Origin of the sequence: Streptomyces sp. NPDC102406 (assembly GCF_044765725.1) — a bacterium.
GTDB lineage: Bacteria > Actinomycetota > Actinomycetes > Streptomycetales > Streptomycetaceae > Streptomyces.
Genome location: NZ_JBIWKP010000005.1, coordinates 337,951 through 394,360, shown reverse-complemented (window position 1 = coordinate 394,360; position 56,410 = coordinate 337,951). Strand labels below are relative to the sequence as shown.

The 56,410-nt window shown below is 71.5% G+C and carries 48 protein-coding genes and 1 pseudogene (2 of these 49 running past the window's edge); 19 read left to right on the top strand and 30 right to left on the bottom strand.

Translation table 11 applies throughout. The features are described 5' to 3' along the window. From ACIRF8_RS22960 to ACIRF8_RS22945, 4 genes are all read right to left on the bottom strand, one after another. On the bottom strand, positions 1-295 hold the 5' portion of the coding sequence (locus tag ACIRF8_RS22960; protein ID WP_404217305.1) for a hypothetical protein. Its footprint begins 29 nt before the window's first position; 295 of the gene's 324 nt are visible here — the first part of the coding sequence; the start codon lies at positions 293-295; its stop codon lies beyond the left edge, outside the window. Next, complete coding sequence (locus ACIRF8_RS22955; protein WP_404217304.1) at positions 292-660, bottom strand: WhiB family transcriptional regulator; 369 nt, start codon at positions 658-660, stop codon at positions 292-294. The genes ACIRF8_RS22960 and ACIRF8_RS22955 overlap by 4 nt, the downstream gene beginning before the upstream one ends. A gap of 187 nt (positions 661-847) precedes the next feature. Then, positions 848-1,171 (bottom strand): hypothetical protein, encoded by a 324-nt coding sequence (locus ACIRF8_RS22950; protein ID WP_404217303.1) that lies wholly within the window; start codon positions 1,169-1,171, stop codon positions 848-850. A gap of 163 nt (positions 1,172-1,334) precedes the next feature. Continuing rightward, entirely contained in the window at positions 1,335-3,551 is a 2,217-nt protein-coding gene (locus ACIRF8_RS22945; protein WP_404217302.1) for an ATP-dependent DNA helicase UvrD2, read from the bottom strand. Positions 3,552-3,713: 162 nt separating this feature from the next. Here ACIRF8_RS22945 and ACIRF8_RS22940 point away from each other — a divergent pair, with 162 nt between their 5' ends. After that, on the top strand, positions 3,714-3,956 hold the full coding sequence (locus ACIRF8_RS22940) for a mycoredoxin (protein ID WP_404217301.1): 243 nt from the start codon (positions 3,714-3,716) through the stop codon (positions 3,954-3,956). 9 nt (positions 3,957-3,965) lie between these two features. Here the strand turns inward: ACIRF8_RS22940 and nudC are convergent, their stop codons facing one another. The 5 genes from nudC to ACIRF8_RS22915 all read right to left on the bottom strand — a co-directional run bounded on the left by nudC (position 3,966) and on the right by ACIRF8_RS22915 (position 14,082). Next, the gene (nudC, locus tag ACIRF8_RS22935) at positions 3,966-4,925 is read right to left on the bottom strand and encodes an NAD(+) diphosphatase (RefSeq protein WP_404217300.1); all 960 of its coding nucleotides are present in this window, start codon (positions 4,923-4,925) and stop codon (positions 3,966-3,968) included. A gap of 82 nt (positions 4,926-5,007) precedes the next feature. Further along, positions 5,008-6,438 carry a dipeptidase gene (locus ACIRF8_RS22930; RefSeq protein ID WP_404217299.1) on the bottom strand — a complete coding sequence of 477 codons (1,431 nt, stop codon included), beginning with the start codon at positions 6,436-6,438 and terminating at the stop codon, positions 5,008-5,010. A gap of 10 nt (positions 6,439-6,448) precedes the next feature. Continuing rightward, positions 6,449-10,072: a UvrD-helicase domain-containing protein gene (locus ACIRF8_RS22925; protein ID WP_404217298.1), complete on the bottom strand. Its 3,624-nt coding sequence runs from the start codon at positions 10,070-10,072 to the stop codon at positions 6,449-6,451. Positions 10,073-10,135: 63 nt separating this feature from the next. Further along, entirely contained in the window at positions 10,136-13,438 is a 3,303-nt protein-coding gene (locus ACIRF8_RS22920) for an ATP-dependent helicase (RefSeq protein ID WP_404217297.1), read from the bottom strand. Between the two features lie 278 nt (positions 13,439-13,716). Further along, positions 13,717-14,082: an MGMT family protein gene (locus tag ACIRF8_RS22915; RefSeq protein ID WP_404217296.1), complete on the bottom strand. Its 366-nt coding sequence runs from the start codon at positions 14,080-14,082 to the stop codon at positions 13,717-13,719. Positions 14,083-14,223: 141 nt separating this feature from the next. Here ACIRF8_RS22915 and ACIRF8_RS22910 point away from each other — a divergent pair, with 141 nt between their 5' ends. The 3 genes from ACIRF8_RS22910 to ACIRF8_RS22900 all read left to right on the top strand — a co-directional run bounded on the left by ACIRF8_RS22910 (position 14,224) and on the right by ACIRF8_RS22900 (position 20,373). Beyond that, entirely contained in the window at positions 14,224-16,992 is a 2,769-nt protein-coding gene (locus ACIRF8_RS22910) for a lysylphosphatidylglycerol synthase domain-containing protein (protein ID WP_404217294.1), read from the top strand. A 111-nt stretch (positions 16,993-17,103) separates the two neighbouring features. Beyond that, complete coding sequence (locus ACIRF8_RS22905; RefSeq protein WP_404217293.1) at positions 17,104-18,648, top strand: alpha/beta hydrolase; 1,545 nt, start codon at positions 17,104-17,106, stop codon at positions 18,646-18,648. A 96-nt stretch (positions 18,649-18,744) separates the two neighbouring features. Continuing rightward, entirely contained in the window at positions 18,745-20,373 is a 1,629-nt protein-coding gene (locus ACIRF8_RS22900; protein WP_404217292.1) for an alpha/beta hydrolase, read from the top strand. A gap of 100 nt (positions 20,374-20,473) precedes the next feature. On the opposite strand, the gene moeZ is transcribed toward ACIRF8_RS22900, so the two are convergent. From moeZ to ACIRF8_RS22865, 7 genes are all read right to left on the bottom strand, one after another. Further along, positions 20,474-21,652, bottom strand: coding sequence for an adenylyltransferase/sulfurtransferase MoeZ (gene moeZ, locus ACIRF8_RS22895; protein WP_404217291.1), 1,179 nt, complete (start codon positions 21,650-21,652; stop codon positions 20,474-20,476). Between the two features lie 63 nt (positions 21,653-21,715). Beyond that, positions 21,716-22,465 (bottom strand): spherulation-specific family 4 protein, encoded by a 750-nt coding sequence (locus tag ACIRF8_RS22890; protein ID WP_404217290.1) that lies wholly within the window; start codon positions 22,463-22,465, stop codon positions 21,716-21,718. Beyond that, positions 22,453-23,424, bottom strand: a complete 972-nt coding sequence (locus ACIRF8_RS22885) for an NAD-dependent epimerase/dehydratase family protein (RefSeq protein ID WP_404217289.1) — start codon at positions 23,422-23,424, stop codon at positions 22,453-22,455. Before ACIRF8_RS22885 ends, ACIRF8_RS22890 begins: the two co-directional genes overlap by 13 nt. A gap of 262 nt (positions 23,425-23,686) precedes the next feature. Beyond that, complete coding sequence (locus ACIRF8_RS22880) at positions 23,687-25,153, bottom strand: hypothetical protein (RefSeq protein WP_404217288.1); 1,467 nt, start codon at positions 25,151-25,153, stop codon at positions 23,687-23,689. Continuing rightward, a complete protein-coding gene (locus tag ACIRF8_RS22875) occupies positions 25,150-27,015 on the bottom strand; it encodes a DUF3492 domain-containing protein (protein WP_404217287.1) in 1,866 nt (621 codons plus the stop codon). Before ACIRF8_RS22875 ends, ACIRF8_RS22880 begins: the two co-directional genes overlap by 4 nt. Positions 27,016-27,215: 200 nt before the next feature. Beyond that, positions 27,216-28,601, bottom strand: coding sequence for a DUF3152 domain-containing protein (locus ACIRF8_RS22870; protein ID WP_404217286.1), 1,386 nt, complete (start codon positions 28,599-28,601; stop codon positions 27,216-27,218). Between the two features lie 8 nt (positions 28,602-28,609). After that, the gene (locus ACIRF8_RS22865; RefSeq protein WP_404217285.1) at positions 28,610-29,737 is read right to left on the bottom strand and encodes an alpha/beta fold hydrolase; all 1,128 of its coding nucleotides are present in this window, start codon (positions 29,735-29,737) and stop codon (positions 28,610-28,612) included. A 194-nt stretch (positions 29,738-29,931) separates the two neighbouring features. On the opposite strand from ACIRF8_RS22865, the gene ACIRF8_RS22860 reads away from it, so the two are divergent. From ACIRF8_RS22860 to ACIRF8_RS22845, 4 genes are all read left to right on the top strand, one after another. Then, positions 29,932-30,150 (top strand): hypothetical protein, encoded by a 219-nt coding sequence (locus tag ACIRF8_RS22860; RefSeq protein WP_404217284.1) that lies wholly within the window; start codon positions 29,932-29,934, stop codon positions 30,148-30,150. Between the two features lie 186 nt (positions 30,151-30,336). Continuing rightward, complete coding sequence (locus tag ACIRF8_RS22855; RefSeq protein ID WP_404217283.1) at positions 30,337-30,978, top strand: TetR/AcrR family transcriptional regulator; 642 nt, start codon at positions 30,337-30,339, stop codon at positions 30,976-30,978. Positions 30,979-31,134: 156 nt separating this feature from the next. Then, complete coding sequence (locus tag ACIRF8_RS22850) at positions 31,135-31,362, top strand: DUF3107 domain-containing protein (protein ID WP_404217282.1); 228 nt, start codon at positions 31,135-31,137, stop codon at positions 31,360-31,362. A gap of 204 nt (positions 31,363-31,566) precedes the next feature. Further along, positions 31,567-31,839 (top strand): hypothetical protein, encoded by a 273-nt coding sequence (locus ACIRF8_RS22845; protein ID WP_404217281.1) that lies wholly within the window; start codon positions 31,567-31,569, stop codon positions 31,837-31,839. Here ACIRF8_RS22845 and ACIRF8_RS22840 read toward each other — a convergent pair. Then, positions 31,836-32,582: a ferritin-like fold-containing protein gene (locus ACIRF8_RS22840; RefSeq protein ID WP_404217280.1), complete on the bottom strand. Its 747-nt coding sequence runs from the start codon at positions 32,580-32,582 to the stop codon at positions 31,836-31,838. The two genes, ACIRF8_RS22845 and ACIRF8_RS22840, sit on opposite strands and share 4 nt — an antisense overlap. A 512-nt stretch (positions 32,583-33,094) precedes the next feature. On the opposite strand from ACIRF8_RS22840, the gene ACIRF8_RS22835 reads away from it, so the two are divergent. Both ACIRF8_RS22835 and ACIRF8_RS22830 read left to right on the top strand, forming a co-directional pair. Beyond that, the gene (locus tag ACIRF8_RS22835) at positions 33,095-35,407 is read left to right on the top strand and encodes a DEAD/DEAH box helicase (protein WP_404217279.1); all 2,313 of its coding nucleotides are present in this window, start codon (positions 33,095-33,097) and stop codon (positions 35,405-35,407) included. A 108-nt stretch (positions 35,408-35,515) separates the two neighbouring features. Next, positions 35,516-36,421, top strand: coding sequence for an alpha/beta fold hydrolase (locus ACIRF8_RS22830; RefSeq protein WP_404217277.1), 906 nt, complete (start codon positions 35,516-35,518; stop codon positions 36,419-36,421). Here ACIRF8_RS22830 and ACIRF8_RS22825 read toward each other — a convergent pair. Further along, positions 36,418-37,329, bottom strand: coding sequence for an NYN domain-containing protein (locus ACIRF8_RS22825; RefSeq protein WP_404217275.1), 912 nt, complete (start codon positions 37,327-37,329; stop codon positions 36,418-36,420). The genes ACIRF8_RS22830 and ACIRF8_RS22825 overlap by 4 nt on opposite strands. Before the next feature lie 275 nt (positions 37,330-37,604). Here ACIRF8_RS22825 and ACIRF8_RS22820 point away from each other — a divergent pair, with 275 nt between their 5' ends. Then, a complete protein-coding gene (locus ACIRF8_RS22820; RefSeq protein WP_181512666.1) occupies positions 37,605-37,757 on the top strand; it encodes a hypothetical protein in 153 nt (50 codons plus the stop codon). 91 nt (positions 37,758-37,848) lie between these two features. Here the strand turns inward: ACIRF8_RS22820 and ACIRF8_RS22815 are convergent, their stop codons facing one another. The 3 genes from ACIRF8_RS22815 to ACIRF8_RS22805 form a co-directional block, all read right to left on the bottom strand. Further along, positions 37,849-38,454 (bottom strand): MarC family protein, encoded by a 606-nt coding sequence (locus ACIRF8_RS22815; protein WP_404217274.1) that lies wholly within the window; start codon positions 38,452-38,454, stop codon positions 37,849-37,851. A gap of 125 nt (positions 38,455-38,579) precedes the next feature. Beyond that, on the bottom strand, positions 38,580-39,452 hold the full coding sequence (locus ACIRF8_RS22810) for a PHP domain-containing protein (RefSeq protein ID WP_404217272.1): 873 nt from the start codon (positions 39,450-39,452) through the stop codon (positions 38,580-38,582). 170 nt (positions 39,453-39,622) lie between these two features. Next, positions 39,623-40,276, bottom strand: coding sequence for a DUF6758 family protein (locus tag ACIRF8_RS22805; RefSeq protein WP_404217271.1), 654 nt, complete (start codon positions 40,274-40,276; stop codon positions 39,623-39,625). A gap of 177 nt (positions 40,277-40,453) precedes the next feature. Here ACIRF8_RS22805 and ACIRF8_RS22800 point away from each other — a divergent pair, with 177 nt between their 5' ends. Further along, positions 40,454-41,734: an MFS transporter gene (locus tag ACIRF8_RS22800; RefSeq protein ID WP_404217270.1), complete on the top strand. Its 1,281-nt coding sequence runs from the start codon at positions 40,454-40,456 to the stop codon at positions 41,732-41,734. Between the two features lie 24 nt (positions 41,735-41,758). Here ACIRF8_RS22800 and ACIRF8_RS22795 read toward each other — a convergent pair whose 3' ends face one another. Further along, the gene (locus ACIRF8_RS22795; RefSeq protein ID WP_404217268.1) at positions 41,759-42,349 is read right to left on the bottom strand and encodes a suppressor of fused domain protein; all 591 of its coding nucleotides are present in this window, start codon (positions 42,347-42,349) and stop codon (positions 41,759-41,761) included. Between the two features lie 488 nt (positions 42,350-42,837). Between ACIRF8_RS22795 and ACIRF8_RS22790 the strand changes: the two genes are divergently transcribed. Together ACIRF8_RS22790 and ACIRF8_RS22785 are read left to right on the top strand one after the other, a co-directional pair. Beyond that, the gene (locus ACIRF8_RS22790) at positions 42,838-43,968 is read left to right on the top strand and encodes a magnesium and cobalt transport protein CorA (protein ID WP_404217267.1); all 1,131 of its coding nucleotides are present in this window, start codon (positions 42,838-42,840) and stop codon (positions 43,966-43,968) included. 32 nt (positions 43,969-44,000) lie between these two features. After that, entirely contained in the window at positions 44,001-44,519 is a 519-nt protein-coding gene (locus ACIRF8_RS22785; RefSeq protein WP_404217265.1) for a hypothetical protein, read from the top strand. A 2-nt stretch (positions 44,520-44,521) separates the two neighbouring features. On the opposite strand, the gene ACIRF8_RS22780 is transcribed toward ACIRF8_RS22785, so the two are convergent. Beyond that, positions 44,522-45,247, bottom strand: a complete 726-nt coding sequence (locus ACIRF8_RS22780) for a hypothetical protein (protein WP_404217529.1) — start codon at positions 45,245-45,247, stop codon at positions 44,522-44,524. A gap of 209 nt (positions 45,248-45,456) precedes the next feature. Here ACIRF8_RS22780 and ACIRF8_RS22775 point away from each other — a divergent pair, with 209 nt between their 5' ends. From ACIRF8_RS22775 to ACIRF8_RS22765, 3 genes and pseudogenes are all read left to right on the top strand, one after another. Beyond that, complete coding sequence (locus ACIRF8_RS22775) at positions 45,457-46,731, top strand: magnesium transporter MgtE N-terminal domain-containing protein (protein WP_404217264.1); 1,275 nt, start codon at positions 45,457-45,459, stop codon at positions 46,729-46,731. Next, a pseudogene (locus ACIRF8_RS22770) lies at positions 46,721-47,295 on the top strand (DUF1003 domain-containing protein); the annotation flags it as partial. The gene ACIRF8_RS22775 and the pseudogene ACIRF8_RS22770, both read left to right, overlap by 11 nt. A gap of 47 nt (positions 47,296-47,342) precedes the next feature. Further along, entirely contained in the window at positions 47,343-48,476 is a 1,134-nt protein-coding gene (locus ACIRF8_RS22765) for an Mrp/NBP35 family ATP-binding protein (protein ID WP_404217262.1), read from the top strand. Positions 48,477-48,541: 65 nt separating this feature from the next. Here ACIRF8_RS22765 and ACIRF8_RS22760 read toward each other — a convergent pair whose 3' ends face one another. From ACIRF8_RS22760 to sigE, 5 genes are all read right to left on the bottom strand, one after another. Continuing rightward, positions 48,542-49,207, bottom strand: a complete 666-nt coding sequence (locus ACIRF8_RS22760; RefSeq protein WP_404217261.1) for a hypothetical protein — start codon at positions 49,205-49,207, stop codon at positions 48,542-48,544. 134 nt (positions 49,208-49,341) lie between these two features. Then, entirely contained in the window at positions 49,342-49,815 is a 474-nt protein-coding gene (locus tag ACIRF8_RS22755; RefSeq protein WP_404217260.1) for a sec-independent translocase, read from the bottom strand. 167 nt (positions 49,816-49,982) lie between these two features. Continuing rightward, positions 49,983-51,713: a S1C family serine protease gene (locus ACIRF8_RS22750; RefSeq protein WP_404217259.1), complete on the bottom strand. Its 1,731-nt coding sequence runs from the start codon at positions 51,711-51,713 to the stop codon at positions 49,983-49,985. A gap of 140 nt (positions 51,714-51,853) precedes the next feature. Further along, positions 51,854-52,843 (bottom strand): anti-sigma factor family protein, encoded by a 990-nt coding sequence (locus tag ACIRF8_RS22745; RefSeq protein ID WP_404217258.1) that lies wholly within the window; start codon positions 52,841-52,843, stop codon positions 51,854-51,856. Next, positions 52,840-53,547 carry an RNA polymerase sigma factor SigE gene (sigE, locus tag ACIRF8_RS22740; RefSeq protein WP_404217528.1) on the bottom strand — a complete coding sequence of 236 codons (708 nt, stop codon included), beginning with the start codon at positions 53,545-53,547 and terminating at the stop codon, positions 52,840-52,842. The genes ACIRF8_RS22745 and sigE overlap by 4 nt, the downstream gene beginning before the upstream one ends. Positions 53,548-53,764: 217 nt before the next feature. Here sigE and ACIRF8_RS22735 point away from each other — a divergent pair, with 217 nt between their 5' ends. Then, entirely contained in the window at positions 53,765-54,472 is a 708-nt protein-coding gene (locus tag ACIRF8_RS22735; protein ID WP_404217527.1) for an O-methyltransferase, read from the top strand. A 103-nt stretch (positions 54,473-54,575) separates the two neighbouring features. Here ACIRF8_RS22735 and ACIRF8_RS22730 read toward each other — a convergent pair whose 3' ends face one another. Further along, a complete protein-coding gene (locus ACIRF8_RS22730) occupies positions 54,576-54,743 on the bottom strand; it encodes a DUF3117 domain-containing protein (RefSeq protein ID WP_003966491.1) in 168 nt (55 codons plus the stop codon). Between the two features lie 323 nt (positions 54,744-55,066). Here ACIRF8_RS22730 and ACIRF8_RS22725 point away from each other — a divergent pair, with 323 nt between their 5' ends. Then, positions 55,067-55,870 carry an enoyl-CoA hydratase/isomerase family protein gene (locus ACIRF8_RS22725; protein WP_404217257.1) on the top strand — a complete coding sequence of 268 codons (804 nt, stop codon included), beginning with the start codon at positions 55,067-55,069 and terminating at the stop codon, positions 55,868-55,870. Between the two features lie 6 nt (positions 55,871-55,876). On the opposite strand, the gene ACIRF8_RS22720 is transcribed toward ACIRF8_RS22725, so the two are convergent. Further along, positions 55,877-56,410, bottom strand: the 3' portion of a protein-coding gene (locus ACIRF8_RS22720; RefSeq protein ID WP_404217256.1) for a DNA-3-methyladenine glycosylase I. Its footprint extends 60 nt past the window's final position; the window shows 534 of its 594 coding nt (coding positions 61-594); its start codon lies beyond the right edge, outside the window; it ends in the stop codon at positions 55,877-55,879.

The following is a 56,410-nucleotide window of genomic DNA, read 5'->3' as shown; positions in this document are numbered from 1 at the left end:
GCCGAGCACGCAGTGAGGCGCGCTCGGCGCGCCGCTGCATCCGGCGGGCGACCACCAGGCGCAGGGCCTGGCGCTCGGCATGGGCGTCCCGCAGTTGCTCGTGCATATGCGCACGTGCCAGGGCTTCTGGAATGAGTTGCATCTGACGGGTCCTGTTCTGACGCGAGTCGTTCGCGTCGGACATGGGGAAGTCTGGGATCGCGGAGCCCGCGGGCTCGCTCGTGGACGGCTTCATCGGGGCCTGCTTCTTGGGGTCGTGCGTCATGGGGCGGTCGATCGTTCCTCGGGTGTTCATGCGGCGACCGGGTGCTTGCGCGGGCGGCCACGCGGCCGCTTCCGGGCGACGACGACGCCCTGGACGAACAGCTCGCCACCCCAGACGCCCCAGGGCTCGCGCCGCTCCTTGGCGCCGGCGAGACAGGCCTCCATCAGCGGGCAGGTACGGCAGAGCGACTTGGCGTACTCGACGTCCGCCGGCGACTCCGCGAAGAAGACCTCGGGGTCGTAGGCACGGCAGGGGACGGGCACGCCGAGGTTCTCGATGGCGTCGTCGAGCGCGGTGAGCGCGGTCAGCGGGTTCAAGGTGGGGTCCTCCGTGGGCACGGGCGGGGGAAGAGGGTCCGAAGGCGGTACGGACGGGGCGTGCGCTTCGAGTTGCACGGTGTTTTCTTCCTCGTCTGGTCGTTCCGGCCGGTGGGCCGGGTGTCGGTGGTACCGGGTTCTTTTCTTGTCCCGAGGCCCCTTCGTCCTGGTCACTCGGAAGATCGCTGAGTCTTCCGGGCAAACAGAAGGGCCGCGGATCCCGGGTGGGGTTCCGCGGCCCTGAAGGCGCCGGCCTGATCGTCGATCAGGCTGGATCACTCCAGGGTTCGAGCCCACGGAAGGCCCACATCGTGTGATGCTGCGTCGTCTGCTTCCGGAATCCGGCACCGGCCGCGGCAAAGGCATAGGCCTGAGCCTGTGCCGTCGCTACTGCTTCCGGTGCCTTGGTCGGTCGCTCATTGCCCTCGCGAATGGGAAGAACCGCGAGAGACAGGCCGGACTCCGGACGCATGGCGCTGACGCCAGACAGACCGGTGCCCAGGTTCGAGAAGCCGAGCAGGCAGGAAGCGACGACCGAGCGATCGGTCATTTTGACGGTGCTGACGGAGCTGGTGTTGATGCTGATCACTGGAATCGCCTCCTCTCGGCGTCTTGGGGGCCGGCGCGAACCGGTCCGACGGCTTTCAAGTACAGCACGGAACCAGGGCCTTGGAGAAGGCCGCTGCTTTCGTGCTTAAGAACCTATGGGGATTGCTGGGGCATGCGCAAACTATTTTTTCGACGAGTTCCCGTCAGTCCTCCTCATCGCCCCCTTCGGCCTCCTCCCCTACTGGCTGACCTGCACAAATGGCCAGCACGTCGGATCCGTGGGCCCGAAATTTCCGTACGCCGACGCCCGGGATGCGGGACAGCTCGCCCTCGTCCTCCGGTGCGGCCTCGGCAATCGCGATCAAGGTCTTGTCGGTGAAGACGCAGAACGGGGGCTGCCCGAGCGCGGCGGCCGTACGGGCCCGCCACTCGACGAGCCGCTCGTACAACCCCTCGTCCATGTCGGACGGACAGTCCTCGCAGCGCATCAGCTTCATCTCGACGGCTTCGAGGGTGCGCCCGCACACACGACAGCGCGCCACCTTCCTGGCGCCTCTGCGGCGAGCCTGACTCAACGGGCCCGCGGCGTCCTGCCGCGCCCCGTGCTCGACGCCGCCACGGCCCAGGCCCGCGCTTCGCCGGGCCGAGCCGGTGGAGCCCGGACGCAGGCCGTCGAGGAACCGGCTGGGTCTGCGGTTGGGGCGCCCGCCGGGCGAGCGGGACAGCGCCCAGGACAGACCCAGGTGGGAGCGGGCCCGGGTCACGCCGACGTACAGCAGCCGGCGCTCCTCCTCGATCTGCTCATCGGTCTTGGCGTACGTGATCGGCATCATGCCCTCGGCGAGACCGACCAGGAACACGACATCCCACTCCAGCCCCTTCGCCGCGTGCAGCGACGCGAGGGTGACACCCTCCACGGTCGGGGCGTGCTGCGCGTTCGCCCGCTCGTCCAGTTCGGCCACGAAGTCGGCCAGGGTGGCGGTGGGCCGGGCCCGCGCGCAGTCCTCGGCCAGCCGGGCCAGGGCCGCGAGGGACTCCCAGCGGTCCCGGACGGCGCCCGAGCCCGCGGGCGGTTCGGCCGTCCAGCCGGTGCCGGACAGGACCGCCCGGACCTGGGAGGGCAGGTCGACGGCCTCGTCGAGCCCCGCGTCGTTGTTCCCGAAGCGGGCTGCCGCGCGCAGCGCACGGTCGGCCTTGCGCACCTCGTCGCGCTCGAAGAACCGCTCCGCTCCGCGGAGCTGGTAGGGCACCCCCGCGTCGGCGAGCGCCTGTTCGTAGATGCCCGACTGGCTGTTGGTCCTGAAGAGGATCGCGATCTCGCCCGCGGAGACACCGGAGGCGATCAGCTCGCGGATGCGCCGTGCCGCGCCCTCGGCCTCGGCCGGTTCGTCGGCGTACTCCGCGAAGACCGGCTCGGGTCCTGCCTCGCGCTGCGAGATCAGTTCCAGACGGTGTTCGGCGGCCCGTCCCTTGGCTCTGGCGAGGACGCCGTTGGCGAGGTGGACGACCTGCGGCGACGAGCGGTAGTCACGCACCAGTTTGACGACGGTGGCGCCGGGGTGGCGGGTGCGGAAGTTGAGCAGGTGGTCGGGGGTGGCGCCGGTGAAGGAGTAGATGGTCTGGCTGGCGTCACCGACGACGCAGAGGTTGTCGCGGTCGCCGAGCCACAGATCCAGCAGTCGTTGCTGGAGGGGGCTGACGTCCTGGTACTCGTCGACGACGAAGTGCTGGTACTGGGCCCTGATCTGGTCGGCGATGTCGTGCCGGTCCTGGAGGATGCCGACGGTCAGCAGGAGGACGTCCTCGAAGTCGATGACGGAGCGGTCCCGCTTCAGCGTCTCGTAGTGGGCGTAGATCTGGGCGATCTCGGCCGGGTGACGGACGGTTTCCCGCCCGGCCTTGTGCGCCGCGGCCACATAGTCCGACGGGACGGTCTGGGTGACCTTGGACCATTCGATCTCCGCGGTCACGTCCCGCAGCTCGGCGCGGTCGAGGCGCAGTCGGCAGGCCGCCGCCGCGTCGGCGACGAGCTGGATCTTGCGGTCGACGAGTCGGGGCAGCTCCCCGCCGACGGCTTTCGGCCAGAAGAACTGGAGCTGGCGCAGGGCCGCCGAGTGGAACGTACGGGCCTGGACACCGCCCGCGCCGAGCTGACGGAGCCGGCCGCGCATCTCGCCCGCCGCGCGGTTGGTGAAGGTGACGGCGAGCACACTGGCGGGCTGGAGGATCCCGGCGCGGACGCCGTACGCGATGCGGTGGGTCAGCGCGCGCGTCTTGCCCGTGCCCGCACCCGCGAGCACGCACACCGGCCCGTGCAGGGCCGTCGCGACGGCGCGCTGCTCGGGGTCGAGCCCGTCGAGTACCGCGTCGGCCGTTTCCGGGACCTGAGGGAACAGGGTGGAGTGCGTTGCTGCTGTCACCCCGCCATGCTGCCAGGTCGGCGGGGGCAGGTGCGTCGCGTTGTCCACAGGTAACCAGTGTTAGTCGTACTAACGCGGCCGACGTGCGGGAATGGCCGCCGCGTCGCATACGTTCGACTCATTGCGAACACGCATCCCCAGCCACGAAGGAGCGCGAGGAACATGCCGGGCACTGTGACGATGTACAGCACCACCTGGTGCGGCTACTGCCAGCGACTGAAGAAGCAGATGGCGCGCGAGGGCATCGAGTACACCGAGATCAACATCGAGCAGGACCCGGAATCCGCGGCGTTCGTCGAGAAGGCGAACGGCGGGAACCAGACGGTCCCGACCGTTCTCTTCGACGACGGCTCGACGCTCACCAACCCCTCGTTGGCGCAGGTCAAGCAGAAGATCGGGCTCTGAGCGCCTCGCTCACAGCGCGTCGCTGGGCTTCGGCAGGGGCTTGCCGTACCAGAGCTCGATCAAGCGGGCCGCAATCGAGATCCCGTAGGGAGGCATGACCTCCCCGGTCTCGAAGGCGGCCCGCAGGTCTTCGCGGGAGAACCAGCGCGCCTCGTGGATCTCGTCCCCGTCGACGTTGATCTCCGTCGAGGTGGCGTGTGCCATGAAGCCGAGCATCAGGCTGGACGGGAAGGGCCAGGGCTGGCTGGCGACGTACTCGACGTCGCCGACGAGGACGCCCGCCTCCTCGAACACCTCACGGCGCACCGACTGCTCGATGGACTCGCCGGGCTCCACGAAGCCGGCGAGCGTCGAGAAGCGGCCTTCCGGCCAGTGCACCTGGCGCCCGAGCAGGATGCGGTCCTCCTCGTCCATGACCGCCATGATCACTGCCGGGTCGGTGCGCGGGTAGTGCTCGGCACCGCATGCCTGGCAGCGGCGGATGTGTCCGGCGGCGGCGATGACGGTGCGCTCGCCGCAGCGGGAGCAGAAGCGGTGCAGGCGCTGCCAGTTCTCCAGCGCCACGGCGTGCACCATCAGGCCGGCGTCCCGCTGCGAGAGCAGGAGGCCCGCCTCACGCAGGCCCGCGGGGCGCGCGGACTGGTCCATGCGCCCGGGGAGGGTGTCCTTCTGGAGCGCGAAGTAGCTCACGCCGTCCTCGTCCGTGCCCAGGAAGTAGCGATGGGCCTCGGTGAGGGGGGCTTCGAAGGACGGGGTCATGACGAGTTCCGTCGCGCCGTCCGGTGTCTCGTCGATGAGTACCTGGCCGCCGGAGACCACGAAGACGCGGGTCGTGGGGTGGCTCCACGCGGCGGCGAGCCATGCCTCGTCGAGGCGGTGGTGCGCGGCACGGTCGATCCCGCTCGGTGCGGCGAGCGAGAGCGGCCGGTTCGCGGTGTGGTCGGCGGTGCGGTCGGTCCAGGTGGTCACAGGTGCTTCCAACTCCCCCGGTGGAAAGGGTGGTTCGGCGGGCGGTCCGGCAAGATGCGGGGCGGGAGGGGGCGGGCCTCGTTCAGGGGGCGGCCGTCCAGTTCTCCGCGAGGTCGCCCCACAGATAGGCCGTGGTCTCTACGCCCTTCATCAGGAGGTCGAGTTCGACCTTCTCGTTCGGGGCGTGCCAGCCGTCGGAGGGGACGGAGATACCCAGGAAGAGCACGGGTGCCCCGAGCACGTCCTGGAGGTCGGCGGCCGGGCCCGAGCCGCCTTCGCGTGTGAAGCGGATCTTCTGCTCGAAAGCGCGGCCCATCGCGCGGACGACGGACTTCAGGGCCGGGTGGTCGAGCGGCGTGAGGCAGGGCCGGGTGGCGGCGCCGAAGGTGATGGTGTGGCTGATCCCGGCGGGCACCTGTTCGGCGACCCAGGCGGTGACTGCCTTCTCGATGTGGTCGGGGTCCTGCCCGGCGACCAGCCGGAAGGACAGTTTGAGCTGCGCCGAGGACGGCACGATCGTCTTGCCGCCCGGGCCCTGGTAACCGCCACCGATGCCGTTGACCTCGGCTGTGGGCCGGGCCCAGATGCGCTCCAGCGTGCTGTGCCCGGCCTCTCCGTACGTGGCGTGGGACTTGGCCGTGCGCAGCCACTCCTCCTCGTCGAAGGGCAGTTCCGCGAAGAGTTCCCGCTCCCTGGCGGTGAGCTCGACGATGCCGTCGTAGAAGCCGGGCACGGCCACGCGCGCGTGCTCGTCGTGCAACGCGGCGACGAGACGGGCGGCGGCGGTCGCCGGGTTCGGGACGGCGCCGCCGAACGAACCGGAGTGAATGTCCTGGTCGGGTCCGCGCAGCTCGATCTCGCAGTCGGCGAGGCCGCGCATGCCCGTGCACACCGTGGGGGTGTCCTCGGACCACATGCCGGTGTCGGAGACGATCACGGCGTCGGCGGCCAGGCGCTGCTTCTCGGCCTCCACAAGGGCGCGGAAGTGCGGTGACCCCGACTCCTCCTCGCCCTCGATCAACAGCTTGAGGTTGACGGCGGGGGCGGTGCGCCCCGTCACGGCGAGGTGGGCGCGCACCCCGAGTGTGTGGAAGAACACCTGCCCCTTGTCGTCGGCCGCCCCGCGCGCGTGGAGCCGGTTCCCGACGACGACGGGTTCGAAGGGCTCGGTGTCCCAGCCGTCCTCGCGGGCCGCGGGCTGTACGTCGTGGTGTCCGTAGACGAGGACCGTGGGGGCCTCGGGGTCGCCGGAGGGCCACTCGGCGAAGACGGCGGGGGCACCGGGCGTCTGCCACACCTCGGTGACCGGGAAGCCGGTCGCGGCCAGCCGCTCGGCGAGCCAGTCGGCACTGCGCCGCACGTCGGCCGCGTGGGCGGGCTGGGCGGACACGGACGGGATCCGCAACCAGGCGGCGAGGTCGTCGAGAAACGCCGCACGGTGGTCCTCGATGTACGCGCGGACGGTGCTGACGGCCCTGACGGCGCTGTCAGCGTGCTCACCGGTCTTGCTCATACTCACGAGCCTAGTCCCCCACCGGAGCGTGTTCGGTCGGCGGCTCCGCCACGGTCCCGCCCGGGACCTGCGGCTCCTCGGTGAGCAGCCGCTCCAGCTCGGCTCGGCCGGGCAGCCGCCGCGGCCGAACCGTCTCTCCGGTGCGTACGTACACGAAGGCGGCGCCCACGGACTCCGGGGGCACCCCCTGCTGCTCGGCCCAGGCGAGCCGGTAGACGGCGAGCTGGAGGGGGTCACCGGTCTGCTGATGGCCCGTCTTCCAGTCGACGATCTCGTACGTCGCCTCGTCGCCGTCGCCTTCCTTGTAGACGGCGTCGATGCGACCGCGTACGACGCGGCCCGCGACGTCGAGCTGGAAGGGGAGCTCGATCCTGTAGGGCGTGCGGTGCGCGTACGGAGTGCGTTCGAAGGCCTCCTTGAGCGCCTCCAGGTCCTGTTCGTCGGCGATCTCCGCGTCGCTGCCGGGCAGCTCCTGCGGGTCGAGCATGGGCAGTCGCAGTTCTTCGAAGCGGGATTCGACCCAGGCGTGGAAACGGGTGCCGCGGCGGGCCGCCGGCTGGGGCGGGAGCGGCATGGGGCGGGCCAGTTCCTGGGCGAATCCGTCCGGGTCGGCGGCCATGCGCAGCACCTGGGATGCGGTGAGCGAGTGCGGCACGGGCACGTCGCGCACGCTTGCGCGGGCGCGCAGCAGCTCCCCGGTGAGGGCGTCGAGGTCGCGGTCCCAGGAGGCGATGGTGCGGGCCTCCTCCGGGGTGAGCGCCGTCTCGGGGGCCGGGGTGGGGTGCGGGACGGCGGGCACGGTCCGTGCGGGCCCCGGCTCGGGCACGCGCGCGTGGGACGGCGGTTCGGATTCCGGCGCTGGATGCGGGAGGGCGGGGTGCGGGACGGTGGGGCGCTCGGTGGGGAGGTCCTCCCAGTCGCCGGGGATGTCGCCCCCGAACTCTTCGTCACCGAACTCTTCGTCGCCGAAAGCCTCGTAGGCCTCGTCCGTCTCGTGCGCCTCATCCTCGTGCGCCTCGTCAAGGAGAGCGTCGTCGTGCGGCGGGGGCGGCCAGTCGGGGTCCTCGAAAGGCTGCTCGCCGTGGGCGGCGGGATGGGCCTCCGTGTGCGCGCGGGCGGCCGCGGGGTCCTCGGCGCGCTCCAGGTGGGCGAGGACCGTGTCGGCCGCCGCACGGCGGCGGGCCAGGGACGCCTCGTCGAGCGGCAGCGGCCAGGCGTGCTCGGTCGATGCCTCCTGGAGGGCCGGGTTCTCCTCGTCCTCCGCCGGCTCGTCCGCCCAGACCTCGATCTCGCCATGGCCGGCGACGCAGTGCTCATACAGCGCCTGGAGGAAGTCGGACGGTCCGCGCCGCCTCTTCTGGGTGGGGCCCCACCAGTGTCCGGAGCCCAGCAGGAGGGTGCGGGGGCGGGTGAACGTCACGTAGCCCAGGCGTAGTTCCTCGGTGTGCTGGTGCTCCTTCATGTCGGCGTGGAAGGCCTTCATGCTCTTGGCATCCCATGCCTCGATGTCGGGCAGGATGGCGGCGTCGCCGCGCAGTTCGTGCGGCAGGACCTTGCCTTGTGACGTCCACTTCTCGCGCCCCTGGGCGCTCGGGAACGTGCCGTTGACGAGGCCGGGCACGGCGACGACGTCCCACTCGAGGCCTTTGGACTTGTGGGCGGTGAGCACCTTCACGGTGTTCTCGCCGCCCGGCAGCGCGTTGTCGAGGCCCTTCTCGTACTGGGCGGCGGTGCGCAGGAAACCGAGGAAGGCGAGCAGGGAAGCGGAGCTGTCGTTGGCCGCGAAGGAGGCGGCCACGTCGAGGAAGTTGGACAGTGTCTCGCGGCGCCGGGCCGCCAACGCGTGCGGGGACGCCGAGAGTTCGACCTCAAGGCCGGTCACGGCAAGCACCCGGTGCAGGACGTCCATGAGCGGATCGGACAAGGAGCGGCGCAGGTCACGCAGTTCGGCGGCGAGCCGGGCGAACCGTACGCGCGCGTCCGAGGAGAAGGGCAGTCCGTCGTCGTCCCCGTCGGCCTCGACCGAGGTCTCCAGGAAGGTGTCGAGCGCGTCCGCGAGCGATATCACCTCGGCCGGGTCGACGCCCTCGACGGCCTCGGCGAGGCGACGGTCGGGATCGTCCTCGTCGCCTCCGCGCGCGTGGGAGACCAGCAGGCGGGCCCTGCGTCCCAGAAGGGCGAGGTCGCGCGCGCCGATGCGCCACCGGGGGCCGGTCAGCAGCCGCACCAGAGAGGCGTTGGCCCCGGGGTCCTGGAGCACCTCGCACACAGCGACGAGGTCGGCGACCTCAGGGAGGTGCAACAGCCCGGACAGGCCGACCACCTCGACCGGGATGTCGCGGGCGACGAGTGCGCCCTGGATCTCGGCGAAGTCGGTCGCGGTGCGACACAGGACGGCGATGTCGCCGGGTGCCTTCCCTGTGGCGACGAGATGGCCGATGGAGTCGGCGAGCCAGTCGATCTCCTCACGGTGGGTCTTCAGGAGGGCACAGCGCACGACGCCGTCCCGCTCGGCTCCCGGGGCGGGACGCAACGCCTCCACGCCCGCGTGCATGGCGCGCAGCGGCTCGGCCATCCCGTTGGCCAGGTTTAGGAGGCGCCCGCCGCTGCGCCGGTTCTCGCTGAGCGCGAAGCGGGTGGCCGGGCGGCCGTCGGCGTACGCGAAGTGGCGCGGGAAGTCGTCGAGGTTGGCCACCGACGCGCCGCGCCAGCCGTAGATCGCCTGGCAGGGGTCGCCCACGGCCGTCACGGCGTGTCCGGTGTCGCCGCCGAACAGGCCCGCCAGCAGGATCCGCTGGGCGACCGACGTGTCCTGGTACTCGTCGAGCAGGACGACGCGGAACTCGTCGCGAAGGATCTCGCCGACCTCGGGCCGGGTGGCGGCCAGCGTGGCGGACAGGGCGATCTGGTCACCGAAGTCGAGGACGTCGCGGGCGCGCTTGGCCTCCCGGTAGCGGCTCACGAGTTCCGCGAGCTCCAGTCGGGCCGCGACGGCCTCGGGGACCTTGCGCAGGTCCGCGTTGCTCAGTTTGGCGTTCTCCAGGGAGCGCTGGAGATCGCGGTCGTAGGCACGGAGTTCTTCGGGCCGCACAAGGTGCTCGGACAGCTCCGCGTCGAGGGCGAGCAGGTCGCTGACGAGGTCGGCGAAGGAGCGGGTGAGGGCGGGGTAGGGGCCGGGCGCCTCACGGAGCACGCGCGCGGCGAGCTGGAAGCGGGTGGCGTCGGCGAGCAGCCGCGTCGTGGGTTCGAGCCCGATGCGCAGCCCGTGGTCGGTCAGGAGGCGGCCCGCGAAGGCGTGGTACGTGGAGATCACGGGCTCGCCGGGCGGATTGTCCGGGTCGATGCTGTCGGGGTCGGTGACACCGGCTCTGACGAGCGCCTTGCGGACCCGCTCGGCCAGCTCGCCCGCGGCCTTGTTGGTGAAGGTGAGGCCGAGGACCTGCTCGGGCGCGACCTGCCCGGTGCCCACCAGCCAGACCACCCGTGCGGCCATCACCGTCGTCTTGCCGGAACCGGCTCCGGCGACGATCACCTGCGGGGCGGGCGGCGCGATGATGCAGGCCGTCTGCTCCGGGGTGAACGGGATGCCCAGCAGCTCCTTGAGCTGCTCGGGGTCGGTGAGGCGTGTGGTCACCTCATCGAGGCTAACGGGCACCACTGACAGCACCGGCCCGTTCCCGCTCACCCGAGGCGCACGTCACTCCACGACGTGGTGCCCCTCGGGCAGCGCGCTGCAGGAGGCGCGGAAGGCGCAGTGCGTGCAGTGCTGTCCGGTGGTCGGTGCGAAGCGTTCGTCGAGGACCTTGCCCGCCGCGGTGGCGAGGAGGTCGCCGACCCACTCCCCTTCGAGAGGCTCCTGCGCCTGCACCTTGGGGAGGGACTCGCCGCCGTCCTTCTTGGCGGCGCCCTGACGGAGCTGGACCAGTTCGGCGCCGCCGGGGTGGGGGCGGGCGCCGTCGAAGGGCTCGTCCACGGCACCCTCGCGCACGGCGAGCTGGTACACGGCGAGCTGCGGGTGGCGGGCGACGTCGGCGGTGCTCGGTGCCTGCTTGCCGGTCTTGAAGTCGACCACGTAGGCGCGGCCCTCGGCGTCGCGTTCGACACGATCCATGGAGCCGCGGATGCGTACTTCGTAGGAGCCCGCTTCGAGGGTCACGTCGAAGGCGTGTTCGCTGGCGACGGGGGTGCGGCCGGTGCGGTCCATGACGTGCCACTGGAGGAAGCGTTCGAGCGCCACGCGCGCGTGCTCCTTCTCCTGCGCGGACTTCCAGGGCGCGTCGAAGGCGAGGGCGTCCCATACGGAGTCGAGGCGCTCCATGAGGACGGCGAGGTCGGCCGGGGTGCGCCCGGAGGCGACCTCGTCGGCCAGGACGTGCACGACGTTGCCGAATCCCTGGGCGGCGGTGGCGGGTGCGTCGGCCTTCACTTCACGGCCCAGGAACCATTGCAGCGCGCAGGTGTTGGCGAGCTGGTCGAGGGCGCTTCCCGAGAGTACGACGGGCTTGTCCCGGTCCCGCAGCGGGATCTTGCTCTCGGTGGTCTCGTACATGCCCCACCAGCGGTAGGGGTGGGCGGACGGCACGAGTGGTCTGCCGTCGTCGTCGCTGAGCGCGGCGAGGCGGGCGAGACGACGGGCGGCGGCCTCCCGCAGGGCGTCGGAGACGCGGGGGTCGACCGTGGTGGCTCGCAGTTCCGCGACGAGGGCCGCCACGGCCAGAGGGCGACGCGGCCGGCCGGTGACGTCCTTGGGCTCGATGCCGAGTTCGGTGAGGAACCGGGACGGCTGGTCGCCGTCGTCCGCCGGGGCCTTCACCGCGGTGACGACGAGCCGCTCCCGCGCGCGCGTGGCGGCCACGTAGAACAGGCGTCGCTCCTCGGCCAGGAGTGCGCCAGGGGTGAGGGGCTCGGCGAGACCGTCGCGTCCGATGCGGTCGGCCTCCAGGAGGGAGCCCCGGCGACGCAAATCCGGCCACAGTCCCTCCTGTACGCCTGCGACGACGACCAGGCGCCACTCCAGGCCCTTGGAGCGGTGCGCGGTCATCAGGCGCACGGCGTCGGGGCGTACGGCGCGTCCGGCGAGGGTGTCGGCGGCGATGTCCTGTGCTTCCAGTTCCTCCAGGAAGTTGCGGGCGCCGCGGCCTCCGGTGCGTTCCTCCGCGCGAGAGGCGATGGCGAACAGGGCGCACACGGCGTCCAGGTCGCGGTCCGCATTGCGGCCCGCCGCGCCGCCGCGCCGGGCGGCGCGCTCCAGCCGCGAGGGCCACGGTGTGCCGTTCCACAGCTCCCAGAGGGCTTCCTCCGCGGTCCCTCCGTCGTCGAGCTTCTTGCGGGTCGCCGCCAGGAGCGCGCCCAGGCGCTGTGCACCGCGCGCGTAGGCGGGGTCGTGCAGAGCGAGGCGCTCGGGCTCGGCGAGGGCGCGGGCGAGCAGTTCGTCCGAGGGCGGCGGCAGATGGTTGCCCGCGGCGCGCTCCTCCTCCCGCAGGGCGCGGCCCAGGCGGCGCAGATCGGCGGCGTCCATGCCGGCCAGGGGGGACGCCAGGAGTGTGAGGGCCGTCTCGGTGTCGAACCGCAGCACGCGCCCGGTGTCGTCGTCCGCGCCCTCTTCCGCGGGGCTCTGCGCCACCGCCTTCAATGCGGTGAGCAGCGGCGCGACAGCGGGCTCATGGCGCAACGGCAGGTCGTCGCCGTCCACGTCCAGGGGGACCCCGGCCGCGGTGAGCGCTCGGCGCACTGCCGGAATGCTGCGCGTGCCCGCGCGCACCAGCACGGCCATGTCGCTCCAGGGGACGCCCTCCTCCAGGTGCGCCCGGCGCAGGATGTCCGCGACGTTGTCGAGTTCGGTGCCGGCCGTCGGGTAGGTGTAGACCTCGGCCCGGCCGCCCTCACGCGCGGGCGTGAGCGCGCGGTGGGCCCGTACCTTCTCGGCGGGCAGGCGGGTCAGCGGCATGCGCTGGGTGATGCGGCGGGTGGCTTCCAGGAGGTGGCTTCCGGAACGCCGTGACGTGGTGAGGACCTCGACCGGCGCCGGGGTGCCGTCCGCGCGCGGGAAGGCGTGCGGGAACTCCAGGATGCCGTTCACGTCGGCGCCGCGGAACGTGTAGATCGACTGATCGGGGTCGCCGAACGCGATCAGGGTGCGCCCACCGCCGGCCAGCGCGTGCAGCAGCCGGACCTGGGCCGGGTCGGTGTCCTGGTACTCGTCGACGAACACGGCGTCGTACTGCGCGGCCAGGTGGTCGGCGACCTCCCGCCGCCGGGCGAGGAGCACGGCACGGTGCACGAGTTCCGCGTAGTCGAGCACGCCCTGCATGTCGAGGACGTCCAGGTACTCGGCGAGGAACGTGGCGGCCGCCCGCCAGTCGGGGCGCCCGCTGCGGCGCGCGAAGGCGTCCAGGGCGCCGGGGCCCAGGCCGAGCTCGCGGCTGCGGGCGATGACCGCGCGCACCTCGTCGGCGAAGCCCCGCGTGGTGAGGCAGGCGCGCAGCTCGTCGGGCCAGCGCACGTGCGCGAGCCCGGCCTGCTCCAGGTCGATCTGGCCGGCGAGCAGTTCACGCACGGCGACATCCTGCTCGGGGCCGGACAGCAGGCGCAGGGGCTCCGCGAACAGCTCCGCGTCCTGGTGCGCGCGGACGAGCGCGTAGCAGTACGAGTGGAAGGTCGTCGCCTGCGGGGCGCGCGCGGCTCCTATGCGCAGGGCCATGCGGTCGCGTAGTTCGACGGCGGCCTTGCGGCTGAACGTGAGCACGAGGATGCGCTCGGGCGCGGTGCCGTCGGCGACGCGCTCGGCCACCGCTTCCACCAGGGTCGTGGTCTTGCCCGTGCCCGGTCCGGCGAGGACGAGCAGGGGTCCGTGGGTGTGGTCAACCACAGCGCGCTGGGCTGCGTCCAGACGAGGGGGGTCCGCGGGAACCGGCGGGGTGCGCACCAGCCGATACGCACCCGGGATCCCCCGTCGAACCTGGTGGTGCGACAGGGTCCGGGTGGACGAAGAGGAGCTCACGTGGATCGCTGGTCCTGGTGGGTGTGCTGGTGGTCGAAACGCCGTCCGCGCGCAGCGGTGGCCGAGGGGTGAAGGAGGTGTCTGCCATCGACGGTGCCGTCGACGCTACGCCGTCGAGTGTGGCGGAAGCCGAGCTTCCGGAGCCTCCCTCGCGTCACTCCCGGCGCAGGTGTGCTCAGTCTCACGAACGGGAACAGCTCTGCCGAACCGCCCCGAGCACGCCTTTTCCCTCGTACGGGTCACCGGCACCTCGCCCGCGCGCGGGATGGCCGAAGCTGTCAATTGTGAGCTTCCGTACACGCCCGGCCGTCCCATCGCGCCCGCTTCATGTCCAGGCGCGGCACGTGGCCCTCGGAGGACCGGGAGGCGTCGCGCAGGGGAGTGCCCTCCTCCCTGTAGTGGCCGAGCGCTCTCAGTTCGTGGCCGGGGAGCAGCACACCGTCCGCGCGGACGACGCGCCACCACGGCACGGCGCCTCCGTAGTGCGCCATCGCACGTCCCACCTGGCGCGGGCCGCCCTCCTCCAGCCACTCGGCGACGTCCCCGTACGTCAGGACGCGGCCCGGCGGGATCCGCTCGGCGACCTCGAGGACGCGCTCGACGTAATCGGGCAGTTCCCCTGTCGGCTCGCTCTCCTTGCTCATCCGACCCATCCTGCCCCACGGCACCGACAACGCGGTGGGACGTCACAAGAAGGTACTTGTCGACACTTCCGCTTTCCTCGAATGCACCCTGATACCCCCCTACGGCGACGGGACATGCCACCATCGTGCGGGCGGTGACTGGTGATACGAGATCAAGAAGAGACGACGGAGCAGCAGAGCGTGCACCCCGACAAGGCGGAGGGCACCTCTGTGACACCGGCGCGCCCTGAGGGGGCGGCCGAGAAGGCCGCCGAGGCGAAGCACGAGCTGCCCCTGCACGATCCGGACTGCGTCGACTCGGAGACGCACGCGGAGCGGGTCGACGGTGACGAACCGTTGCTCCCCGCGCGCGTGCACCGCCCCTCCGACCTGATGCGCCTGCTCGGCGGCGCACTGGCGATCGCCGTTCTGCTGGCCATCGCCGCGTTCGCGCACGCCACGACGTCAGGTTTCGCCCAGGACATCAACAAGGGCACCGGGCAGGCTCCTGATCTGCTGACCAAGTTCGCGGGTCTCGCGTCGAGCATCGCCATCCTGCTGGTGCCGGTCGCGTTCGCCATCGAGCGGCTCATCAAGCGCGACGGGCTGCGGATCGCCGACGGCGTGCTCGCGGCGGTCCTCGCGCACGGGGTGACGCTCGCGACCGACCTCTGGGTCGCCAAGGCCGCGCCGCAGTCCATCCAGGACGCGCTCACCAAGGTGTCGCCCGGCGACATCCACGCGCTCACCGACCCGGTGCACGGCTACCTGGCGCCCGTCATCGCCTACATGACGGCCGTCGGGATGTCCCGGCGACCACGATGGCGCGTCGTGCTGTGGGTGGTGTTGCTGCTCGACGCGTTCGCGATGCTGGTCACCGGCTACACCACACCGTTCTCGATCATCCTGACGATCCTCATCGGCTGGACCGTCGCCTATGGAACGCTCTACGCCGTCGGCTCGCCCAACGTGCGCCCCACGGGGCAGACGCTCCTCGCCGGTCTGCGGCACGTCGGCTTCCACCCCGTCAGCGCCTCCCGTGAGGAGGCCCACGAGGGCGCCACGGAGAACGGCGACAGGGGGCGGCGCTACTTCGTCACCCTGGAGGACGGCCCACCGCTGGATGTCACTGTCGTCGACCGCGAACAGCAGGCACAAGGTTTCTTCTATCGCGTGTGGAGACGTCTGACGCTGCGCGGCATCACCCAGCGCCGCAGCCTCCAGTCGCTGCGTCAGGCCTTGGAGCAGGAGGCGCTGCTCGCCTACGCGGCGATCTCGGCCGGGGCGAACGCGCCGAAGCTGATCGCCACCTCCGAGCTGGGCCCCGACGCCGTGATCCTCGTCTACGAGCACCTCGGTGGCCGGTCCCTTGACTCGATGCCGGACGAGGAGATCACCGACGGTCTGCTGCACGACACCTGGCATCAGGTGCAGGCGTTGCAGTCCCGGCGGATCGCGCACCGGCGCCTCGCGGGCGACGCGCTCGTGGTGGATCGTTCCGGCACGGTGATCCTCACGGATCTGCGTGGCGGTGAGATCGCCGCGAGCGACCTGGTCCTGCGCATGGACATCGCCCAGATGCTCACCACTCTGGGCCTGCGGGTCGGCGCCGAGCGGGCGGTCGCCTCCGCCGTCGGCGTCCTCGGTCCCGACGCCGTCGCCGACTGCCTGCCGCTCTTGCAGCCCATCGCGCTCACCCGCTCCACCAGGGCGACCTTGCGCAAGCTCGGACGGGAGCGGGCCCAGCGCGAGCGCGAGGCGGTCCTGGAGGCGTCCAGCAAGGCCAAACAGGCACGGCTGGAGGAGACCGTCGAGGTCGACGGCGAGGACAAGAAGTCCGTACGCGCCGACAAGAAGTCCGAGAAGGCCGAGCGCCAGGCGGAGAAGCGCGCCATAGACGTCGCCCTGGAAGAGGCGCGCGAGGAGGATCTGCTCACCCAGATCCGCCACCAGGTGCTCCGTATCCGCCCCCAGGCCCCCGTCGAACCGGCCCGCCTGGAGCGCATCAGGCCCCGCACCCTGATCAGTTTCATCGCGGGCGCGATCGGCGCGTACTTCCTGCTGTCGCAGCTCACCCACATCGACTTCGGCGCGATCGTCGGTGAGGCCGAGTGGGGCTGGGTCGGCCTGGCGGTGCTGTTCTCGGCGCTCAGCTACGTGGCGGCAGCCATGAGCCTGCTGGGCTTCGTGCCCGAACGCGTGCCCTTCACGCGGACCGTCGCGGCGCAGGTCGCCGGGTCGTTCGTGAAGATCGTGGCTCCCGCGGCGGTCGGTGGCGTGGCGCTCAACACGCGCTTCCTGCAACGTGCGGGGGTTCGCCCCGGGCTCGCGGTGGCCAGTGTGGGTGCCTCGCAGTTGTTCGGCATGGGCAGCCACATCCTGCTGCTGCTGACCTTCGGCTATCTGACGGGGACGGAGAAGACGCCGTCCTTGTCGCCGTCCCGCACCGTCATCGCGGGTCTCTTGACGGTCGCCGTACTCGTCCTTGTCATGACGTCGATCCCCTTCCTGCGCAAGTTCGTCGTCACGCGCGTGCGCTCGCTGTTCGCCGGCGTGGTGCCGCGCATGCTCGACGTGCTGCAACGGCCCCGGAAGCTGCTCACCGGTATCGGCGGCATGCTGCTGCTGACCGCCTGCTTCGTGATGTGCCTGGACGCCTCGATCCGCGCCTTCGGCGACAACACGACGAGCCTGAGCCTGGCCAGCGTCGCAGTGGTCTTCCTCGCCGGTAACGCGCTGGGCTCTGCCGCGCCGACCCCGGGAGGCGTGGGCGCCGTCGAGGCGACGCTGACGGTGGGCCTGATCGCGGTCGGCCTGCCCAAGGAAGTGGCCGCTCCGGCGGTACTGCTGTACCGGCTGCTCACCTTGTGGCTGCCTGTGCTGCCCGGATGGCTGTTCTTCAACCACCTGACGCGCAAGGGCGCTCTGTAGGTCTTGGCGGCAAGGCGGCCTGCCGTGCGGGCCGCCTTGCCGCTTGCAACGCCCTCACCCGCACAGCCCGCAGCCCGAGCGTCCCGCACAGGGCCGCCGCAGGATGGACGCATGCCCACCCCGCCCCGGCCTCGCGCCGCAGCCCTGGCCGTCAGCGTTGTTCTGCTGTTCACCTCACTCACGGCCTGCGGTGGTTCCGAGGACGGCGTGGACCTGCCGTCCCAGACACTGAGCTGGAAGGACTGCCCCGCCCCGGCGGAGTCGCAAGGCGGCGGCGACGCTCCGTCCCCGCTGCCCGGGGGCGCCGAGTGGCAGTGCGCCACCATGAAGGCACCCCTCGACTGGAACGACCCCAAGGGCGCGACGATCGGCCTTGCGCTGATCCGCGCGAAGGCGAGTGGTGACAAGGACCGGCGCATCGGCTCGCTCGTCTTCAACTTCGGTGGTCCCGGCGGCTCCGGCGTCACCGGCCTGCCTGCCTTCGGTGCCGACTACGCGCGCCTGCGCACGCGCTACGACCTGGTCAGCTTCGACCCGCGCGGGGTGGGCCGCAGCGCCGGCATCGAGTGCGAGGACGACGAGCAGCTCGACGAGTACTTCCAGCAGGACGCGACGCCCGACGACGCAGCGGAGCAGAAGAAGCTCGTCGACGCCGTCACATCGTTCAACGGCGCCTGTGAGCAGCACTCCGGCAAGGAGCTTCCCCACCTCCGCACCACCGACGCGGCCCGCGACATGGACCTGATGCGCCAAGTCCTCGGTGACGACAAGCTGCACTACTTCGGGATCTCCTACGGCACCGAACTCGGCGGCGTCTACGCCCACTTGTTCCCCGAGCACGTGGGCCGCGCCGTGTTCGACGGCGTCGTCGACCCGACGCAGGACCCGGAGCAGAGCTCGCTCGGCCAGGCGAAGGGGTTCCAGCTCGCGCTCGACAACTACGCGAAGGAGTGCACGTCCGCAGCCGAGGGCTGCCCGGTCGGCGACACGACTCAGGACGTCAAGGACAAGATCGCCAAGCTGCTCGAAGAGCTCGACGAGAAACCCATCCCGGGTCTCTTCCCCCGCGATCTGACGCAGACCGCCGCGACCAACGGGATCGCCCAGTCCCTGTACTCCAAGGACTTCTGGGAGTACCTGACCGAGGGGCTCCAGCAGGCGTACGACGGCGACGGCAAGGTCCTCATGATGTTGTCCGACTCCATGAACGGGCGCAATGAGGACGGCAGGTACAGCAACACGCAGGCCGCCAACATCGCCGTCAACTGTGCCGACACCAAGCCGCGTTACACCCCGAAGGACATCCAGGGGAAGCTCGCCGCATTCCGTACCGCGTCCCCCTTGTTCGGTGACTATCTGGCCTGGGGCATGCTCGGCTGCACCGGCTGGGCCGTCGACGGCGCCGCCGATCACCCGGACGTCAGTGCCCACGGCTCCGCGCCGATCCTCGTCGTCGGCAACACCGGCGACCCGGCGACCCCATACGAGGGCGCGCGGAAGATGGTGGACGCGCTGGGAGCCGGGGTCGGGGTCGAGCTCACGTACAAGGGCCAGGGGCACGGCGCGTACGACAGCGGCAGCACGTGCGTGCAGAACGCGGTGAATCACTACCTTCTCGATGGGAGAACCCCGAAAGAGGGAACGGTTTGTTCGTGATCGCGGAGTTATCCACAGGCTGAAACGGCTGTCGGCGCCTGCTCCTACGATGGCCTGACTGTCTCCCGGACGGGGACGGTCGAGGGGGGAGGTGCCATGGCACCGAAGGTTTCGCGTGCCCGCGCAGGCGGACGCACACGTGCGGGAACAGGGGTCCGCACACTCACGCTGGCGGCTGCCGTCGTCCTCACCGCCGGTCTGGCCACCGGCTGCACCGCCCCGGACAAGGGCGGCGGGGACGGCGGGGGCGCTCCGAATCCGCCGTCGGGCAGCGCCTCCCGGCCCACCGCACCCAGTGAGCCGCGCACTGCCTCGCCACCCCCTCCGCCCTCCTCGCTCACGACCCAGCATCTCGACTGGGGCAGGTGCCGGGCGACCACCGGCTCGCCCGCGCCCGGTTCCGACTGGCGGTGCGCGACGCTCAAGGCCCCGCTCGACTACGCGAAGCCCGACGGACCGACCATCGGCCTCGCGCTCATCCGTACCGCAGCCCGCGGCAGTGAGGACGACCGGATCGGCTCCCTGCTCTTCAACTTCGGCGGCCCGGGTGGCTCCGGCGTCGACCTGATGCCGGCCTTCGCCCCGCAGTACGCGAAGCTGCGCGAGCGCTACGACCTGGTCGGCTTCGACCCTCGGGGCGTCTCGGCCAGCGAGGGCGTGCGGTGCCGTGGCGACAAGGACACGCAGGCCGCGGAAGCCGTCGACCTCACGCCCGACACCGCGGCGGAGGAGACCGCCTACCTCAAAGACGCCACCGATTTCGGCGCGGGTTGCAAGAAGGCGGGCCGACTGCTCGGCCATGTGTCGACCATCGAGGCGGCCCGCGACCTGGACCTGATGCGCCAAGTCCTCGGGGACGACGAGTTGCACTACATGGGCGTCTCCTACGGCACCGAGCTCGGCGGCATCTACGCCCACTTGTTCCCGAAGAAGGCCGGCAGGCTCGTCCTGGACGCGGTGGTCGACCCGACGGCCGGGCGCGTCGGGCAGGCCGAGAACCAGGCGCGGGGGTTCCAGCGCGCCCTCGACCACTACCTCACGTCCCGCGGCAAGGATCCGAAGGAGGGTACGCGCGAGATCGTGGCGCTCCTGAAGCGACTCGACGAGCGGCCACTGCCCACAGCGGGCGACCGCGAGCTGAACGAATCGCTCGCGACGACGGCCATGGCGGTCACCCTGTACAGCAAGAACAGTTGGCCCGCCCTGACGAGGGGCCTCCGGGACGCGGAGAAGGGCGACGGCACGGCGTTGCTGGCACTCGCCGACTCCTACAACGACCGGGACGCGCGCGGGCATTACGGCACCGCCAGCCACTCGCAGCGCGCGATCTCCTGCCTCGACGACAAGACGCGGCCGACGACAGCGCGGACGAAGGCACGGCTGGCGCACTTCCGTGCCCTCTCGCCCGTCTTCGGGCCGTACATGGGATGGGACACCGCGGGCTGGTGTCACGACTGGCCCGTACCGGGGCAGTGGGACGACCCGGATGTGAGCGCGCCGGGCGCGGCGCCGGTGCTCGTCGTCGGCAACACCGGTGACCCGGCGACACCTTACGAAGGCGCGCGGCGCATGGCCGACGAGCTGGGCGAAGGTGTCGGAGTCGAGTTGACCTGGAAGGGCGAGGGGCACGGGGCGTACGGCTCCGGCAGCGCCTGCGTCGACTCGACGGTGAACGCCTATCTACTGGAGGGGCGAATACCGCGCGACGGGAAGGTGTGCTCCTGAGCGTGGACGGCCCCGGCGCGAAGCGGGCCCCCGACACGCCGGACGGGCCCCGCGCGCGATGCGCGAGGCCCGTCCGGGAACGACTCGGTCGAGTGGCGGCTCAGTAGACCGGCTTGTCGGGCTCGATCTGGTTGACCCAGCCGATGACGCCGCCGCCGACGTGCACGGCGTCCGCGAAGCCCGCGGACTTCAACACGGCGAGGACTTCCGCACTACGGACACCCGTCTTGCAATGCAAGACGATCTTCTTGTCCTGCGGCAGACCCTCCAGGGCGGTGCCCATGAGGAACTCGTTCTTGGGGATCAGCTTGGCGCCCGGGATGGAGACGATCTCGTACTCGTTCGGCTCGCGGACGTCGATGATCTCGATGTTCTCGCCGTCGTCGATCCACTCCTTGAGCTGCTTCGGAGTGATCGTCGCACCGGCGGCCGCTTCCTGCGCCTCCTCGGACACGACGCCGCAGAAGGCCTCGTAGTCGATGAGCTCGGTGACCGTCGGGTTCTCGCCGCAGACCGCGCAGTTGGGGTCCTTGCGGACCTTGACCTGCCGGTACTGCATCTCGAGGGCGTCGTAGATCATGAGACGGCCGACCAGCGGGTCGCCGACACCGGCCAGCACCTTGATCGCCTCGGTGACCTGGATGGAGCCGATGGACGCGCACAGCACGCCCAGGACGCCGCCCTCGGCGCAGGAGGGGACCATGCCGGGGGGCGGGGGCTCCGGGTAGAGGCAGCGGTAGCAGGGCCCGTGCTCGGACCAGAAGACCGAGGCCTGGCCGTCGAAGCGGTAGATGGAACCCCACACGTACGGCTTGTTGAGCAGGACGCACGCGTCGTTGACGAGGTAACGCGTCGCGAAGTTGTCCGTGCCGTCGACGATCAGGTCGTACTGGCTGAAGATGTCCATCACGTTCTCGGCTTCGAGCCGCTCTTCGTGGAGGATCACGTTCACGTACGGGTTGATGCCGAGGACCGAGTCCTTCGCGGACTCCGCCTTGGACCGGCCGATGTCGGCCTGGCTGTGGATGATCTGACGCTGCAGATTCGACTCGTCGACCTCGTCGAACTCCACGATGCCGAGCGTGCCCACCCCGGCCGCGGCCAGGTACATCAGGGCCGGCGACCCGAGGCCACCGGCGCCCACACAGAGCACCTTGGCGTTCTTCAGCCGCTTCTGCCCGTCCATCCCGACATCCGGGATGATCAGGTGGCGGGAGTACCTGCGGACCTCGTCTACGGTGAGCTCAGCGGCTGGCTCGACCAGGGGTGGCAGCGACACGGGGACTCCGTTGGTCGGTTTCTACGTACGGTTGTTCTGTCTGCAACACTGCCACGCCCCCCTTCATTCCGAGACACCCGGTCCGATACGCGAGACGATCTCGTCCCAGTAGCCGGGCATCGCTTCCCAGGGGGCCGTCGCGCCGCCGCGGTCCGTGTGATCGGTGAAGTAGATCGTGCCCGCGCCCTGCCAGCGCGCGATGCGCAGCGCCTCCTCCAGGTGGCCACGGGCCATGCCGTGGACGAAGTGGCAGAACCGCTCGGGCGGGTAGTCGGCGGTCCACTCCGCGACCTGGGACCACCGGTAGTCGCTCCAGGGACCGGAGAACGTGACCAGTTGGTCGGCGGTCTCGGCGTAGCCGGGGTACGGGTGGGTGCCGTGGCCGAGGACGATGTAGGCGTCGTCGACGAGGGCGCGCAGCGTCATGACGGTGCGGCGGACCTCGGGAAGCGCGGCACGCTCGGTGGGGCAGCGGTCGAGGCTGAACCCGTCGACCTGGTACCAGTCGAGGAAGCGGTGGGCGTCCGAGACGAGTTCCCCGAAGGAGCGGGCGCCGTAGATCGTGTCGAGGTGCCCGAGGACTCGGACGCCCGCGTTGCGCAGGCGGCCTGCCGCCTCCAGGCAGTGGGGGTCGGGGCGGGCGCCCGGGCCGTCGGCGACGTTCAGGACGACCCAGTGCAAGGGGGTTTCGGGGCGGGTGAGTTCGGCCCATTCGGCGGGCGCGACGAGGGGGTGCGCGAAGCCGGGGATGCCGAAGCCGAGTCGTACCTCGGTGCTCGACAGGCCGGTCGCGGTGGGGGTCAGATACGGCATGCCGCCTCCATCCAGATGTCGGCGAGGGACTCTTCGAGGTTGATGCGGGGACGCCAACCGAGCCGGTCGCGGGCCGTGCGTACATCGGCCTGCTGCCAACTGCCGCAGCCGTCGGGGTACGGGTACGCGGCGGCCGTGGGCACCTGCGTCCCGTGGTCCGATTCGGAGCGGGGGTGCCCGATGGATTGCCTGAGTGCGACGGGCGGTGCGTCGAGTTCGTGGAGGGCGCCACCGAATCCGGCGACCCGGGCGAGTACGGCGGCGGCGTCACGCAGTCGCACGGCGCGGCCCGAGCCGATGTTGATGATGCCCTGGGCGGCGGAGAGCGAGGCGGCGTGCACGGCGCGCGCCACATCGCGTACGTCGATGAAGTCGCGCTGTGCGCCGAGGCCTCCGAGCTTCAGCTCACCGTCGCCGGCCTGCATCGCGCGGCGCATCGCTTCGGCGAGCCGGCCGAGCGGGGACCCGGCGGGGGTGGCGGGCCCCGCGGGCGAGAAGACGCGCAGGACGACGGCGTCGAGACCGGAGCCCAGCACCAGTTCCGTGGCGGCGAGTTTGCTGACGCCGTACGGGCCGCCGGGCCGGGGCACCGCGTCCTCCGCGGTGGACGAGCCGGGCTGCGAGGGGCCGTACTCGGCGCCGCAGCCGATCTGTACGAGGCGGGCACCGCAGCCGCTGCGGCGCAGGGCCTCACAGATGGTGGCGACGGCGACGGTGTTGTGCCGGGTGAGGTCGCGGGCGCCGCCGCGGATCGCACCGGCGCAGTTGATGACCACTCCGGGGTGGACGGCGTCCAGAAAGCGGGTGAGCGCGCCCGGGCTGCCGGTGGCGAGGTCGAAGCGGACGTCGGCGTCGTCGCCGCGGCCGAGCGCCGTGAGCTGCACGGCGGGATCTGCCAGGAGTCGGTCGGCGACGAAGCGGCCGAGGTACCCGTTGGCTCCGATCAGCAGCACCCTCATCGGACGCCTCCCGGGGTTCGCGCTCCGCGCGCCGCGCGTCGTGTGCGCGGACCGTGGGTCTCGCGCTGCCCGTGAGGTCCGGAGTATCCGGCGTATCCGGCGCCTCCGGGGGGAGGGGTGGTCATCTGGCGTTCTCCTTATGAATGGTGCCGTGCGTTCGTCGGGTGGGCCCGCGGTGTCGGCCCCGCGGGAGGAGGTGTGGCGGGTGGTGCGGTGGTGGGCGCGGCACGCTCGGGTGGCTGCGCGAGGGGCTCCGCGGTGGTTACGGCGCACCCCGCGGCGCGCTGTCGCCACCGGCGTGGGCGGAGGCCCGGGTCAGCGTGCGGGTGGCGTGGACGAGCAGCGTGAGGGCCCCCGCGCCGCAGGCGACACCGGGTACGACGCCCGCGCCCAGGGCATCGACGGCCGCCTCGACGGGCGTGTCCAGGACACCGCAGCCGGGCAGCCGTGCGGCGAAGACGGTGGCGACGGCCAGCGTCTCGATGCCGGTGGCGGCGCCGAGCACCAGGGCGGGGGCGTGGGTGCGTCCGTGTGCGGTGAGGAGGCGGGCGAGCAGCAGCAGAACGCCGAGGGTTCCGGCTCCGGCGTAGTCCGCGCTCCGGTCGAGCAGGGCTCCGGACAGGCCGAGCAGTGTGGCGAGGGCGAGAGTGAACAGGGTGACGGCGCCGAGGAGCAGCGGTCTCGCGGAGGCGGCGAACTCGGCGAGCCCGCGACTGGTGGCGAGTCGACGGCGGGCGCCGGAGGTGTAGAGCCCCGCGCACCAGATCGCGGGTGCCACGGCGACGGCGAGCGCGAGGAGGGGTGCGGTCGCCGGGGTCCATGCCTCGTCGGGGCCTCCGGCCAGCGCGGCGTTCAGCAGACCGTCGCCGAACAGGGCGTAGGCGAGCAGCCAGCAGACCCAGAGGAGGGTGGAGCGGGCGGCCGGGCCGTCCCCGGTGTGCAAGGGTCCGCGCCGCAGGGTCGTCCGCAGGGCGACGGCGACGGCCAGCCCGCCGCAGGCGCCGACGGTCAGCCGTGCGGTGCCCGAGGTGACGTGCGCGGCGGCCAGGGCCAGTGCGCAGACGGCTCCCGGCAGCAGTGCGAGCACGGCCCAGGCGCGGCGCGGGCCGGTGGCGAGGGGAGGGAGACAGGGGGCGATACCGGGGGTGGCGGGGACGGAGGGGTGCCGGTCCGCGTGTTCGCCGCGGCCGAGTTCGCCGGTGCCGATGCCGATGCCGTGTTCCGCGTGACCGCAGTCGGTAGGGCCGTAGTGGCTGCGGCCGTGGTCGCCGTCGCGTGGCACGCGGGCGTACATCTCCTCGGCGAGCGAGAACACGTCCTTGTGGCGGAAGCGGGCGGCGGCCCGGTCGGTCAGCCCGTGGGCTTCGAGCCCGGCGGCGATCTCCAGGGGGTCCACGGCGCGCTCGCACAGTTCGCGATGCCGGTGCATGAGGGCTTTGACGGGATCGACACCCGAGCGGCGCGGTGGTGTCCGGGTGGACTGGGGTGTCCGGGAGCCGGGAAGGCGTCGATCCGTGCCGGTCCCGGCAGCGGTCGCGGAGTTGTCCTTCCAGGCGCCCGGGGCGCGCAGCAACTCGGCTTCGACGTCTACGAGTTCGGTGCCTGTGGGGCTTGTCAGGGTCTCCAGCGCCTGGGCGGACTCCGTGCCCCAGGCCGCAGCGCTCGCGGGTACGCGCGGCGTGTCCGTGCCGTTGCCGGGGCCCGGTCCTGGCGTCTCTCGTCCGTTCATGCCGTGCCCTCCCCGCCGCCCGGTGCCGCTCCGGCCAACTGCTCCCGCTCCCTGCCCGTGTCACCGGCGGCGCCCGTGCCGGTGGCGGTGGTGAACGCCCAGCTAGGCGCTCCCGCCCCGGAGGTCCGGCCCGCGAGCCACGATCCGCCGACGGCGCCGGTGGTCGCGGCGGTCCACCGCCCCGGCACATGGGCCTCGGGCGGGTGGGCGAACGGCCGGGGCTCGCCGGAACCGTCCATGGCGTCGCGGCGCACCGGGCAGTGCGAGACGATCTCCAGGTAAATGCTGTGAAATGCCGCGACGTTCTGCTCGACGGTGAAAAGCTCCAGGGCTCGCGCGCGGGCCGCCGCACCGAGCCGTTCCCGGCGTGCGGAGTCGCGCAGCAGGGCCACGCATGCCTCGGCGAGCGCTCGCGGGTTGCGCGGCGGGACGACGAGACCGGTGCCGCCGATGACCTCGACGACGGCGCCCACATCGGTGGACACGGTGGCGCGTCCGCAGAACATGGCCTCGACCAGGCTGATCGGGAAGCCCTCCACGACGCTGGACAGGACGACCACGGCGCCGGAGCCGTAGGCGTCGGCGAGGTCGGGCGCTTCGGGTCCGCCGAGTTCCTCGAAGGAGACCGGGTTCTCACCGACGGCGTGCATTCCCGGCGCCTCGTCGGGGAAGAGGTGCGCCGCCAGGGCCTTGCAGTGGCCGAGGTAGGCCTCGGCCTCGCGCTCCGCCGAACCGTCCTGCCCCGCCGAGCCCGCCGTGTGCCCGGTCGGCATCGCGCCCACGATCCGCAGTCGGGCCCTCGGTTCCTGGCGGCGGATCTCCGCGAACGCGTGCAGCAGCGAGACGAGGTCCTTGGAGGGGTCGACGCGTCCGACCCAGAGGAGGGTGTCCGGGTCGCCCGGCTCCTCTCGCTCCCCTACCTCCGCGAACCTGGCCGACTCCATCCCGGGGTGGACGGTACGGAGCTTGGCGCGGTCGGCGCCGCACCGTTCCTGCCAGCGCCGGGCGTGCGCGTTGCCGGGGGTGATCACGGCCGCCTGGTGGTAGACCTCGGCGGCGAGCAGGCCGTGGAAGGCGGCGAGCAGGGCCCGTACGGGGACGCTCTGGTCGGCGTCGCCCGCGGCGATGTAACGGGCCCTGAGCTGGACCCCGTACTCGGTGACGAGCAGGGGGACGCCGAAGAACCGCTTGGCGATCAGGCCGGGCAGGGCCGCCGCCCCGCCCGATGTCGCATGACACAGGTCGACGGAGCCGAGCCCGCCGCCGCAGCCGTCCCCGCCGTCGGTCTCGACGGAGGCCTCCTCGTACCAGTCCAGGGAGAGGGGGCGCAGCATGCGCTCCATGTGTCCGGCGACGGCGAGCAGGTCGGGGACCCGGGCCGCGCGGGCGGCGCGCTGTGCGCCGGGCGCACGACAGGCGCGCTCAAGGATGCGCACGGCCGCCTCGGAGCGGAGGGCGCCCCCCAAGGCGCCCTCGTGTCGCGCCAGTTCGGCCAGCCCGTACAGCGCTGTGGCGAAACGGTCCGCCTCACCGATCACGCCGCCGGAACCACCGGATCCGCGGGCGATCGCCGTCGCCAGTTCCTCGTACAGGGCTGCGAAGCGACGCCGCGCCCGCCATCCCAGCGCGCCTCGCACGCCTTCTTCGCCCGCCGCGCCGCCGTCCCAGATCGGCGCGGTGCGTACCTGGCCGACCTGCGGGGGAAGCGCGAGCCGGCCCGCCTCTTCCTGTTCGCGGGTGCGACTGAGGGCGTAGAGATCGAACTGGTGCTGCGGGAGCCCGCGCACAAGGCGGTCGCACCAGAGTCTGGCCTCACCGCTCACATACGGATAACCGCCCTCTGTCAACAGTCCGATGCGCACGCGTACACCCCCGTTCTCCCGTGTGGGGAGCCGCCGTTGACTCAGCGGCTCGCAGCGGGACGAACGTATGCGGACATGCCGGTGGTGCGACGGACGGTTGTCCATCGCACCACCAAAAGGGGTGAACGGCCGTAACTTTCCCGTGCGCGGGGCGTTCAGTCGCGCTAAGAGATCGAGCCGCTACAGACAGCTACGCGACGTCAACCTTTGGGAAAGACCCAGGGGTTGGGCTTGCACGTGATGCCCTCGAAGCTCAGGAACTTGGTCTGCTGCTGCATGACGGGCGCCGACGCGCCGTTGCGCGAGCACGTCACGTGGTTGTGGCCGAGCCGGTGGCCGACCTCGTGGTTGATGAGCATCTGCCGGTACGGATGGATGGCCCGGTCGTGCAGTACGTCGTCGTACGTCTTCGAACCCTGGGCCCACCGATAAGCGTTGATCATCACGCGGTCGGTGGCGGCGGAGTCGCACGACACGTTGTCCTGCGTCGTGTCGAGGCCCGACTTGGCGCACCAGGTGGCCGTCGTCCCGGGGCTGGCGAGCGTGATCACGAACTTCACCGAGCCCTTGGAGACGCGCTCGAAGGTGCGGTCGCCGTCGTGGGCCCAACTCCGGTTGTCGTTCAGCGTTTTCTGGACCGCCTCCGCGAACAGTGCGCCGTCGAGCCCGAGGCCCTTCTCCACGTCGACGCGGTAGCGCAACTTCTCGCCGTGCCCCGGCGCCCTGTCGAACCCGGGGATCGTGGAGAAGTCCCCCGACCCCTTCAGGTTCGCGGCCAGCGGGTACTTCTTGCTCATCTTCTGCGCGTACGTCGCCGGAGCCGCCTGCGCCGTCCTCGACGGGGTGGCCCGGTCGTCCGAGCGCGAGGCCGAACCGTCGCGGACGCGGGGCCCGTCGGCGGCCTGCGCCCGCGCGTCCCCGGCGGAAGTGCCGTCCCGGCCGGTGACCTGTCCGGCGACGATCACGGCGAGCACGGTGGTGACGGCCGCGGCGGCGATGCCGGTGTAGGTGAGCCCCTTGCCACGCTTGTCCCGCCCGTCCTCCGGCAGCGCGTCCTCGGCCGACGGCGCGGCTGCGGGGACGCGCGCGGAAGCGGATGCGGCCTCGCGCTCCTCCTCGACCCAGTGCGTCACGGACGCGTACGGATCACGGGGGGCGCGCTCCTCGGCGCGAGCGTCCTCGTGGGCGGCGCCCCTGCCCTTGTCCATCTGGCCGGGCCTGTCGGCCCGATCGGTCCGCTCGGCGGAGTTCGCGTCGAAGGCATCGACGTACTCCTGCCGGGGTCTCGGCACCAGCGGCGGCACGGCCGGCGCCGTGAACCCGCGTCCGGCGCTCTCGCGCTCACCCGGGGAGCCCCAGCCGCCGCCGGATTCCCGCTGCTCGGGGTGGCCGCCACGGACGCGCGGCGCCCCGGGGCCCGCGGGCCTGTGCGCGGCGGCGGACACCTCGTCGGTCGTCCTGCGCCGACGTCCCGTGCCCGGCTGCACCTGATGGGGCAGGGCGGGCGACCGGGGCGGGGCGGATACTTGCGGAATGTCGGCGGTGTCGCCGTTGCCTGCCGGTCCTCGGCGGCTGTGCCGTCCCACTGGCCGCCTCAGCTCCCCTGCTCAGTAATGCTTCCGGTCGTGCGTTGTGTGGCGCGGTCGGTGGCGCGCCCGGAAAATGTACCGGTAGCGGTGGTTCCGGTACCGGCCGCGTCCATGCTCTCAGGGGCGCTCTCGGCGTTCGCCGCCGGTCCCCGGGGATCGCGCTGCCCGTTCAACGCCTCGATGTCGGCGACAAGTTCCCGGAACGCCGCGGCGACCCTCTCCGGATACTCCATCATCGCGACGTGCCCCGCGTCCGGAAGCGTGAGGAGGCGCGAGTCCCGGAACGTGCGCGCCGCGCGCGCCGCCATCCGGTAGGAGACCAGAAGGTCGCGTCCGCCGTAGACGAGCAGCGTCGGCGCGAGCACCCGTTCGGCTTGGCGCCACAGCCCGTGTTGACCGCCGAGCGTGTAGGCGTTCACCACCCCGCGCGCGGAGCGGGCCATCGCGTCCCAGAAGTAAGGGAGTGCGAGCCTGCGCTCCATCTCCTCCACGGCGGCGCGGAAGCCCTCGGGCGTGACCCGGCCCGGGTCGCCGTAGCAGAGCGCCGTGACGCCGCGCACCCGCTGCTCCGCCGTCCACTCCTTCGTCAGACGCGTGAAGAGCGCGGCGACGCCGGGCACGGCGAGCAGCCCGGTCGGCAGCGCGCTGCGCTGCACCCGGAGCTCGGGCAGGGCAGGTGACACCAGCGTCAACGTCCGTACGAGGTCGGGACGGACGGCGGCCACGCGCGTGGAGACGGCACCGCCCAGCGAGTTCCCGAAGAGGTGCACGGGGCCGCGACCGCGCGCGTCGAGAAAACGGATCACCGCGCGCGCGTGCCCGGTCACCGAGTAGTCGCCGTCGTCCGGTGGTGGCGAGTCGCCGAAGCCGGGCAGGTCGACGGCCTCGCCGTCCACACTGTCCTCGAGCAGGGGCATCAGCGCCGACCAGTTCTGCGAGGAGCCGCCGAGTCCGTGGACGTAGAGCGCGGGCGGCAGTCCCTCCCGCGTTCCCGGCCGGGAGCGGACCGACAGGGTGAGCCCGGGGAGTCCGACCGAGCGGAGCCGCTCCCCCTCCGCGACCTTGACGGTGCCAGGCTTGGGCACCGCTGCGGCTATGGCGGGAGGCACGCGCGGCGAATCGGTCGAAGACATGCGGCTTATGTTACGAGACGATCACGCAGTGATTCATGTGTTCGGCATCACAGACAGCTCATAGTTCTACCCAAAGCCTCGTCGGCGAGCAGAACAGAGCGCCACGAGATCGCATAGCGCCCTGATCGGGTGTCTCCTACGCTCGATTCAGGGCACCCGCCCCACACAGGAAACAGTGAGGAAGGGAGCCATTGATGACGGTCGACCCCAGCGATCCCGAGACCTTCGAGGCGAACGAGACCCCGGAGATCGACGTGGAGGCCCCGGAGGCGGACGCCGCCGAGCAGCTCACGGAGGTCTCCCCCAGCCAGGACGACGCACCGCAGGAGGTGGCCGACCCGGACGGCGCCGACGCGGCAGACCGGGCGGAACAGGCGCGAGTCGTCGAACTCGACGAGGACGACTACCGGTGACGGCGGCGGCGCGTTTCGTGAGGGGCGCGACAGTATGCGCCGCTTTGCGCGCGTAGGGGCGCAACGTGCGGCTTCCGCAGGCGTCCGGTCCGTGAAATTCTGCGCTCGCACCGCGCACATCATGGTTACCCAAAAGTACGATGACGGCGCGGCGCACACCGCGCACGGACGATTTTGGGAGGCGGCGTGACAGCCATCGAGCAGACGGAGGCAGCGCGCCCCAAGGGCACGCGCCTGCCGCGCCGAGCCCGACGCAACCAGCTTCTGGGCGCGGCCCAGGAAGTTTTTGTGGCGCAGGGGTACCACGCGGCCGCGATGGACGACATCGCCGAACGGGCCGGTGTCAGCAAGCCCGTGCTCTACCAGCACTTCCCGGGCAAGCTCGACCTCTACCTGGCCCTGCTCGACCAGCACTGCGAGTCCCTGCTCCAGTCGGTCCGCACCGCCCTCGCCTCCACGACGGACAACAAGCAGCGCGTCGCGGCGACCATGGACGCCTACTTCGCGTACGTGCAGGACGACGGCGGCGCGTTCCGGCTGGTCTTCGAGTCGGACCTGACGAACGAGCCCGCGGTGCGCGAGCGCGTCGACCGGGTCAGCCTCCAGTGCGCCGAGGCCATCTCGGACGTGATCGCCGAGGACACGGGTCTGTCGAAGGACGAGTCGATGCTGCTGGCCGTGGGCCTGGGCGGGGTGTCGCAGGTGGTCGCGCGCTACTGGCTGTCCAGCGAGAGCCCGGTCGAGCGTGACAAGGCCGTCCAGTTGTTGACGTCGCTGGCCTGGCGGGGCATCGCCGGGTTCCCCCTGCACGGCGCGGACCAGCACTGAGGGCCCCTGAGGCGGGCGCCGCGTTTTGTTCCCGTCCGGCTGTTCGCTCTTGGCGTGCAACCAGGGCACCAGGCGCCCCACCTCACCGGGCTAATGTTTGCTGGGTACGGCGCGCGGTCGTCCGCGCACATCACGGATCGTCGGAGGGACAAGGCCGTGGAGGTCAAGATCGGCGTGCTGCACACGCCCCGCGAGATCGTTCTGGAGAGCGGCCAGTCCGCCGAGGAGGTCGAGAGCGCGGTGTCCGAGGCGTTGTCCGGCAAGGCGCAGTTGCTCTCCCTGACGGACGAGAAGGGCCGCAAGGTGCTCGTACCGGCGGAGCGCCTCGCCTATGTGGAGATCGGCGAGCCGGCGGTGCGCAGGGTGGGCTTCGGCCCTCTGTAGCCGCCCCCATGAGTACTGGCTGACGCCGGTGCGAGACGGACACGAAAAACCGGAAGGGCCTGACGGCACTACGCCGTCAGGCCCTTCCGGCATTCACAGGGCGAGCACAGGGAATGCACACGAGGAGGGTTGCCTTCCGGGGGTCAGGGGTAGACCGGGTAAGACCGATTTGCACCAACTGGCCGCGCGGGAGGGACCCTCACCATGCTTCTTGAATCTCTCGGCTCCGCACTGCTCGGCCTGGCCCTCGCATGGGCCGCAGGCGTGCGTATGCCGCACCGTCTTCCGTCGCGCACCCTCGTGCTGCCGACCGGAGTCGCGGGTGCTCTGTTCGGGGCGTTCGTCACCCACAGCGCGCTGGGCCCAGGTCATGCGCTCGCCACGCTGGGCGGCGCGCTCGTCATGTCCGTGGCCCTGCTGTCGCTGCTGCTCCGGCCCGCCGGGCACAGAACGCACCGCCTCAGCCCGAACGCCTAGGCGGCGAGCCCGAGCGCGGCCATCCGCTTGGTGTGGGCCTCGGTGATCCGCGAGAACATCTTGCCGACCTCGGCCAGGTCGAAGCCGTCGGCCACGCCTCCGACCAGCATCGTGGACAGGGCGTCGCGGTCCGCGACCACCCGCTGCGACTGCGACAGGGCCTCGCCCATCAGCCGTCGCGCCCACAGGGCGAGCCGCCCGCCCACGCGCGGGTCCGCGTCGATCGCCGCCCGCACCTTCTCCACGGCGAACGAGGCGTGCCCCGTGTCGTCGAGCACGGCGAGCACCAGGGAGCGGGTGTCGGAGTCGAGGCGGGCCGCGACCTCCCGGTAGAAGTCACTGGCGATCGAGTCACCGACGTAGGCCTTGACGAGGCCTTCGAGCCAGTCCGACGGGGCGGTCTGCTTGTGGAAGCCGTCGAGGGCGCCGACGAACGGGTCCATCGCCTCCGTCGGGTCGACGCCGATCTCCGCGAGGCGGCCACGCAACTGCTCGAAATGGTGGAACTCGGCGGACGCCATCTTGGCCAGCTCCGCCTTGTCGCCCAGCGTCGGCGCCAGCTTCGCGTCCTCGGCGAGCCGCTCGAACGCCGCCAGCTCCCCGTACGCGAGAGCGCCGAGCAGGTCGACGACGGCGGCGCGATAGTTCTCGTCCGCGGAGGCGGTGGCCCAGTCCTGGGCAGCGATACCGGTGAGGCCGGTGGTTGCTTCGGTGGACGGCGTGGCGTTGTCAGGCGTCTCCATGGAGCGCACAATAGCCCGCTCACCGCCACCCGGAACTCCCTGGTCAAGGAGTGTGACCACGACTACGTGACCAATTCGGCCATCGCATATGCGGGTTTCCGGGGTATGGTGGTAAAGAGCCCGCCGAGTGCAAGCCCTGTACGTGGCGCTTGCGCGTACTTGCGACGGGCCGCACGAATGAGGATGCCCGGTCGGAGGCCCGATCGGCTCCGACCCGACAGCCCTCCAGCCGGTCCGTCACACGACGTACGGCACGAGGAGGGGCCCTCAGCGGTACGAGCGCTCGAGCGTCGGCAGTGGTCCCGCGTCACCCGGTCCACCCGCACCCGCGGATCGAGACCGGCGTAACACCGGCACGGTCACGACCCCCGCGTTCGCCTCGCACCGCACCTCACAGAAGAGGCAGCACCCTGACTACGCAGACTTCCACTTTCCGTCAACTCGGCATCCTGCCCGAGACCGCCGAAGCCCTTGAGGCCGTCGGCATCGTCACCGCCTTCCCCATCCAGGAGATGACCCTCCCCGTCGCCCTCTCGGGCTCGGACGTCATCGGCCAGGCCAAGACCGGCACGGGCAAGACCCTCGGTTTCGGACTGCCGATCCTGGAGCGCGTCACGGTCCCCGCGGACGTCGAGGCGGGCCGGGCCACGCCCGAGCAACTGACCGACGCCCCGCAGGCGCTCGTCGTCGTCCCCACGCGCGAGCTGTGCACGCAGGTGACCAATGACCTGCTGACCGCCGGCAAGGTGCGCAATGTGCGCGTCCTCGCCATATACGGCGGTCGCGCCTACGAGCCCCAGGTCGAGGCCCTGAAGAAGGGCGTCGACGTGATCGTCGGCACCCCCGGCCGCCTCCTCGACCTCGCCGGGCAGAAGAAGCTCGACCTCTCGCACGTGAAGGCGCTCGTCCTCGACGAGGCCGACGAGATGCTCGACCTGGGCTTCCTGCCCGACGTCGAGAAGATCATCAACCTGCTTCCGGCGAAGCGTCAGACGATGCTGTTCTCGGCGACCATGCCGGGCGCCGTCATCGGCCTCGCCCGCCGCTACATGTCGCAGCCCACGCACATCAGCGCCACCTCGCCGGACGACGAGGGCAGGACCGTGCGCAACACCACGCAGCACGTCTTCCGCGCGCACAACATGGACAAGCCCGAGATGGTCTCGCGCATCCTCCAGGCCGACGGCCGCGGACTCGCGATGATCTTCTGCCGGACGAAGCGGACCGCCGCCGACATCGCCGAGCAGCTCCAGAAGCGCGGTTTCGCCTCCGGCGCCGTCCACGGTGACCTCGGGCAGGGCGCGCGCGAGCAGGCGCTGCGCGCGTTCCGCAACGGCAAGGTGGACGTGCTCGTGTGCACCGACGTCGCCGCGCGCGGTATCGACGTCGAAGGTGTCACGCACGTCATCAACTACCAGACGCCCGAGGACGAGAAGACGTACCTCCACCGCATCGGCCGGACCGGCCGCGCGGGCAAGAAGGGCATCGCGATCACGCTGGTCGACTGGGACGACATCCCGCGCTGGCAGTTGATCAACAAGGCGCTCGACCTGAACTTCAACGACCCGGTCGAGACGTACTCCTCCTCGCCGCACCTGTACGAGCAGCTCAACATCCCGGCCGGTACCAAGGGTGTGCTGCCGCGCTCGGAGCGCACGCGCGCCGGGCTCGGTGCCGAGGAGATCGAGGACCTGGGCGAGACCGGCGGCCGGGGTGCGTCGTCCCGTGGTCGCGGGGGCCGCCCCTCGCAGGACCGGGATCGCGACCGCGGTCGTGACCGGGATCGCGGTCACGACCGTGAGCGCGAGCGGGAGCAGGAGCGTGCCGCGCGGACGCCGCGCCGCCGTCGCCGCACGCGGAACGGTGAGCCGGTCGCCGCGGAGGCGACCGTCGCCGCCCCGGCTGCCGACGCTCCGGTGACGCCCGTGGTGGACGATGCCTCCGAGCCGCGTACACCGCGTCGTCGGCGCCGTACGCGGGGCGCCGCTCAGGCTCCGCAGGCCGCTCCCGCCGCCGAGTCCGCCGTCGAGTCGGTGGAGGCCGTCCTCGCGCCGGTCGCCGAGCCGACCGCCGTCGAGACCGAGGCTCCGGCCGCTCCGCGTCGCCGTACGCGCAAGAAGGCCGAGGCCGCTGTCGAGGCGGCTGAGTCCGTCGCACCGGTCACCCCGGTCGCGGAAAGCGTCGAGGCCGAAGCCGAGGCCCCCGCCAAGCCGCGCCGCCGTACACGCAAGAAGGCCGAGGCCGCCACCGAGGTGGTCGAGGCCGTGGCACCGGCCGTGGAGAGCGTCGAGGCGGAAGCCCCGGTGAAGCCGCGTCGTACGCGCAAGAAGGCGGAGGCCGCTGTCGACACGGCGGAGGCCGTCGAGGCGAAGCCGGCTCGCACCCGCAAGAAGGCCGTCGCCGCCGCCCCGGCCGAGGCCACCACGGAAGCCGCCGAGACCGCTGAGGCCAAGCCGAAGCGCACGCGCAAGAAGGCCGCCGCCGCCCCGGTCGACACCGCCGCCGAAGCCGCTGTGGACACCGCCGAGGCCAAGCCGAAGCGCTCCCGCAAGAAGGCCGTGGCCGCCGCCCCGGCCGAGGCCACCACGGAGACCGCCGCGACCGCTGAGGCCAAGCCGAAGCGCACGCGCAAGAAGGCCGCCGCCGCCCCGGTCGACACCGCCGCCGAAGCCACTGTGGACACCGCCGAGGCCAAGCCGAAGCGCACCCGCAAGAAGGCCGTCGCCGCCGCCCCGGCCGAGGCCACCACGGAGACCGCCGAGACCGCTGAGGCCAAGCCGAAGCGCACCCGCAAGAAGGCCGTGGCCAAGGCCCCCGAGGCCTGATCCGCACCGTGCTGAAAGAAGGCCCGGGTCCCGCATTGCGGGGTCCGGGCCTTCGCCGTGGTCGGTCCCTTTGGGCATCGGGGCGCCGGGCCACGTAGCCTCGGGCGCATGAGCAGGCCCCCGACCTTCACCCCGCCGCCCGGCACCCGCGCCCACGTCCTGCGCACCTCCAGAGGTGACTTCGCCACGCTCGTCGGTGAACCGGCGCCCGGTCCCGTGCGAGGCACCGCGCTGCTGCTCCCCGGGTTCACCGGCAGCAAGGAGGACTTCATCGCGCTGCACGGGGCGTTGAGCGCGGCGGGTTATCGCAGCGTCGCCGTCGACGGGCGCGGGCAGTACGAGACCGCGGGCCCCGAGAAGGACGAACGCCCTTACGCGCAAGGCGAGTTGGCGCGGGACGTGCTGGCTCAGGCGGCGGCGCTCGGCCCGGGCAAGGTGCATCTGCTCGGGCACTCGCTCGGGGGGCTCATCGCCCGCGCGGCCGTCATCGCGGACCCGGCGCCGTTCGCCTCACTGACGCTGATGGCGTCGGGCCCGGCCGCCGTCGCCCCTGCGCAGCGGCAGCGGGTCGACATGCTCCGGGACGCACTCGCCGCGTTCGACATGGCGCAGGTGTGGGAGGCCATGCAGGCGCTGGAGGCGGCCGAGGACGTCGTGGATGTGCGGGGCGACGAGGAGGCGCTGCGGCAACGCTGGCTGCGCAACAGTCCGGCCCAGCTCATCGCCACGGGGCGCCAGTTGTGCACCGAGCCGGACCGGGTCGACGAGCTGGCCGCGGTCGCGCCCCCGGTGCACGTACTGTCCGGGGAGCGGGACGAGGCGTGGCCCGTGCCCTGGCTCGACGAGATGGCGCGGCGCCTCAAGGCCGAGCGGACGGTGATCGCCGGTGCGGAGCACTCCCCCAACACCGACCGCCCGGCGGAGACGGCTGCCGCGCTCACCGCCTTCTGGGACCGCCACCCGGCCTCAGACCTGAGCGCCGACCGGTCGCGACCCGGCCCCGCCCCGTCCTAGAACTGCGCCTGGAGGTGCGTCCAGAACCCGTCCCGCAGCGCCCGCCGCAGGTCGGACTGGCCGCGCAGGGAGTACTGGAGCATGCCTTCGGCCTCGACCAGCAGCTCCTGGTCGACCGGTCCCGGCAGATAGGGGTGGCCGGGCAGCAGCTCCGCGAACGCCTCGCGGCCACGCTCCCCGAGCCACTGCGCGGCGATCCGCGCCCCGGCGAAGCGCACCTGCTCGCGGGTGGGGCGCGGCGCGTCCACGTTCTCGTACGAGGTGATGGCGCGGCGGGTCACGTAGGGCTTGAAGAAGTCGAGGTCGAGGGTGCGCTGGCTGTCGACCTCCCAGAGGAGCGGCTCCGCCTGGTTGCGGCCGTCCGGCGCCTCGATGCCCCACAGGTGGACCCGGGCGCCGTAGCCCTGGGCCGCCTCGACGGCGGAGACCAGGTCCTCGTCGCCGCCGAGCAGGGCCGCGTCGCTGATGGCGCGGTGCCGGGCGAGGGACTCCAGGTCGCTGCGGATCAGGGAGTCGACGCCTTTCTGCTGGTTGTTGGCGTTGAGGTTGCCGAGGCGGACCTTGACGTCGGGCAGGGCGGCGATCGACTGCTGCTCGGTGGTGTGGATGCGGCGGCGCGCACCGTCGTACCAGTAGACGCGCAGCAGTCGGCTGTCCGCGAAGATCGTGCGGGCCTTGTCGATCAGGGCGTCGATGAGCCCCTCGGCGTCCAGGTCGAAGGAGCGGCGGTCCTCGGTCCCCGTGACGAGGCGGCCCGCCGCCGCGTACAGGTATCCGGCGTCCACGAAGATCGCGTGGGTCGACGGCGTCTTGGCGACCTCGGCGAGCATCCGCCGCAGCAGGTCGTTGGTGTCGTCGAGGCGGGCCCGGACGGCGGCGAGGGAGCTGTCCGCGTTGGTTTCGTTCATCGCCGTCCATTGTCCTCGGACGTCACAGGCTGTGCACGACCGGCCCCGCTACTCGCGGGTAATTAGGTTCTCGAAAAATTTCTTTAGCGTAGGGAATGTTTGCTGGGGGCAACCCGTTGTACCCATACAGAACGCGGGGCACTCTAGCCACGCAATCCACTCTTAACGGTCGGGCAACCGCCTGGCCGTACGGCAGGACGAGACTGACGGTCCGCCCTGCACCAGCAGTTCAGTAGTTCTCCTTCAGGAGGATCACCAGACGAAGGGAGAAGCCCTTGCGCTTCGAAATCATGCGACTCGACGACGTCGACGGCACCGCCGTGGACACCACCGTCGTGGACGCCGCCTCCGTCAACCGGATCGTTCAGCAGGCCGCCGCCATAGGGCAGCGCCTCTACATCCGCCCGGCCGAGTCGTCCGCCTCGTAACGGCGTAGCGACGTACACACTTCGGGGCCCCCGTGCGCAGACGCGTACGGGGGCCCCGCTCGTTTGCCACCGCACCGGGCGTCGGCTGGCGTCAACTGTTCTGGATCACCTGGGTCACGCCGTTGATGATCTGCTGTACGGCGATCGCGGAGAGCATCATGCCCGCGAGGCGGGTCACCAGGACCACGCCGCCGTCCTTGATGATGCGGATGATCACCAGCGAGTAGCGCATCACGAGCCACAGGACCACGTGGATGGCGAGGATCGCGGTCCAGACGGAGAGCTGCGTCGTGACCGAGTGGGCCTTCTGGACGGCCAGGATCACCGAGACGATCGCGCCGGGCCCGGCCAGCAGCGGCATGCCGAGGGGGACGAGGGCGACGTTCACGTCCTTCGTCTGCTGGGGCTCGTCCGTCTTTCCGGTGAGCAGGTCCAGCGCGATGAGCAGGAGCAGCAGGCCGCCCGCGATCATCAGGGCCGGGACCGACACATGCAGGTAGTCGAGGATCTGGTGGCCCATGACGCCGAAGACGGCGATGACACCGAAGGCGACACACACCGCCTGGAAGGCCATGCGCTTTTGGACCTTGGCGGGGCGGCCCGCGGTGAGGGCGAGGAAGATCGGGGTGATTCCGGGGGGATCCATGATCACGAAGAGCGTGAGGAAGAGGGATCCGAAGACGGCGACGTCGAACACAGTGAGGGGTTGCCTTGCGGGAGTCGAGCGCGCGGGATCGCGCGAGCTGAGCGGGAAAAGGGGCGGTACGGAACGCGAACGGGGAGAAAGGCGGAGAGGCGGCCGTGGTGCGGCGCGCGGACGGTTCAGACGCGGCGTCCGCCGGCGCCCGGCACCGGGAAGGCTCCCGTGGCGCGGCGCGTGATCTCCCCGTAGACCTCGGGGTCGGTCGTGTACTCGCCGAGCACACAGGTCTTGCGGCTGCCGTGGTAGTCCGACGAGCCGGTGGTGAGCAGGCCGAGGTCGGCGGCCAGAGCGCGCAGCCGGTCCCGGGTCTCCCGGTCGTGATCCATGTGGTCGACCTCGATGCCGTCGAGGCCCGCGGCGGCCAGCTTCGCGATCGCCGATTCGGGGACGGTCCTGCCGCGCTTGACGGCGGCCGGGTGCGCGAAGACGGTGACCCCACCGGCGGCCTTGACCAGGCGGATCGCCTCGAAGGGGTCGGTCTCGTGCTTCGGCACGTAGGCGCGGGCGCCGTCGGCCAGCCACTCCCGCGTGAAGGCGTCGGAGACGGTGGGCACGACGCCGAGTTCGACGAGCGCGGAGGCGATGTGCGGGCGGCCGACCGAGCCGTCCCCGGCGATCCGGGAGACCTGCTCCCAGGTGACCGGGACGCCCAGCTCGTTCAGCCGGGCGATCATGCTCTTGGCGCGCGGGACCCGGTCGTCGCGGACCAGCTCGCGCTCGGCGAGCAGGTCGGGCTCCTCGGGGTCGAAGAGGTACGCCAGCATGTGCATGCTCACGCCGTCGAGGCGGCAGGAGAGTTCGGCGCCGGTCACGAGGGTCAGGCCCGTCGACAGCTCGCCCAGCGCGGCGATCGCCTCGGCGTGGCCGCGGGTGGAGTCGTGGTCGGTGAGCGCCACGACGTCCAGACCGGCCGCTGCGGCGCCCCGCACCAGCTCGGCGGGGGTGTCCGTGCCGTCGGAAGCGGTGGAGTGGGTGTGCAGGTCGATGCGCACGGCTGCGTACTCCAGGCTCGGACGGACAGGACTCGGCCCCCGCCTGCCGTCAGGCGCCGGGGCGCCGGACGCGGATGGCCGGAAGACGGTCATCGACGGCGGAAGGGGACGCTCAAGGATAACGGGGTTTTCTCACGCCCCAGGTCACCACCGAACCCGGCTCCGACCCCTTACCGCGTCTCGCCCCGCTCCAGGATGCGCGGCGACAGCGCCCCGCACGGCAGCAGGTCCACCTCGGCGCCCGCGTCCCGCAGATCCGTGAGCACCAGCTCGTCGTACATCAGCAGTCCGGACTGCTCGGGCCAGACGATCGCCCAGAGCCAGAGGCCGCGCGCCTCCCCCGCGAAGACGGCACGGTCCTCCGGGGTTCCGGAGACGAGCCACATCGGGGTGGGCCGGCCGGCCGCGAGGAGTTTGGACTGGGGAGGCCCCGACACGTCCATGTACGGGCCCGGGTCCGGGCCGTCGATGCCCGCGTAGCGCGCGCCGAGTCCGACACCGAGCTCCTCGGCGACGAGCACCAGTTCGCCCATGCCGCCGAGGGGGCCGGGGCCCGAGCAGGCGACGGCGGTGGCACGGCCGCCGGTACGGTCGTCGCCCGCGCTGGCCACACCGGTGAACAGCCAGCCGACGGGCAGCGGCCAGGGCATCCAGACGGGCACCTGGGCGCGGCGCACCACGACACCGAGAGCCTCGACGCTGGGCGGGATCACGGGCTGCAACGGGTGGACCGCCCCGTGCGCGTCGCACTGCCAGGAGTCGGCAAAGAGACCGGGAGCCCTGACCCGGCCACCACACTTCGGGCAACTGGGTTCGCCCCTCATAAAGCCCCACGGTCCTCCCCGTCCCGCGCCGCGTCAAGGACGATCACCCGTCCGGAGGGGGCCACGGCAGGTCGGCGCGGTGGGCCGGAACGTCCGGAATTAGATGCAGCTTGCACTAGTTAGCTCAGCTAACTTATTATGTGCATAGGCCAACGATCCCTTGCGCGAGGAGCCGGTATGAGCCACAGCAGCAGCCACCGCGACAGCCGCAGCGGTACGGGGAGCCCCGCCGGCGGGGACCCGCTCGACGCGGGAGCGACCAGCATCCTGCGTCAGCCGAAGGCGGTCTGGGCGACGGCGGGGGCGTCCGTCGTCGCCTTCATGGGCATCGGGCTCGTCGACCCGATCCTGCCCTCGATCGCCGAGGGCCTGGAGGCGACGCCCAGCCAGGTCTCCCTGCTCTTCACCTCCTACTTCCTCATCACCGCCGTCGCGATGCTGGTGACCGGATTCGTCTCCAGCCGGATCGGCGGCAAGAAGACGCTGCTCGCCGGGCTCGCGCTCGTCGTGATCTTCGCCGCGCTCGCCGGCACCTCCGGCTCGGTCGGCCAGCTCGTCGGCTTCCGCGCGGGCTGGGGCCTCGGCAACGCGCTCTTCGTCTCGACCGCCCTCGCCGTCATCGTCGGCGCGGCGGCCGGTGGCAGCGCCGCCGCGATCCTGCTCTACGAGTCCGCGCTCGGCCTGGGCATGGCCTGCGGGCCGCTCGTCGGCGCGCTGCTGGGCAACGCGAGCTGGCGCTACCCCTTCTTCGGCACCGCCGCCCTGATGGCCGTCGGGTTCCTCTGCATCACGGCGTTCCTGAAGGAGCAGCCCAGGCCCGCGCGGAAGACCTCGGTCCTCGACCCGCTCAAGGCGCTCGGCCACGGCGGTCTCGCGTCGGCGGCGGTCTCGGCGTTCTTCTACAACTACACGTTCTTCACCGTGCTGGCCTTCACGCCGTTCGTGCTGAACATGACCCCGTACAAGTCCGGCGCCGTCTTCTTCGCCTGGGGCGTGCTGCTCGCGCTGTTCTCGGTGATCGTCGCGCCGCGCATGCAGGCCCGGTTCGGGTCGCTGAAGGTGCTCGGCGGCTCGCTGGTCCTGCTCGCCGTGGACGTGCTCGTCCTCGGCTACGGCAACCACACCACGGCCGTCGTCTGCACCGTCCTGTCCGGTGCCTTCATCGGCGTGAACAACACCGTCTACACCGAACTCGCGCTCGGCGTCTCCGACGCGCCGCGCCCGGTGGCCAGCGCCGGTTACAACTTCGTGCGCTGGTTCGCCGCGGCCGCCGCCCCGTTCTTCGCGCCGAAGATCGAGGAGTGGAGCGACATCCACATCCCGTTCGTGGTCGCCGCGGTCACGGCGGTGCTGGGCGCCCTCGTCGTCTGGACGCGCAGGAAGGCGCTCAGCCACGAGGCCGAGGAGCTGGAGCCGAGGCACGCCACCGAGGACGGCGTCACCGTCTTCGCGAACTGAGCACCGGCGCCGGATGCGGCCGACTCAGTCGAGGGCGACGGACCTGCGCAGCGGATCGCGCAGGTCCGTCCCGCCGGTCAGCCACTTCTCCTGGAGCGCCGCCGCACCGTGCACCCGCTTCCAGGCGGCCTCGTTCTGCGTCATCGGCAGCAGCGGCAGGAACCGTACGGGGTCCAGGGGCTCGTCCAGCTCCAGGTCCTCCACCAGGCCGCCCGGCTCCGCGACGAGCACCGAGGTGAACGGGGCCCCGGGCCACAGCGCCTCCCCCACGTCCAGCGAGGCGCCCGGCGCCACGACGACGCCCTCCACCTGCGGCGACGCGGCCAGCACGGCCAGCGGGCGCAGCACCTTGTCCGTGTCGGCGCGGCCCGAACGGACCGTCAGGACCAGTTCCGCGCGCGGGCCCTTGACCGGATCGGCGAGGACCGCGGTCGGGTCGGACATCGGGGACGCCGACATGCCGAGGGTCGCGTACCGGACGAGGCCCGCGCCGCTGTCGGTGAAGCGGAGCACCTCGATCCGGTCCGTGCCGAGGAACGTGACCGCCGCGCGCGCGTCCGGCGCGCCCAGGGCGGTGGTCAGCCGGGCTTCCACCAACGCAAGAACTTCTGCCATCCCGCGAGCATAGAACTCGCATGCAATGGGTAAAGACGGGGCTTGCTTCTTCGGTCGGCTGATAGTCTTGGCCGCTGGTCGGGATGGTGCGCGGCGCGTACCCGCCGGGAGCTCTCGGAGCTCTCTCGGACCCGACCCACACATGTCCCTCACGGGGGACCGGCCGGAGGAGGTGGGGCTGTCATGGATCGAAGTCGACCGTGCAGTATCACCCGTTCTTCCGGCCTCTAGGCCACGCACGCCACACCTCAGTCAGCAGAATCCATCTGCTTCCCGGGCTGCCCGCGTACGCCGGAAGAGCGCTTCGTCACCGCCTGATCTTATCGATCTTCCTGATCGCATCAGTAAGCGAAGCCGCCCCAGCGCCGGTGCGGTGCTCCCCGCTTTGTGGACGTGCAGCATGTCCGGTTGGCCAGGACGTCCTCATTCCGGGTAGTGCCGATTTCCCGGCTTCACGGCGCGGCTCCCGCCCGCGAAGGAGCCTGCCCATGTCGATGATTCGTGACCTGCGTGCCGCCGTCCGTCCCTCGCTGCGCAAGAGCGTGGCCCCGTACGGCAACGAGACGCGCAACTCCTACGACGCCACCCGCGACCCCTCGGCCGTCTCCGCGGTCGTCGACTGCGCGGTCTACCGGGACGGCGCCCGCGCCGACTCCCCGCAGTGCCTCACGCCCCGCGAGGCCCGCCTCCAGGTGCGCCGCGACGGGGGCTTCGCCTGGATCGGTCTGCACGAGCCGACCGAGGCCGAATTCGCCGGTGTCGCCGCCGAGTTCGGGCTGCACCCGCTCGCCGTCGAGGACGCCGTCCACGCCCACCAGCGGCCCAAGCTGGAGCGGTACGACGACACGCTGTTCACCGTCTTCAAGACCATCCACTACGTCGAGCACGCCGAACTCACCGCCACCAGCGAGGTCGTGGAGTCCGGCGAGGTGATGTGCTTCACCGGCCGGGACTTCTTCATCACCGTGCGCCACGGCGGCCAGGGCTCGCTGCGGGCGCTGCGCCACCGCCTCCAGGACGACCCCGAACTGCTGGCAAAGGGGCCGAGCGCCGTGCTGCACGCCATCGCCGACCACGTCGTCGACGGCTACCTCGCGGTCGCCGACGCGATGCAGGACGACATCGACGAGGTCGAGACCGAGGTCTTCTCGCAGACCGGCAAGGGCGCGCCGCGCGGTTCCGACGCCGGACGCATCTACCAACTCAAGCGCGAGGTCCTGGAGTTCAAGCGCGCCGTCGCACCGCTGCGCCGCCCGCTGCAACTGCTGAGCGAGCGGCCGATGCGGCTGATCGACCCGGACATCCAGAAGTACTTCCGGGACGTCGCCGACCACCTGGAGCGCGTGCAGGAGCAGGTCATCGGCTTCGACGAACTGCTCAACTCGATCCTCCAGGCCAACCTCGCGCAGGCCTCCGTCGCCCAGAACGAGGACATGCGCAAGATCACCTCGTGGGCCGCCATCGTCGCCGTGCCGACCATGGTGTGCGGGGTGTACGGCATGAACTTCGAGCACATGCCCGAACTGCACTGGCGGTTCGGCTATCCGCTCGTCCTCAGCGTCACCGTCGCCGCCTGTTTCGCGATCCACCGGACGCTGAAGCGCAACGGCTGGCTGTGAGCCGCGCGGGCCGCCCTCGTTAGGCTGGCCGCATGACGACTGCTGAACTGCTCGACGCCGCCCTCGTCGAGGAGGCCACCAAGAAGTCCGGGCTCATCTGGGTCCGCGGCGCATCGGGCACCGAGCGCGCGCTCTGGCACGTATGGCACGAGGGCGCGGCGGTCGTGGTCGGCGACGGGCCCGGCGAGCAGCCGTTCCCCGACCTCGTCGACGGCGGCCCGGCCACCGTCACCGTACGCAGCAAGGACAAGGGCGGGCGGCTCGTCGGCTGGCGGGCGACGGCCGTGCCGCTCGACCCCGGTACGCAGGAGTGGGAGGCGGCCGTCGGCGAACTGAAGGGCAAGCGGCTGAACGCGCCCGACGCGGAGACGATGCCCCAGCGGTGGGCACGCGAGTGCCGGGTGCTGCGCCTCGAACCGGTGCGGGGCGCGCAGGTGCTGCCGGCTCCGGAGGGCGACCTCGCCGCCCCGCCGCTGCCGTCGTCGGCGACCACGCGTGACGCGGTGCCCGCCGGGTTGCCACGACTGCTCGGGCGGCGGAAGAAGAGCTGACGTCAGGACTCCGGGAGGGCCTGACCGTAGTCCACGGTGTCGCCGGCGCCCGGCTCCTGAAGGGTGAAGTCGCGGCCCCAGTCGGTGAGTCGCAGGGTGCCCGCGCCCGCGGCCCGCTGGAGGCGCAGGGGGTACGCCGTGCCCTCCAGGGACACGTCGAGCGTGCCGCCCGCCCCCTCGTCGCCGGTGAGCTGGATCGTGCGGGTACCGTCGGCGGTGCCGCGCTCGCCCTTGTCCAGGGTGCCGTGCAGCGTCAGCAGCCCGTCGAGCAGTACGTCCTTGTCCGTGAACGTGCTGAGCCGCCGGTACGCGGGATCGCCCGTCGGCACCTTCACGTACTTGCCGTCGAGCTTCTGCGCCGCCGCCCCGTCCCCGGCACCGCCCCGACCGTCGTCCGAGTGCGTCCAGAAATCGGCGCCCGCCTTGAGGTACAGATGCTTCTCGACCCGCAGCAGTTGGAACGTGCTGCCGCCCGTGGTCACCGACCCCGTGCCCCCGTCGCCCTTGAGCCGCATGTCGAGCTTGTACGTCCGGCCGCCGCTGAGCACCGTCCCCGCGAGGTGCACGGTCTCCGCGCTCCGCGCCGCCTCGACCGTACGGCTCTGGATCTTGCCGGGGTCCAGCTTGCCGACCCCGTTGGTGCCCGCGTCCGGATCGTCCCCGCCGCAGCCCGCGAGAGCGGCCGCGAGCCCTGTGCACAGCGCGCCGACCGCGAGCGTCCTGCGCATACGGCGGTCCAGGGGAGTTACGGTCACGGGCCGGGCCACCTCTCGTACGGCATCTGGGCAGACGGCAGCGTACCCGTGCCATCTGCGGTTACCCGTACTGGTCCGAGGGACGGCAGGCGCGAGGCGTGGGGGACGGGCACCGGATACCCTGACCCACGGATTGCTCGTATATCAGGATCGATCAGCACGAAAGGGCGGTACGAGGAGCCATGGCAGCAGTCGCCCCGCGGATCTTCGTCTCCCACCTCGCCGGCATCGCCGTCTTCGATCCGAACGGGGACCAGGTCGGGCGCGTGCGCGATCTCGTCGCCATGCTGCGCGTGGGCCGGCGGCCACCGCGCCTGCTCGGGCTCGTCGTCGAGCTGTCCACGCGCCGCCGCATCTTCCTGCCCATGACCCGCGTCACCGGCATCGAGTCGGGCCAGGTCATCACGACGGGCGTGCTCAACGTCCGCCGGTTCGAGCAGCGCCCCACCGAGCGCCTGGTCCTCGGCGAGATGCTCGACCGGCGCGTCCGGCTCGTGGAGAGCGGCGAGGAGGTCACCGTGCTCGACGTCTCCGTCCAGCAGTTGCCCGCCCGGCGGGACTGGGAGATCGACAAGATCCACGTACGCAAGGGCAAGGGCGGCACCTTCCGGCGCAAGGGAGAGGCGCTGACCGTCGACTGGTCGGCCGTCGACGGGTTCTCCCTGGAGGAGCACGGGCAGGGCGCCGAGAACCTGCTCGCCACCTTCGAGCAACTGCGCCCGGCCGACCTCGCCAACGTGCTGCACCACCTCTCCCCCAAGCGACGCGCCGAGGTCGCCGCCGCCCTCACCAACGAACGCCTCGCCGACGTCCTCGAAGAACTCCCCGAGGACGACCAGATCGAGATCCTCGGCAAGCTCAAGGAGGAGCGCGCCGCCGACGTCCTGGAGGAGATGGACCCGGACGACGCCGCCGACCTGCTCGGCGAACTCCCCGAGGCCGACAAGGAGCGCCTGCTCGCCCTCATGCGGCCCGGCGACGCCGCCGACGTGCGGCGCCTGATGGCGTACGAGGACCGCACCGCGGGCGGCCTGATGACGACCGAGCCGATCGTGCTGCGCCCGGACGCGACCGTCGCCGACGCGCTCGCCCGCGTCCGCAACCCCGACCTGTCGCCCGCGCTCGCCGCGCAGGTCTACGTCTGCCGGCCGCCGGACGAGACGCCGACCGGCAAGTACCTGGGCACCATCCACTTCCAGCGGCTGCTGCGCGATCCGCCGTACACGATGGTCAGCGCGATCCTCGACGATGACCTCCAGGCCCTGTCGCCGGGCGCGCAACTCCCGGAGATCGCCGGGTTCTTCGCGACGTACGACATGGTGGCGGCGCCCGTCGTCGACGAGGGCGGCTCGCTGCTCGGCGCCGTGACCGTGGACGACGTACTGGACCACATGCTGCCCGACGACTGGCGCGAGCAGGAGTTCCATCTCGCGGGGGACGTGAACCATGGCGACTGACGAACGCGACCCGCGGGCCGCGGCCGACACCCCGCGCCGCCCCCGCACCCGGCTCGACCAGCCGCTGCCACCGCGCCGCAGGATCTTCCCCGAATACGACCCCGAGGCGTTCGGACGGCTGTCCGAGCGCATCGCGCGGTTCCTCGGGACGGGGCGGTTCATCGTCTGGATGACGGTAATCATCATCGCGTGGGTCGCCTGGAACGTGTCGGCGCCCGCCTCGCTGCGCTTCGACAACTACCCGTTCATCTTCCTGACCCTGATGCTGTCCCTCCAGGCGTCCTACGCCGCTCCGCTGATCCTGCTCGCGCAGAACCGGCAGGACGACCGCGACCGCGTCAACCTCGAACAGGACCGCAAGCAGAACGAGCGGTCGATCGCCGACACCGAGTATCTGAGCCGCGAGGTCGCGGCCCTGCGGATCGGCCTGGGCGAGGTCGCCACCCGCGACTGGATCCGCTCCGAACTCCAGGACCTTTTGAAAGAGCTGGAGGAACAGCAGCGGACCGCGGCGTATCCGAAGGACGACGGGCAGACGGGCACGGACGTGACGTAGACGACCGCCGACGGGGCTTTCCGTGCCCCGGTTACCGCGCCGTACTATCGGTCGTATGGCTACGGAAGACGCGGTGCGCGAGGCGCTCGCGACAGTGAACGACCCCGAGATCCAGCGACCCATCACCGAACTGGGGATGGTCAAATCGGTGGACATCGGTGCGGACGGAGCCGTCGCGGTCACCGTGTACCTGACCGTCTCCGGCTGCCCGATGCGCTCCACGATCGAGAACAACGTCAAGGAGGCCGTCGGCCGCGTCGACGGCGTCACGCGCGTGGACGTCACGCTCGACGTGATGAGCGACGAGCAGCGCAAGGAGCTGGCCGCCGCGCTGCGCGGCGGGACCGCCGAGCGCGAGGTGCCCTTCGCCAAGCCGGGCTCCCTGACCCGCGTCTACGCGGTCGCCTCCGGCAAGGGCGGCGTCGGCAAGTCCTCCGTGACCGTCAACCTGGCGGCGGCGATGGCCGCCGACGGCCTGAAGGTCGGCGTCGTCGACGCGGACATCTACGGGCACAGCGTCCCGCGCATGCTCGGCGCCGACGGCAAGCCGACGCAGGTCGAGAACATGATCATGCCGCCGTCGGCGAACGGCGTGAAGGTCATCTCCATCGGCATGTTCACGCCGGGCAACGCGCCGGTCGTGTGGCGCGGCCCGATGCTCCACCGCGCCCTCCAGCAGTTCCTCGCCGACGTCTACTGGGGCGACCTGGACGTCCTGCTCCTCGACCTGCCGCCGGGCACCGGTGACATCGCCATCTCCGTGGCCCAGTTGGTGCCGAACGCCGAGATCCTCGTCGTGACGACGCCGCAGCAGGCCGCCGCCGAGGTCGCCGAGCGCGCCGGTTCCATCGCGGTGCAGACGCACCAGAAGATCGTCGGCGTGGTCGAGAACATGTCGGGCCTGCCCTGCCCGCACTGCGGCGAGATGGTCGATGTGTTCGGCACCGGCGGCGGCCAGACGGTCGCCGAGGGGCTGACCAGGACGACGGGCGCGAACGTGCCGGTCCTCGGCTCCATCCCGATCGACGTGCGCCTGCGCGAGGGCGGCGACGAGGGCAAGCCGGTCGTGCTGAGCGACCCCGACTCCCCCGCGGGCGCGGCCCTGCGCGCCATCGCGGGCAAGCTGGGCGGACGGCAGCGCGGCCTGTCGGGCATGTCGCTGGGGATCACGCCCCGCAACAAGTTCTGAGCGCACGCGAGAGCGGGCCGCACCCTCGGTCGGGTGCGGCCCGCTCTCGCGTATGTCCCGGTGCCTCAAGCGAGCGCCGCGATGTCCTTGACCACGGAGAAGGCGAGCCCGTACGCGCTCATGCCCCGGCCGTACGCGCCCAGGTGCACCCCGGCCTGCGTGGACGCCGCCAGCACCCAGCCGTACTCGGACTCGCGGTAGTGGAACGGCGTCGGCTCCCCGTCGACCGGCAGCGACAGCGTCGCCCAGTCCTCGGAATTCAGGTCGTCGGCGAGCACCCAGGCCGTCTCGGTCTGCTGCTCCAGCCAGTCGTCGCGCAGGGTGTGGTCCATCTGACCCGGCCACGTGTACGAGAGCAGCCCGACCCCGGCCAGCCAGGCCGCCGAGGAGACGGACGTGGCGTCCAGGACGCCCGTGCCGTCGGCGCTGCGCCGTACGGGGTTCGCGGCGACGGTCACCACGACCGCGAACCGCTCGGTGTTCTCCCCGTTCAGCGTCCCCTCGCTGCGTACCGAGGGCTCGTCGCCGTGCCCGATGGAACCGTGCTCGACGGACCCGTCCGCCGTGGTGCCGACCTGCATCAGCCAGCGCGGCCCCGTGAAGGCCTCGTCGAGGCCGTACCACGGGAAGGGCGCCAGCAGGTAGCCGTCGACCGTTCGCCGGGCCGCGGGGGCGTCCTCGGCCCCCTCGGTGTCCGGCGCCTTCGCGCCCACCCGACTCGTCGTCTCCATGTACCCGGCCGCCTCCTCGCTCTCGTACGGACCCGAGCGGCCCGCCCCCCTCGGGCGTTCTCACGTCAGGTCCGCGCAACAACAAGGCAGGATGCCACACCGGGTCCTACGGGCCCGGTTCCGAGAGGTCCGGTTCAGGTCGCGTCGGCGTCGAACGGCGGACGGGCGTCGACGGCCGGCTTCTCGGGCCGCTTCTCCATGTCGGGGCCCTTGCGCATGTCCACGGCGGCGCCGGAGCCGGTCGTGGCGCTGACGGAGGTGGCCGAGGCGGAGTCGTCCAGTTCACCGACGGTGTGCACCGCGTCGGTGATCTCGGCCATCTCCTTCTTCAGGTCGAAGCCGTTGCGAATCTCCTTGAGCCCCAGCTCGTCACTGTCCAACTGCTTGCGGATGAACGTCTTGGGGTTCAGGTCCTCGAACTCGAAGTCCTTGAACTCCGGACCCAGTTCGCTGCGGATGTCTTCCTTCGCGCTGTCCGAGAACTCGCGGATCTTGCGTATGGTGCGCGAGACGTCCTGGATGAGCTTCGGGAGCTTGTCGGGGCCGAAGACCAGTACGGCCAGCACGACGAGCGTCACGACCTCCAGTGGGCCAATGTCGTTGAACACCTTGCACTCCTAGCGTGTCCTCGGCCCGCGGCGGTCTTCAGTAGCAGGTCTTCGGCAGGGTCCGGCAGCGGACCGGGTCCACGGTACCCGGCGATGCTGTCCGTCCGGTAGCCGCTGGGCCACGTCCAGGATCACGGAACCTTTCGCGCGGGCCGCGGCCCGGCCGGTCACCGCCCGTCGGCCGAGCCGAGGACGAGGGTGATCCGTCGTTCCTTCCCGTCCCTCTCGACCGTGAGGGACAGCTCGTCCTTCGGGCGGTGGGCGCGGATCTTGACGATCAACTCCTCGCCGGAGTGCACGCGGACGCCGTCGACCTCGGTGATCACGTCGCCCGGCTCGATGCCCGCCTTGTCGCCGGGACCGCGCGGGGAGACGGCCGAGCCGCCCTTGTTGCCCTTCGTGCCGACGCGGGCGCCGTCGCCCGAGTAGTCCATGTCGAGCGTGACACCGATCACGGGGTGCGTGGCCTTACCGGTGTTGATGAGTTCCTCGGCGACCCGCTTGGCCTGGTTGATCGGGATGGCGAAGCCGAGCCCGATCGAGCCCGACTGGCCGCCGTCGAGTTCCGCCCCGCTGTCGGCGGAACGGATGGCGCTGTTGATCCCGATGACGCGGGCCCTGGAGTCGACGAGCGGACCGCCGGAGTTGCCCGGGTTTATGGGGGCGTCGGTCTGGAGCGCGTCCACATAGCTGACGTCGGTGCCGTCGCCCTTCTCGCCGCCCGCCGTGATGGGCCGGTCCTTGGCGCTGATGATGCCCGAGGTGACGGTGTTGGCGAGGTCGAAAGGGGCGCCGATGGCCACGACAGGGTCGCCGACCTGCACGTTCGCCGAGTTGCCCAGGGGCAGCGGCTTCAGTCCGCGCACTCCGGAGACCTTGATGACGGCGAGGTCGTAGCCGCTGTCGTGGCCGACGACGTCCGCGTCGGCGCTGTCGCCGCCCGCGAAGGTGACCGATATCCGCCCGTCGGAGCCCGCCGGGTCGACGACATGGTTGTTGGTGAGGATGTGGCCGCGGTCGTCGAGGACGAAACCGGTGCCGGTGCCCTGCTCCGATGAGCCCTCGGTGTGGATGGTGACGACACCGGGCAGCGCGCTGGCCGCGATGCCTGCGATGCTGCCGGGGGCGCGGTGCGCGGACTCGGCACCCGCCTGCGGCAGGGCGACGTCCGTCCCGCCGTTGCGCTCCAGGTACGAACCGAGCGCTCCGCCTACGACACCGGCCACCAGCGCGATCACCGCCGCCCCGAGCGCCAGCACCCGCCGCGACCGCCCTCGGGGGGATCCGCCCCCGGCCCCCGGCTCAGGCGCGGCCCACGGGTCGTAGCGCTGCCAGGGCTGATATGGCAGTTCGGGCACGGGCGCGGGGGCGGGGCCGGGCACGGGCGCGGGTACCGGCAGGGGCGCGGGCTGCGGGGGCTGGGTCTGGGGCGGCTGCTGGGCCGCACCGGGGGTGCCCGGGTAGGGCTGCTGCGGGGCGCCGCCCGGAAGGATCGCCGTGCCGTGCGCCGGGGTGGCCACCGGGTGCTGCACGGGGGGCGCGGGGGCCCACGGGCCGGGCTCACCGTAGGGCGGCGTGCTGTACGGGTCCGGATCATGCAACGGCCGGGGAGCGTCGCCCTCCGGAGAAGGGGCCGGGGTTGGAGCGGGGGCCTGGGCGGGGGCCGGGGCCGAACGGTAGGCGTCCGGTACGGCGTCGGTCGGGGACGGCAGGGGCGCGGGCGGCACGGGCCGGTTCCCGGGATCAGCCGACTCGGCGTCCGCCGATTCCGCCGCACCCTCGACGCTCGACGCCGGAGCCGGGGCGGGCAGGTGCCAGTCGCCGTCGTCCGCCGCACCCACCGCGTCCGGTCGGGGGCGGCTCCACCACTTGGCCTTCGTGGGCTTGCCCTCGTCCATGTCCCGCAGCTCTCCCCACCACCTCGCCCCCGGCACCGCACCGATGGGCTCCTACGCGCGCGGCCAGGAGTCGGATACGGCATCCGACGCGCGGCCTCACCTGGATTCAACCAGGTTCGGCGGTCCGGGCGCAGGGGGCGTCAGCGGACCGAGGACGACCGGGAGGACAGGGTCGGCGAGGCGGCGGAGGCCGCGGCGGGCCTGTCCGGCCCCGCGTCGAACATCGTCGCCTCCGGCATCGGACGCGGCTCCAGGGCCACCGCGACCGTCGGTACCGGTGCCGGTGCCGGCGGACGTATCAGGGGCGACATACGCGCCGCCCCGGACAGCAGCGGGGTGGAGAAGGGGTAGCTCACGTTGTCCGCGTGGCCGCCGCCCGGCAGCAGCGGCGCACCGGCCCGCGTCGGCGAGACCGGAGCCGCCAGGGCACCACCGCTCTGCCCGAACAGCGGCGAGAGCGACCTGCGCCGCTGTGCTTCCGACACGGACGCGGCGGACGCCTGGCTGCGCAGCGGCGTGACATTGCTCCCGGAGCCGCCCCCGCGTACGTCGGAGGTGTCGAGCGGGGCACCGGCGGTGACCCCGCCGAGCGCGATCGCGGCGAGGGAGACCGCCCCGGCCGCGGCGAACGCGAAGCGGCGCCCGCGTGAGGCCCGGTCGCTGTCGTGCCGGTCGGGTCGGCCCACTTCGTGGATGCGGAACCCGCGCTGCGCCCCGGGGAGCACGGCGGGGTGCGAGCCGGACGACGCGAACCCGAACGGCTCGGGGTCTACGGCGTAGACGCCTCCCCCGAGTCCCGGTCCGCCGCCGAAGGCGCGTCCCGCGGCGAAGCCGCCTCCCCCGAACGGTGGTGAGCCACCGTCGCTGTCACCTCCGGCGGGCAGGCCCTGGAGGCGGGCGAGGAAGCTTTCGGAGGGCGGCGGCGGGGCCGCCTCGGCGAAGACGCTCTTGAGGCGGCGCTGCGCGTCGGCCTCGGCCTTGCATTTGGGGCAGGTGGCCAGGTGCGCGAGGACGCGCTCCCGGGCATCGTGATCCAACTCGCCGTCGACGAGGGCGGCCAGCCGGTCTCCCAGGTGCTGGTCGGCGGCGGTCTGCTGACGTTCGGCGGGGTTGAGACGTGATCCACTCACGCGGTCGCGCCCCCTCCTCCTAGGACGGGGATCCCCCCCGTGGTCGCGAGCGTGCGGCGCTCGGCGCGGGCCTCGGGAGAGCGGTGCTGCAACGCCTTGCGGAGCTGGGAGCGGCCGCGGTGGATACGGCTGCGGACGGTGCCCAGCTTCACGCCCAGGGTGGCGGCGATCTCCTCGTAGGACAGGCCCTCGATGTCGCACAGCACGACGGCGGCGCGGAACTCGGGGGCCAGCGTGTCGAGGGCCTGCTGGACGTCGGCGTCGAAGTGCGCGTCGTTGAAGACCTGCTGCGGCGACGGCTCGCGGCTGGGCAGACGCTCGGCGGCGTCCTCCCCCAGCGCGTCGAAGCGGATGCGCTGCTTGCGGCGGACCATGTCCAGGAACAGGTTGGTCGTGATGCGGTGCAGCCAGCCCTCGAAGGTGCCGGGCGTGTATGTCGACAGCGAGCGGAAGACGCGGACGAAGACCTCCTGCGTGAGGTCCTCGGCATCGTGTTGATTACCCGTCAGACGGTAGGCGAGGCGATAGACCCGGCCGCTGTGCGTGCTGACGATCTCCTCCCAGGTGGGCGGAGTCCACGCCTGTGATTCCGCGTCAGCGGCAAAGGTCGCGGTCTGCTGCGCGGAGTCAACGGTGCGGAATCGGTCAGCGGTGTCGGTCACGGATTTCGGCTCACCCGCCGACCTGAGAAAGCGCCGCAGCACTCCTCCCCGATCCACAGGCGCAGCCGCACCTCCCCTGTCGGCTCTGGTGGTGTCCAGTGGAGCCCCTACCATAGCCACCTCGCCCGTTAGCTCCGGATAAGCGTTTTTACTCAGATTTGCCGGTCGGCTCTCGGCCGCCCGTTTTGTCGCTGTCGCCATCGCGCCGACCCCCGCTCCAGCCTGCTCTTTCCCCCTGCCTCTTCAAACGCGCGGTCCCATCTGCGAGTTCCCGGCGCCAACGGATAAAGTCACGCGCAGGCAAGCACGGCAACCACGGGGACAGGAGAGGGCCATTACCGGCAACCGGCAGACGAGCTGGGCGTTCGCCGACGCCTTTGTCGCCGAGGACGACGCCGTGCGCTGGGCCCGCGACCGGGCCAGGGAAGCGGGGTTGCGCTCGGTGTCCCCCGGCGCGGGTGCCGCGCTGCGGATGCTCGCTGCCACGGTGGAGGCGAAGGCGGTTGCCGAGATCGGGACCGGCACGGGCGTGTCCGGGATCCATCTGTTGCACGGAATGCGGCCCGACGGCGTCCTGACCACGGTCGATCCCGAGCCGGAGCAGCAGCAGTTCGCCCGGCAGGCGTTCCGTGCGGCCGGTTTCGCCAGCAATCGGGCGCGGTTCATCCCCGGCCGCGCCCTCGACGTCCTTCCACGGCTCGCGGACAGCGGATACGACCTCGTCTTCTGTGACGGCGACCGCATGGAGAGCCTGGACTACCTCGCTGAATCGTTGCGTCTGCTGCGGCCCGGCGGCCTGGTGTGCTTCGAGGGTGTCTTCGCCGACGGACGGACCGTGGACTCGGGGCCGCAGCCGGTGGAAGTGGTGCGGCTGCGGGAGCTGCTGCGGGCCGTGCGGGAGAGCCCGGAGCTGGTGTCGTCGTTGCTGCCGGTCGGCGACGGACTGCTCTGCGCCGTCAAGCGCTGAGAGCCGACACCTTCGTATCCGAAAAAGGCGGGTACCCGGACATACGACTGCCCCGGCACCGAATGTGTGCCGGGGCAGTCGAAAAGGTATGGTCGCTTCCGCGTCAGCCGACGACCTTCTTCAGGGCGTCGCCGAGGGCATCGGCCTCGTCCGGGGTCAGCTCTACTACGAGCCGACCGCCGCCTTCGAGCGGAACGCGCATGACGATGCCCCGCCCCTCCTTTGTCACCTCGAGCGGGCCGTCACCCGTCCGCGGCTTCATGGCCGCCATGCTCGTTCCCCTTCCTGAAACCAGCTCATCGTCAGCCGACGGCCCTCTGGACGGGCACACGTCACCGGCATCGAACACATTGCTTCCAGGCCATTATCCCGCATCACGGGACCCGATGACCAACATCGGTCTGCATCGCTTGCGCAACGCGCTTGTGCAAAACCACTCAATTCGGCGATGTGACTGCGATACTGCGCCGCTCGCGTGTCCATTCCGAGGAGAAATTGTTTGACGCAGGTCACATGCCGGGAGTGCTCCGCCCGCCGTGATCTCCGTCATGCTGAGCACGGACGACCGAGCGACCGCACAGCAGGAGGAGTCTCATGGCCGACACCGTGCTCTACGAGGTGAGCGACGGGCTCGCGACGATCACGCTGAACCGCCCCGAGGCGATGAACGCGATGAACACCGAGGCCAAGGTCGCTCTCCGCGACGCGGTACAGGCCGCCGCCGGGGACGAGACGGTACGGGCCGTGCTGCTGACGGCGGCCGGGGACCGTGCCTTCTGCGTCGGGCAGGACCTCAAGGAGCACGTGGGCACCCTCATGGCGGACCGGAAGGCCGGCGAGGGGCAGACCATGAGCACCGTGCGGGAGCACTACAACCCGATCGTGCGGGCGCTGACCGGGATGAAGAAGCCCGTGGTGGCCGCGGTCAACGGCGTGGCGGCCGGTGCGGGCTTCGGGTTCGCGCTCTGCGCCGACTACCGGATCGTGGCGGACACGGCGTCGTTCAACACCTCGTTCGCGGGTGTCGCCCTCACCGCCGACTCCGGTGTCTCGTGGACGCTGCCGCGGCTCGTCGGGCCGGGCCGCGCCCTCGACCTGCTGCTGTTCCCGCGCACCATCTCGGCGCAGGAGGCGTTCGAGATCGGGGCCGTGCACCGGATCGTGCCCGCCGCCGAGCTGGCCGACACGGCACGCACGGTGGCCCTCATGCTCGCCTCGGGGCCGACCGTCGCGTACGCCGCGCTCAAGGAGTCGGTCGCCTTCGCCGCGGACCACTCCCTGGACGAGGCCCTCGACAAGGAGGAGGAGCTCCAGGCGCGGGCGGGCGCGTCCGAGGACCACCTCATCGCCGTACAGGCCTTCATCGGCAAGGAGAAGCCCGCCTACCGGGGGCGCTGAGCCGACTCAGGCAGGGGTGCGGGCCACGCAGTCCGCGAGGTGATCGTCGACCAGCCCGCACGCCTGCATCAGCGCGTACGCCGTCGTCGGGCCGACGAAGCGCAGACCCCGCTTCTTGAGGGCCTTGGACAGGGCCGTCGACTCGTCGGTGATCGCCGGTACGTCGCTCAGCGTCCTCGGCGCCGGGCGGCCCGCCGGGTCCGGGGCGTACGACCAGATCAGCGCGTCGAGCTCGCCGGGCGACCAGTCCGCGAGCACGCGCGCGTTGGCGAGCGTGGCGTCGACCTTGGCTCTGTTGCGGATGATGCCGGGGTCGGCGAGGAGCCGCTCGCGGTCGGCGTCCGTGTAGGCGGCCACCTCCGCGATCTTGAAGTGGTGGAACGCGGCGCGGAACGTCTCGCGGCGGCGCAGAATGGTGATCCAGGACAGGCCCGACTGGAACGCCTCCAGGGACAGACGCTCGAACAGCGCGTCGTCGCCGTGGACGGGGCGGCCCCACTCCTCGTCGTGGTACGTGACGTAGTCGGCGGTCGACAGGCC

What these genes read in the sequence shown, in the direction of transcription:
- ACIRF8_RS22865 (WP_404217285.1), bottom strand. Translation starts at nt 29,737, where the DNA reads ATGTCTTCGACCGATTCGCCGCGCGTGCCTCCCGCCATAGCCGCAGCG.
- ACIRF8_RS22805 (WP_404217271.1), bottom strand. Translation starts at nt 40,276, where the DNA reads ATGAGGGGCGAACCCAGTTGCCCGAAGTGTGGTGGCCGGGTCAGGGCT.
- ACIRF8_RS22725 (WP_404217257.1), top strand. Translation starts at nt 55,067, where the DNA reads ATGGCCGACACCGTGCTCTACGAGGTGAGCGACGGGCTCGCGACGATC.
- ACIRF8_RS22860 (WP_404217284.1), top strand. Translation starts at nt 29,932, where the DNA reads ATGACGGTCGACCCCAGCGATCCCGAGACCTTCGAGGCGAACGAGACC.
- ACIRF8_RS22915 (WP_404217296.1), bottom strand. Translation starts at nt 14,082, where the DNA reads ATGAGCAAGGAGAGCGAGCCGACAGGGGAACTGCCCGATTACGTCGAG.
- ACIRF8_RS22775 (WP_404217264.1), top strand. Translation starts at nt 45,457, where the DNA reads ATGGCAGCAGTCGCCCCGCGGATCTTCGTCTCCCACCTCGCCGGCATC.
- ACIRF8_RS22800 (WP_404217270.1), top strand. Translation starts at nt 40,454, where the DNA reads ATGAGCCACAGCAGCAGCCACCGCGACAGCCGCAGCGGTACGGGGAGC.
- ACIRF8_RS22890 (WP_404217290.1), bottom strand. Translation starts at nt 22,465, where the DNA reads ATGCCGTATCTGACCCCCACCGCGACCGGCCTGTCGAGCACCGAGGTA.
- ACIRF8_RS22880 (WP_404217288.1), bottom strand. Translation starts at nt 25,153, where the DNA reads ATGAACGGACGAGAGACGCCAGGACCGGGCCCCGGCAACGGCACGGAC.
- ACIRF8_RS22730 (WP_003966491.1), bottom strand. Translation starts at nt 54,743, where the DNA reads ATGGCGGCCATGAAGCCGCGGACGGGTGACGGCCCGCTCGAGGTGACA.
- ACIRF8_RS22750 (WP_404217259.1), bottom strand. Translation starts at nt 51,713, where the DNA reads ATGGACGAGGGCAAGCCCACGAAGGCCAAGTGGTGGAGCCGCCCCCGA.
- ACIRF8_RS22900 (WP_404217292.1), top strand. Translation starts at nt 18,745, where the DNA reads ATGGCACCGAAGGTTTCGCGTGCCCGCGCAGGCGGACGCACACGTGCG.
- ACIRF8_RS22765 (WP_404217262.1), top strand. Translation starts at nt 47,343, where the DNA reads ATGGCTACGGAAGACGCGGTGCGCGAGGCGCTCGCGACAGTGAACGAC.
- ACIRF8_RS22785 (WP_404217265.1), top strand. Translation starts at nt 44,001, where the DNA reads ATGACGACTGCTGAACTGCTCGACGCCGCCCTCGTCGAGGAGGCCACC.
- ACIRF8_RS22795 (WP_404217268.1), bottom strand. Translation starts at nt 42,349, where the DNA reads ATGGCAGAAGTTCTTGCGTTGGTGGAAGCCCGGCTGACCACCGCCCTG.
- ACIRF8_RS22845 (WP_404217281.1), top strand. Translation starts at nt 31,567, where the DNA reads ATGCTTCTTGAATCTCTCGGCTCCGCACTGCTCGGCCTGGCCCTCGCA.
- ACIRF8_RS22930 (WP_404217299.1), bottom strand. Translation starts at nt 6,438, where the DNA reads ATGAGCAAGACCGGTGAGCACGCTGACAGCGCCGTCAGGGCCGTCAGC.
- ACIRF8_RS22840 (WP_404217280.1), bottom strand. Translation starts at nt 32,582, where the DNA reads ATGGAGACGCCTGACAACGCCACGCCGTCCACCGAAGCAACCACCGGC.
- ACIRF8_RS22885 (WP_404217289.1), bottom strand. Translation starts at nt 23,424, where the DNA reads ATGAGGGTGCTGCTGATCGGAGCCAACGGGTACCTCGGCCGCTTCGTC.
- ACIRF8_RS22780 (WP_404217529.1), bottom strand. Translation starts at nt 45,247, where the DNA reads ATGCGCAGGACGCTCGCGGTCGGCGCGCTGTGCACAGGGCTCGCGGCC.
- ACIRF8_RS22825 (WP_404217275.1), bottom strand. Translation starts at nt 37,329, where the DNA reads ATGAACGAAACCAACGCGGACAGCTCCCTCGCCGCCGTCCGGGCCCGC.
- ACIRF8_RS22830 (WP_404217277.1), top strand. Translation starts at nt 35,516, where the DNA reads ATGAGCAGGCCCCCGACCTTCACCCCGCCGCCCGGCACCCGCGCCCAC.
- ACIRF8_RS22835 (WP_404217279.1), top strand. Translation starts at nt 33,095, where the DNA reads ATGACCCTCCCCGTCGCCCTCTCGGGCTCGGACGTCATCGGCCAGGCC.
- ACIRF8_RS22760 (WP_404217261.1), bottom strand. Translation starts at nt 49,207, where the DNA reads ATGGAGACGACGAGTCGGGTGGGCGCGAAGGCGCCGGACACCGAGGGG.
- ACIRF8_RS22940 (WP_404217301.1), top strand. Translation starts at nt 3,714, where the DNA reads ATGCCGGGCACTGTGACGATGTACAGCACCACCTGGTGCGGCTACTGC.
- ACIRF8_RS22905 (WP_404217293.1), top strand. Translation starts at nt 17,104, where the DNA reads ATGCCCACCCCGCCCCGGCCTCGCGCCGCAGCCCTGGCCGTCAGCGTT.
- ACIRF8_RS22790 (WP_404217267.1), top strand. Translation starts at nt 42,838, where the DNA reads ATGTCGATGATTCGTGACCTGCGTGCCGCCGTCCGTCCCTCGCTGCGC.